Source organism: Undibacterium sp. JH2W (assembly GCF_049340425.1).
GTDB lineage: Bacteria > Pseudomonadota > Gammaproteobacteria > Burkholderiales > Burkholderiaceae_D > Undibacterium.
Genome location: NZ_JBMPOT010000016.1, coordinates 1 through 57,671, shown reverse-complemented (window position 1 = coordinate 57,671; position 57,671 = coordinate 1). Strand labels below are relative to the sequence as shown.

The 57,671-nt window shown below is 48.1% G+C and carries 55 protein-coding genes and 2 pseudogenes (1 of these 57 running past the window's edge); 28 read left to right on the top strand and 29 right to left on the bottom strand.

The genetic code is table 11. From position 1 onward, the window contains the following. On the top strand, window positions 1-436 hold the final stretch of the coding sequence (locus ACO0LC_RS22315) for a DUF4942 domain-containing protein (protein WP_423007229.1). It extends 1,139 nt beyond the left edge of the window; the window shows 436 of its 1,575 coding nt (coding positions 1,140-1,575); its start codon lies beyond the left edge, outside the window; the stop codon is at window positions 434-436. A gap of 53 nt (window positions 437-489) precedes the next feature. Here ACO0LC_RS22315 and ACO0LC_RS22310 read toward each other — a convergent pair whose 3' ends face one another. Continuing rightward, window positions 490-897: a helix-turn-helix domain-containing protein gene (locus tag ACO0LC_RS22310; RefSeq protein WP_423007227.1), complete on the bottom strand. Its 408-nt coding sequence runs from the start codon at window positions 895-897 to the stop codon at window positions 490-492. A 208-nt stretch (window positions 898-1,105) separates the two neighbouring features. Here ACO0LC_RS22310 and ACO0LC_RS22305 point away from each other — a divergent pair, with 208 nt between their 5' ends. The 6 genes from ACO0LC_RS22305 to ACO0LC_RS22280 all read left to right on the top strand — a co-directional run bounded on the left by ACO0LC_RS22305 (window position 1,106) and on the right by ACO0LC_RS22280 (window position 7,430). After that, window positions 1,106-1,267 (top strand): hypothetical protein, encoded by a 162-nt coding sequence (locus tag ACO0LC_RS22305; RefSeq protein ID WP_423007225.1) that lies wholly within the window; start codon window positions 1,106-1,108, stop codon window positions 1,265-1,267. A gap of 50 nt (window positions 1,268-1,317) precedes the next feature. Continuing rightward, window positions 1,318-1,623 (top strand): hypothetical protein, encoded by a 306-nt coding sequence (locus tag ACO0LC_RS22300; RefSeq protein WP_423007223.1) that lies wholly within the window; start codon window positions 1,318-1,320, stop codon window positions 1,621-1,623. Window positions 1,624-1,701: 78 nt separating this feature from the next. Continuing rightward, window positions 1,702-2,748, top strand: a complete 1,047-nt coding sequence (locus tag ACO0LC_RS22295) for a toxin-antitoxin system YwqK family antitoxin (RefSeq protein WP_423007221.1) — start codon at window positions 1,702-1,704, stop codon at window positions 2,746-2,748. Between the two features lie 62 nt (window positions 2,749-2,810). Continuing rightward, window positions 2,811-3,035 carry a hypothetical protein gene (locus ACO0LC_RS22290; RefSeq protein ID WP_423007219.1) on the top strand — a complete coding sequence of 75 codons (225 nt, stop codon included), beginning with the start codon at window positions 2,811-2,813 and terminating at the stop codon, window positions 3,033-3,035. Between the two features lie 740 nt (window positions 3,036-3,775). Next, window positions 3,776-6,295 (top strand): DEAD/DEAH box helicase family protein, encoded by a 2,520-nt coding sequence (locus ACO0LC_RS22285; RefSeq protein WP_423007217.1) that lies wholly within the window; start codon window positions 3,776-3,778, stop codon window positions 6,293-6,295. A 331-nt stretch (window positions 6,296-6,626) separates the two neighbouring features. Further along, a complete protein-coding gene (locus ACO0LC_RS22280; protein WP_423007215.1) occupies window positions 6,627-7,430 on the top strand; it encodes a hypothetical protein in 804 nt (267 codons plus the stop codon). A 393-nt stretch (window positions 7,431-7,823) separates the two neighbouring features. Here the strand turns inward: ACO0LC_RS22280 and ACO0LC_RS22275 are convergent, their stop codons facing one another. From ACO0LC_RS22275 to ACO0LC_RS22250, 6 genes are all read right to left on the bottom strand, one after another. Beyond that, window positions 7,824-8,096: a YagK/YfjJ domain-containing protein gene (locus ACO0LC_RS22275; protein WP_423007213.1), complete on the bottom strand. Its 273-nt coding sequence runs from the start codon at window positions 8,094-8,096 to the stop codon at window positions 7,824-7,826. Window positions 8,097-8,134: 38 nt separating this feature from the next. Continuing rightward, window positions 8,135-9,303, bottom strand: a protein-coding gene (locus ACO0LC_RS22270; protein WP_423007211.1) for an IS3 family transposase whose coding sequence is annotated in 2 segments (ribosomal slippage) — window positions 8,135-9,048 and window positions 9,048-9,303 — 1,170 coding nt in all. Because the reading frame shifts where the segments join, the coding sequence is not laid out codon by codon here. Between the two features lie 16 nt (window positions 9,304-9,319). After that, window positions 9,320-9,745, bottom strand: a complete 426-nt coding sequence (locus ACO0LC_RS22265) for a YagK/YfjJ domain-containing protein (RefSeq protein ID WP_423007209.1) — start codon at window positions 9,743-9,745, stop codon at window positions 9,320-9,322. A 765-nt stretch (window positions 9,746-10,510) separates the two neighbouring features. Then, window positions 10,511-11,653: a hypothetical protein gene (locus tag ACO0LC_RS22260; protein ID WP_423007207.1), complete on the bottom strand. Its 1,143-nt coding sequence runs from the start codon at window positions 11,651-11,653 to the stop codon at window positions 10,511-10,513. A gap of 25 nt (window positions 11,654-11,678) precedes the next feature. Then, window positions 11,679-12,794, bottom strand: a complete 1,116-nt coding sequence (locus ACO0LC_RS22255) for a hypothetical protein (protein WP_423007205.1) — start codon at window positions 12,792-12,794, stop codon at window positions 11,679-11,681. 548 nt (window positions 12,795-13,342) lie between these two features. Beyond that, window positions 13,343-13,588 (bottom strand): helix-turn-helix transcriptional regulator, encoded by a 246-nt coding sequence (locus ACO0LC_RS22250; RefSeq protein ID WP_423007203.1) that lies wholly within the window; start codon window positions 13,586-13,588, stop codon window positions 13,343-13,345. A gap of 456 nt (window positions 13,589-14,044) precedes the next feature. On the opposite strand from ACO0LC_RS22250, the gene ACO0LC_RS22245 reads away from it, so the two are divergent. After that, complete coding sequence (locus tag ACO0LC_RS22245; protein ID WP_423007201.1) at window positions 14,045-14,893, top strand: hypothetical protein; 849 nt, start codon at window positions 14,045-14,047, stop codon at window positions 14,891-14,893. Between the two features lie 220 nt (window positions 14,894-15,113). On the opposite strand, the gene ACO0LC_RS22240 is transcribed toward ACO0LC_RS22245, so the two are convergent. The 4 genes and pseudogenes from ACO0LC_RS22240 to ACO0LC_RS22225 all read right to left on the bottom strand — a co-directional run bounded on the left by ACO0LC_RS22240 (window position 15,114) and on the right by ACO0LC_RS22225 (window position 18,457). Next, window positions 15,114-16,307 (bottom strand): tyrosine-type recombinase/integrase, encoded by a 1,194-nt coding sequence (locus tag ACO0LC_RS22240; RefSeq protein ID WP_423007199.1) that lies wholly within the window; start codon window positions 16,305-16,307, stop codon window positions 15,114-15,116. A 391-nt stretch (window positions 16,308-16,698) separates the two neighbouring features. Beyond that, a pseudogene (locus ACO0LC_RS22235) lies at window positions 16,699-16,860 on the bottom strand (IS21 family transposase); the annotation flags it as partial. 363 nt (window positions 16,861-17,223) lie between these two features. Beyond that, window positions 17,224-17,508: a hypothetical protein gene (locus ACO0LC_RS22230; RefSeq protein WP_423007197.1), complete on the bottom strand. Its 285-nt coding sequence runs from the start codon at window positions 17,506-17,508 to the stop codon at window positions 17,224-17,226. Window positions 17,509-17,956: 448 nt separating this feature from the next. Then, the gene (locus ACO0LC_RS22225; RefSeq protein WP_423007195.1) at window positions 17,957-18,457 is read right to left on the bottom strand and encodes a hypothetical protein; all 501 of its coding nucleotides are present in this window, start codon (window positions 18,455-18,457) and stop codon (window positions 17,957-17,959) included. Window positions 18,458-18,709: 252 nt separating this feature from the next. Here ACO0LC_RS22225 and ACO0LC_RS22220 point away from each other — a divergent pair. The 8 genes and pseudogenes from ACO0LC_RS22220 to ACO0LC_RS22185 form a co-directional block, all read left to right on the top strand. Beyond that, window positions 18,710-18,904 (top strand): annotated as a pseudogene (locus tag ACO0LC_RS22220) (recombinase family protein); the annotation flags it as partial. Continuing rightward, complete coding sequence (locus ACO0LC_RS22215) at window positions 18,878-19,291, top strand: immunity protein Imm33 domain-containing protein (protein ID WP_423007350.1); 414 nt, start codon at window positions 18,878-18,880, stop codon at window positions 19,289-19,291. The pseudogene ACO0LC_RS22220 and the gene ACO0LC_RS22215, both read left to right, overlap by 27 nt. 212 nt (window positions 19,292-19,503) lie before the next feature. After that, complete coding sequence (locus ACO0LC_RS22210) at window positions 19,504-19,926, top strand: hypothetical protein (RefSeq protein ID WP_423007193.1); 423 nt, start codon at window positions 19,504-19,506, stop codon at window positions 19,924-19,926. 360 nt (window positions 19,927-20,286) lie between these two features. Further along, a complete protein-coding gene (locus tag ACO0LC_RS22205; protein ID WP_423007191.1) occupies window positions 20,287-20,778 on the top strand; it encodes a hypothetical protein in 492 nt (163 codons plus the stop codon). Between the two features lie 762 nt (window positions 20,779-21,540). Beyond that, window positions 21,541-23,343, top strand: a complete 1,803-nt coding sequence (locus ACO0LC_RS22200) for an IucA/IucC family protein (protein ID WP_423007189.1) — start codon at window positions 21,541-21,543, stop codon at window positions 23,341-23,343. Continuing rightward, a complete protein-coding gene (locus ACO0LC_RS22195) occupies window positions 23,343-24,488 on the top strand; it encodes an MFS transporter (RefSeq protein ID WP_423007187.1) in 1,146 nt (381 codons plus the stop codon). Before ACO0LC_RS22200 ends, ACO0LC_RS22195 begins: the two co-directional genes overlap by 1 nt. After that, complete coding sequence (locus ACO0LC_RS22190; protein WP_423007185.1) at window positions 24,485-26,407, top strand: IucA/IucC family protein; 1,923 nt, start codon at window positions 24,485-24,487, stop codon at window positions 26,405-26,407. The genes ACO0LC_RS22195 and ACO0LC_RS22190 overlap by 4 nt, the downstream gene beginning before the upstream one ends. A gap of 73 nt (window positions 26,408-26,480) precedes the next feature. Next, entirely contained in the window at window positions 26,481-28,544 is a 2,064-nt protein-coding gene (locus ACO0LC_RS22185; protein ID WP_423007183.1) for a TonB-dependent receptor, read from the top strand. 54 nt (window positions 28,545-28,598) lie between these two features. On the opposite strand, the gene ACO0LC_RS22180 is transcribed toward ACO0LC_RS22185, so the two are convergent. After that, a complete protein-coding gene (locus tag ACO0LC_RS22180; protein WP_423007181.1) occupies window positions 28,599-29,756 on the bottom strand; it encodes a PepSY-associated TM helix domain-containing protein in 1,158 nt (385 codons plus the stop codon). 1,205 nt (window positions 29,757-30,961) lie between these two features. Between ACO0LC_RS22180 and ACO0LC_RS22175 the strand changes: the two genes are divergently transcribed. Then, on the top strand, window positions 30,962-32,425 hold the full coding sequence (locus tag ACO0LC_RS22175) for a M16 family metallopeptidase (RefSeq protein WP_423007179.1): 1,464 nt from the start codon (window positions 30,962-30,964) through the stop codon (window positions 32,423-32,425). Between the two features lie 98 nt (window positions 32,426-32,523). Here ACO0LC_RS22175 and ACO0LC_RS22170 read toward each other — a convergent pair whose 3' ends face one another. Genes ACO0LC_RS22170 through ACO0LC_RS22160 form a run of 3 tightly spaced genes read right to left on the bottom strand, consistent with a single transcriptional unit; the run spans window position 32,524 to window position 34,593 of the window. Further along, on the bottom strand, window positions 32,524-32,961 hold the full coding sequence (locus ACO0LC_RS22170; RefSeq protein WP_423007177.1) for an NADAR family protein: 438 nt from the start codon (window positions 32,959-32,961) through the stop codon (window positions 32,524-32,526). A 25-nt stretch (window positions 32,962-32,986) separates the two neighbouring features. Continuing rightward, the gene (locus ACO0LC_RS22165; protein WP_423007175.1) at window positions 32,987-33,952 is read right to left on the bottom strand and encodes a threo-3-hydroxy-L-aspartate ammonia-lyase; all 966 of its coding nucleotides are present in this window, start codon (window positions 33,950-33,952) and stop codon (window positions 32,987-32,989) included. Next, window positions 33,949-34,593 carry a helix-turn-helix transcriptional regulator gene (locus ACO0LC_RS22160; protein ID WP_423007173.1) on the bottom strand — a complete coding sequence of 215 codons (645 nt, stop codon included), beginning with the start codon at window positions 34,591-34,593 and terminating at the stop codon, window positions 33,949-33,951. Before ACO0LC_RS22160 ends, ACO0LC_RS22165 begins: the two co-directional genes overlap by 4 nt. 148 nt (window positions 34,594-34,741) lie before the next feature. On the opposite strand from ACO0LC_RS22160, the gene ACO0LC_RS22155 reads away from it, so the two are divergent. Beyond that, the gene (locus ACO0LC_RS22155; RefSeq protein WP_423007171.1) at window positions 34,742-35,686 is read left to right on the top strand and encodes an amino acid ABC transporter substrate-binding protein; all 945 of its coding nucleotides are present in this window, start codon (window positions 34,742-34,744) and stop codon (window positions 35,684-35,686) included. A 75-nt stretch (window positions 35,687-35,761) separates the two neighbouring features. Here ACO0LC_RS22155 and ACO0LC_RS22150 read toward each other — a convergent pair whose 3' ends face one another. The 7 genes from ACO0LC_RS22150 to ACO0LC_RS22120 all read right to left on the bottom strand — a co-directional run bounded on the left by ACO0LC_RS22150 (window position 35,762) and on the right by ACO0LC_RS22120 (window position 40,233). After that, on the bottom strand, window positions 35,762-36,193 hold the full coding sequence (locus ACO0LC_RS22150) for a hypothetical protein (RefSeq protein ID WP_423007169.1): 432 nt from the start codon (window positions 36,191-36,193) through the stop codon (window positions 35,762-35,764). 52 nt (window positions 36,194-36,245) lie between these two features. Next, complete coding sequence (locus tag ACO0LC_RS22145; protein ID WP_423007167.1) at window positions 36,246-37,352, bottom strand: alpha/beta hydrolase family protein; 1,107 nt, start codon at window positions 37,350-37,352, stop codon at window positions 36,246-36,248. A gap of 86 nt (window positions 37,353-37,438) precedes the next feature. After that, window positions 37,439-38,401 carry an AraC family transcriptional regulator gene (locus ACO0LC_RS22140; protein ID WP_423007165.1) on the bottom strand — a complete coding sequence of 321 codons (963 nt, stop codon included), beginning with the start codon at window positions 38,399-38,401 and terminating at the stop codon, window positions 37,439-37,441. A 3-nt stretch (window positions 38,402-38,404) separates the two neighbouring features. After that, complete coding sequence (locus tag ACO0LC_RS22135; RefSeq protein WP_423007163.1) at window positions 38,405-38,884, bottom strand: GNAT family N-acetyltransferase; 480 nt, start codon at window positions 38,882-38,884, stop codon at window positions 38,405-38,407. A gap of 108 nt (window positions 38,885-38,992) precedes the next feature. Continuing rightward, window positions 38,993-39,313: a 4Fe-4S binding protein gene (locus ACO0LC_RS22130; RefSeq protein ID WP_423007161.1), complete on the bottom strand. Its 321-nt coding sequence runs from the start codon at window positions 39,311-39,313 to the stop codon at window positions 38,993-38,995. Further along, entirely contained in the window at window positions 39,300-39,644 is a 345-nt protein-coding gene (locus ACO0LC_RS22125; protein WP_423007159.1) for a hypothetical protein, read from the bottom strand. Before ACO0LC_RS22125 ends, ACO0LC_RS22130 begins: the two co-directional genes overlap by 14 nt. 16 nt (window positions 39,645-39,660) lie before the next feature. Next, a complete protein-coding gene (locus tag ACO0LC_RS22120) occupies window positions 39,661-40,233 on the bottom strand; it encodes an RNA polymerase sigma factor (RefSeq protein WP_423007157.1) in 573 nt (190 codons plus the stop codon). Window positions 40,234-40,501: 268 nt separating this feature from the next. Between ACO0LC_RS22120 and ACO0LC_RS22115 the strand changes: the two genes are divergently transcribed. Both ACO0LC_RS22115 and ACO0LC_RS22110 read left to right on the top strand, forming a co-directional pair. After that, window positions 40,502-41,272, top strand: a complete 771-nt coding sequence (locus ACO0LC_RS22115) for a spondin domain-containing protein (RefSeq protein WP_423007155.1) — start codon at window positions 40,502-40,504, stop codon at window positions 41,270-41,272. Between the two features lie 10 nt (window positions 41,273-41,282). Continuing rightward, the gene (locus tag ACO0LC_RS22110; protein WP_423007154.1) at window positions 41,283-42,041 is read left to right on the top strand and encodes a spondin domain-containing protein; all 759 of its coding nucleotides are present in this window, start codon (window positions 41,283-41,285) and stop codon (window positions 42,039-42,041) included. A 119-nt stretch (window positions 42,042-42,160) separates the two neighbouring features. On the opposite strand, the gene ACO0LC_RS22105 is transcribed toward ACO0LC_RS22110, so the two are convergent. Beyond that, on the bottom strand, window positions 42,161-44,632 hold the full coding sequence (locus ACO0LC_RS22105) for a PAS domain S-box protein (protein WP_423007348.1): 2,472 nt from the start codon (window positions 44,630-44,632) through the stop codon (window positions 42,161-42,163). A 626-nt stretch (window positions 44,633-45,258) separates the two neighbouring features. On the opposite strand from ACO0LC_RS22105, the gene ACO0LC_RS22100 reads away from it, so the two are divergent. After that, the gene (locus ACO0LC_RS22100) at window positions 45,259-45,909 is read left to right on the top strand and encodes a hypothetical protein (protein WP_423007153.1); all 651 of its coding nucleotides are present in this window, start codon (window positions 45,259-45,261) and stop codon (window positions 45,907-45,909) included. A 109-nt stretch (window positions 45,910-46,018) separates the two neighbouring features. On the opposite strand, the gene maiA is transcribed toward ACO0LC_RS22100, so the two are convergent. Beyond that, a complete protein-coding gene (gene maiA, locus ACO0LC_RS22095) occupies window positions 46,019-46,675 on the bottom strand; it encodes a maleylacetoacetate isomerase (RefSeq protein ID WP_423007346.1) in 657 nt (218 codons plus the stop codon). A gap of 8 nt (window positions 46,676-46,683) precedes the next feature. Beyond that, the gene (locus ACO0LC_RS22090) at window positions 46,684-47,379 is read right to left on the bottom strand and encodes a fumarylacetoacetate hydrolase family protein (RefSeq protein WP_423007151.1); all 696 of its coding nucleotides are present in this window, start codon (window positions 47,377-47,379) and stop codon (window positions 46,684-46,686) included. 181 nt (window positions 47,380-47,560) lie between these two features. Here ACO0LC_RS22090 and ACO0LC_RS22085 point away from each other — a divergent pair, with 181 nt between their 5' ends. Both ACO0LC_RS22085 and ACO0LC_RS22080 read left to right on the top strand, forming a co-directional pair. Continuing rightward, window positions 47,561-48,868, top strand: coding sequence for a TRZ/ATZ family hydrolase (locus ACO0LC_RS22085; RefSeq protein ID WP_423007149.1), 1,308 nt, complete (start codon window positions 47,561-47,563; stop codon window positions 48,866-48,868). A 24-nt stretch (window positions 48,869-48,892) separates the two neighbouring features. After that, window positions 48,893-50,692, top strand: coding sequence for a M14 family metallopeptidase (locus ACO0LC_RS22080; protein WP_423007147.1), 1,800 nt, complete (start codon window positions 48,893-48,895; stop codon window positions 50,690-50,692). A gap of 83 nt (window positions 50,693-50,775) precedes the next feature. Here the strand turns inward: ACO0LC_RS22080 and ACO0LC_RS22075 are convergent, their stop codons facing one another. Further along, window positions 50,776-52,014, bottom strand: coding sequence for a nucleoside recognition domain-containing protein (locus ACO0LC_RS22075; RefSeq protein ID WP_423007145.1), 1,239 nt, complete (start codon window positions 52,012-52,014; stop codon window positions 50,776-50,778). A gap of 212 nt (window positions 52,015-52,226) precedes the next feature. Between ACO0LC_RS22075 and ACO0LC_RS22070 the strand changes: the two genes are divergently transcribed. Beyond that, a complete protein-coding gene (locus ACO0LC_RS22070) occupies window positions 52,227-52,676 on the top strand; it encodes a hypothetical protein (protein ID WP_423007143.1) in 450 nt (149 codons plus the stop codon). Here ACO0LC_RS22070 and ACO0LC_RS22065 read toward each other — a convergent pair. Continuing rightward, a complete protein-coding gene (locus ACO0LC_RS22065; RefSeq protein WP_423007141.1) occupies window positions 52,673-53,287 on the bottom strand; it encodes a DUF1345 domain-containing protein in 615 nt (204 codons plus the stop codon). The two genes, ACO0LC_RS22070 and ACO0LC_RS22065, sit on opposite strands and share 4 nt — an antisense overlap. A 304-nt stretch (window positions 53,288-53,591) precedes the next feature. On the opposite strand from ACO0LC_RS22065, the gene ACO0LC_RS22060 reads away from it, so the two are divergent. From ACO0LC_RS22060 to ACO0LC_RS22050, 3 genes are read left to right on the top strand one after another with little or no spacing between them, the layout of a single operon-like run. Then, the gene (locus ACO0LC_RS22060; protein WP_423007139.1) at window positions 53,592-53,912 is read left to right on the top strand and encodes a hypothetical protein; all 321 of its coding nucleotides are present in this window, start codon (window positions 53,592-53,594) and stop codon (window positions 53,910-53,912) included. Next, window positions 53,909-54,763 (top strand): HDOD domain-containing protein, encoded by an 855-nt coding sequence (locus tag ACO0LC_RS22055; RefSeq protein ID WP_423007137.1) that lies wholly within the window; start codon window positions 53,909-53,911, stop codon window positions 54,761-54,763. Before ACO0LC_RS22060 ends, ACO0LC_RS22055 begins: the two co-directional genes overlap by 4 nt. Window positions 54,764-54,781: 18 nt before the next feature. Beyond that, window positions 54,782-55,786, top strand: coding sequence for a diguanylate cyclase (locus ACO0LC_RS22050; RefSeq protein WP_423007135.1), 1,005 nt, complete (start codon window positions 54,782-54,784; stop codon window positions 55,784-55,786). Window positions 55,787-55,875: 89 nt separating this feature from the next. Here ACO0LC_RS22050 and ACO0LC_RS22045 read toward each other — a convergent pair whose 3' ends face one another. Next, window positions 55,876-57,126: a hypothetical protein gene (locus ACO0LC_RS22045; protein WP_423007133.1), complete on the bottom strand. Its 1,251-nt coding sequence runs from the start codon at window positions 57,124-57,126 to the stop codon at window positions 55,876-55,878. Between the two features lie 84 nt (window positions 57,127-57,210). Between ACO0LC_RS22045 and ACO0LC_RS22040 the strand changes: the two genes are divergently transcribed. After that, the gene (locus tag ACO0LC_RS22040; protein WP_423007131.1) at window positions 57,211-57,366 is read left to right on the top strand and encodes a hypothetical protein; all 156 of its coding nucleotides are present in this window, start codon (window positions 57,211-57,213) and stop codon (window positions 57,364-57,366) included. Here ACO0LC_RS22040 and ACO0LC_RS22035 read toward each other — a convergent pair. Beyond that, window positions 57,296-57,671: ExbD/TolR family protein (locus tag ACO0LC_RS22035; RefSeq protein ID WP_423007129.1), on the bottom strand; the 376-nt coding region annotated here is incomplete at its 5' end. The genes ACO0LC_RS22040 and ACO0LC_RS22035 overlap by 71 nt on opposite strands.

The window sequence follows — 57,671 nt, the reverse complement described above, 5'->3', positions numbered from 1 at the left end:
AGATGCGGCAACTGAGCTGAGTATCAACGAGGGGGACTTTTGTCTGGAGCCGAGTGCAGGTACAGGAAACCTGGCGGTGCACTTGCCCAAAGAACGGACACGTTGTGTGGAGATCAGCAAATTACATGCGCACATCCTTGCTGAAAAGGGTTTTAACGTCTTGCAGATGGATTTCCTAGAGTATGCCAGAACTACGACGGAGCGCTTTGACAAGGTGCTGATGAACCCGCCGTTTTCTGATGGGCGGGCGCTTGCTCATCTGGAGGCGGCGGCAAGCCTGGTGAAGCCGCAGGGGCGGATTGTGGCAATACTACCTGCGTCAATGAAGGGGAAGGATGTACTGCCGGGCTGGAATCTGAACTGGGTGCGGGTTTATGAGAATGAGTTCGCGGGGACCAGTGTTTCGGTGGTGATGTTGAGGGCTGAAAGGAAATAAGTACGGATTCAATTCAATATCAAGACCCGGCTACCACCCGGTATCAAAACACTTTATTGCATAATATCTTTCAGGAAAAGTTCAACGACTTTTCTGTCTTTTGGCTTCAGTTTTTCCAAACCTGTCGCAACCCTCCCCAAAAATTGAGTCAGTATTGCTCTTTGGCTGTCAGTCAAATTCTCCATTCTTCTCGCGAGTGACAATGCGTAATCAGATAATTCAGGGGAACTGTCTTTTAAAAGATCGCTCACATCACAGTCTAAAAATTTAGCTATTTGCGCCAGTCGGGCAAGTGTCGGCGAAATCACCCCAGTTTCCATACGGCTTATTGTCTCTTTCTCCACATCCATGTATTCAGCAAGCTGCGCCTGAGTCAATCCCTTCGCTTTTCTGTGCGCAGCAATAATTGACCCAACCATGCGGGCAATTTGCTTTTCAGAATTCTCTACTTCTTGATTCATAAAACACTCAGCTTTGTAGCATAAAAGCAAAGTGTTATCTTTTTATGTCAACCATGGAATGGCGTTATACGTTATCAATTAGAATAACGTATTGCATCATTAAAAACATGACATTTAACATGCAATTACTTGGCATCGTCCATTTTAGAAATAACAGAAAATCAGCACTGTGAATCGCTTGATTAATACTTTACGAAAGGAAATCACCATGAGCAAATCCGAAAAATGCCCCGAATGCAAAGGCAAAGGTGTCATCCCTTGCCCAATGGAATATGGCGATGACGAACATCCCAGTAACTGCCCTGTCTGTGCAGGCGATAAAAAGGTACGTGTCCCCTGCCCAGGATGCGAAGGCAGCGGCAAGGCGTAGGCGTCTTACCCAGCTTTATTCCACTTAATCATGATCAGGAGATAGTCACCATGAGTGAAAGCGAAGAAGAAAAGAAACGCAGTTATTTCAATATGTCTGCTGCCGTTGACGAATTACGCTTCGAGTCATTTGGCAAACGAGAGAAGGCTGTAGCCGGTCTCAAAATATTGGGCAAGGGATTGTTTAACGCCGTGAAATACACCGCCACGGAGGTTTTGCCAGCCGTCACCAATGCTGCTGCGACATCAACGGCAAGGCAGGCAGACAAGCAATTAAAAGATCCTGATCTCACAGACGCACAACGTGTAAAGCTGGAGGGCATTCGGTCAAAAGCATCTGAAAAATCCAAAATCTAGTCACACAAGGGGATGGCGCATGTTACTTACGTCATCCCTGGCGTCCTACTTACATCATCTTTCATCGAGGGAGTTCTCTTGAAATCCACAATACAAAACATGGCAAGCATCTCAGTGGTGCTTGCCTTATCACTTTTCACGCAAGCTTGTTCACCTAAAATTGACTACCGACAAAAACAATCCATCAGCGGGCTGATTTACAAGCTCAATGACAATGAACCATTTAGCGGCACAGTCAACAACGAGCCATGGAGCATTGCGGTTCCTGAACCCACTCACGGCACTTGTACCGTCGAATACAAGAAAGGCCTGAAAGACGGAAAAATGGTCTGCATCGCCTTGAACGGCACGAAGATGCTTGAATCTGAATGGGAAGGAGGTCAGAAAAATGGTCTGGAAAAAGTATGGGAATTCACGACGGGCAAGCTCTATTCTGAAATCCACTACAAAGAGAATCGGCGACACGGGCTGGAGGAAATCCGCAATCCTTATCTTGACGTACTGATCAAGCGTGCTACCTGGGCGAATGATGAAGCCACTGAAATAAAACAATGGGACGTGACTGGCAAAACACTACTGGTCGATCTCACGTGGCGCGATGGGAAGAAATCTGGCTTTGAAAAAAGAGGCACCACCGAGAACAACTATAAAGATGGTCAATTTGACGGATATCAGCGAGATTACTCGATGCCAACTGATACGCCTGTAACCAAAACCATTTTCGCTGGCATGAAAATGGTCGAAAAATTGCAGGCTGGTGCGTATGACTGGTCAACCCTGCCTGGAGTCACGGTCAGTAGCGAGAAGCTCTATAAGGACGGTAAGTTTGTAGTCAAGCCAGAATTACAGCAATGTGTTAATCAAAAAATAGAGAAGCGTCATCAATTCGGCGGGAGTTATGATGATGAAATGATCGCCAGTTGGTCAGGAGAATGTGAAAAAGAGAAGTCCCTGAGTGCAACTGCCTCCCCGAATGAACAGACCGCACCTGGCACCAGCAAGAAAGTCCAGCAGTGCATCGATGCCAAAATAGCCACTTTTCATAAACAAGAAGGTGAAACAGCTCTCATCAATAACGATGTCCTACAGGAATGGGAAGCAGCGTGCTCATCGGGGCTTTTCTGACAAACGCTGTTGGCAGCGCAGATGCCGCTTCATCTGTCACACTGGAGCGCATTAGCGATGGCATGAAATACAAACAATTTACCATTAGCGTCAATAGCATCAGTTTCGATGGCCCTTTTGATGCGGATAGCAGAGTGGGAACACAGAATTTCTTGTCATTGCTGGCTGGCTTGCGCAAGGGGGATACAGTAGTCAAAGCGGGAAATAAAACTATGACGTTTCCAAAGAGCAATGCAGCGAAAATTGTTCCTGCTTATGGGAAAGGATTTAGCTGCAATTTGATGTGATATTGACAGACCAAATCTGGTCGTGTGGCATCTTCCGTTATCAACCTGCTGCAATTCGCTTGGTTGATAACGGTTTTTAGCATCACCACAACATTGACTCTTGCCAGTGATGATGAAACCACCGCATAAAAATAGGAGTGCCTGATTTGCCATCCTCATTTATCTGGCATTTTACGTTTGCCGCCAATGTCGCCATGGTTTTTGTGAGCCTGTCTACTGTCTTCTGGGGTGTGTTGCCATGGTTTGGTGCAGTAGGTAGTGGGATCTCCCTTGCTGCTTGCGTTGGGATGATTCACTTCAAATCCAAAATTCTGAGTGAAGACCTGACAACAGATTCAGAAACTGTGGAACATAGCAAGAGGTGGAATGATACTTCACCAGGTTAATGATTTTTTTGCTGGCTGTGACTACAAATTGACATATTCCTGGCGTGGCACGAACCATTCCTGCTGGCAAGCATAGTAATGGATTTTAAGACAGGCGTGGGTTTCTATGAAATATCCGTCCGCTAAGCTGTCTTTTGACGTGATTGCGCGCCAGATGTAGGTGAATGGGTTTTGTAACTCCATTTGGGTTCATCAATTTTGAGAAACATAGATTTCCACTTAAAAGTGCTTCGTCTAGCCGATGCAAACGTATTACTTAATAGACAATTTTAAATTTTGTCGGTAGACTCCCATTAGCATTTTCAATGCAAAATTGTCTATTCTTTGTATCTCATCATTACACGAAAGCCGACAATGGTCGATTTTAAAAAGCGCTTATCAGGAACAAAAATAGCAAATCCAATTGATCCCATCCAACTTTACGATACGCTCGACCGAGCACATGATAAAGGACCACTGCGTCCATCACAATGGGCAGTGCTAGACGAATGGAATAGCTCCCGCCGGAATCAAAAGAACGTAATCGTGAAGCTTCACACGGGTCAAGGGAAAACACTCATTGGTCTGTTAATGCTTCAATCTCGACTAAACGCTGGCGAGGGTCCAGTAGTTTATTTATGTCCCGATAATTTCCTCATTTCACAGACTGGTGAACAGGCCAAGCAATTTGGCATAAAAACCTGCGTGGCCGATCCCGAATTACCAGACGATTTTTTGAACAGCAAATCGATATTGGTAACCTCAGTTCAAAAACTATTTAACGGTCTAACCAAATTCGGCTTAAACAGAGACTCCACAGAAGTCGGTACGCTTCTGATGGATGATGCTCACGCTTGTTCAGATTCCATAAGGCAGCAATGCCGTATACGTATTCCGCGCGAGGACGCTGCGTACCAGAGCATTCGCGCCTTGTTCGAAAACGATCTGGAACATCAAGGCGTTGGAACCTATGCGGATATATTGAACGAGAAGCGTGACGCTTTCTTAATGGTTCCCTATTGGTCTTGGATAGAAAGAGAATCAGACGTCGCTAGAATTCTTTCTTCTGCAGCGGCTCGTGAGTCAGTCAAATATGCGTGGCCTATTTTAAAAAATATGCTTTCAAAATGCCAATGTGTCGTGTCTGGAAACGCATTGGAAATTGAACCGTACATTCCGCCATTAGAAGCGTTCGGCACGTATTGGAAAGCAAGCCATAGAATCTTTATGTCGGCAACCGTAACGGACGATGCGTTTCTGATCAAGGGACTCCAACTATCTCCAGATACCATAACCAAACCACTAACTTACGAGAAAGAAAGCTGGTCAGGGGAGAAAATGGTTTTGCTACCTTCTGTGATGCATGAAGACTTACATCGAAGTGCACTAGTTGAATGGTTGGGGAGACCATCAGTAGGTCGAAAAGTGGGAATAGTCGCTTTGGTTCCAAGCTTCAATAGTTCAAAAGATTGGGAACAATATAAAGCCACTATCGCAAACAAAGCTACTGTAGGCACACTGGTTGAAAATCTCAAGAGGGGAGAATGCGAAAACACCGTAGTCCTTGTCAACAGGTATGATGGTATCGACCTACCAGATGACGCATGTCGAATCTTGATTTTTGACGGGAAACCATTTTCTGAAAGCCTGGTTGATTTGTATCAAGAGGATTGCCGTCCTAACAGCGACGCTACACTAATGCGCACAGTCCGAACAATTGAACAAGGAATGGGGCGGAGTGTAAGAGGTGAAAAAGACTATTCCGTTGTCATCCTCGTTGGAGGTGACCTTACTCGACTGGTCAGGGAAACGAAGTCACGTAAATACCTGTCTGCCCAACTCTCAACTCAAATCGAGATTGGACTAGAGGTTGCAGACTTAGGCGCGCAGGACATTAAAGGTGGTGATGACCCTCGAATGGCTTTTAATAATCTGATTAACCAATGTATTCTACGTAACCCAGACTGGAAAGCGTTTTATGCAGAGCAAATGCAGGCGGTAGCGCCGTCACCCGCTAACGATAGGGTATTAAAAGTTTATGTCGCAGAACTATCCGCAGAACGAGCATTCAGCAATGGAGACTACCAGAAGGCAGTCAATCTACTTCAGAAATCCCTTGATGAAAATTTGATAGATCGCGTTGACCTTGGCTGGTATATGCAGGACATGGCCCGCTATTTATACCAAGCCAATCGAAACGAGTCAATTGCATTACAAATTAAAGCACATGCCTCAAATCGGCTACTTCTATTACCCGCATCGGGGGTTACGATTACAAAATTGACGCTGGTTAGTCAGGGACGCATTGAGCGGATAATCAACTGGATCGGTCAATGTGGGAATTACCGTCAATTGAATATTGCACTTTCCGATGTGTTAGGGCGATTAGTATTTGGCGTCAAAGCCGACAAATTCGAACAGGCACTTCATGAACTGAGTGAAATACTTGGGTTTGCTGGCGAGCGTCCCGACAAAGAGTGGAAAGAAGGTCCAGACAATTTATGGGCACTGGATTCAACAAATTACATACTTTGGGAATGCAAGAACGAAGTTGATCTAGACCGTTCAGAAATAAACAAACGTGAGGCAGAGCAAATGAACAGGTCTGCTGCGTGGTTTTTGAAACATTACCCCGGCATGACTGTACAGAATGTCTTGATCCATCCAAGTAACAATCTACAAAGTGCTGCAGCATTCTTGCAGCCAGTTGAGGTAATGCGGATGAATGAGTTGAAGAGTTTCATCAATCGTGTCAAAGGGTTTTTCAAATCATTTGAGTCTCAAGACTTTTCTACTCTATCAGTTCCTCATATCCAGCAGCTTATTGACCACCACGAGCTGAGCAGCGCATGTTTGCTCAGCGGTCTTACAAAAAAGGTAAAAAATCTGGTATAGCGTAGGTGATGTAATTTGTTGCAGCCCAGACTTGACATGACATGAGGTGCCAGCGGCATCGTCAACGACGCCAATTTGTGGGCGACGGAGACGACGGGCAATGCACGATATCCGCTGGAATTATTCCAGCATGTCATCACAGTCAGTCTCGAAACGATGAAAATCGTTCGTGCGTTGCCGAAACTCGATGCCCAAATGCATATGCCACCCTTGACATGATAGCCGAGGCGTTGCCGAAGCGCTGACAGCCAGGACACCTACTCTTCACGCCAGTATTCGCGGAGGATGGCAGATCGTCAGCGTGGTTAGAACCCAAGAAAGCAAATTCACAATGAGTACTGAATTGAATCGTGGGGCCTGTGCCTTATGTCTGAAAGATGCCGTATTGAAGGATAGTCACTTGACACCGCAGTGGATCTACAGGCGCATACGAGATGCTGGAAATGGAAAGGACGATCCAGTTCGTGTAGCTAATGGTTCTGCTTGCATGACCAGCCAGCAAGTGAAGAAAACCTTGCTTTGCGAAGAATGTGAAGACCGATTTGGAAAACGGGAAGACTATGTGGCGCGTCTGACTGCTACTGGCACCGCTCAGCTTTTGCAATACGTCACTATTGTTGATGAATCAATGACAGGGGCGGTCGAATTGAATCGCGACGAAATTGATACAGAAAAACTCTCCTATTTTGCGATCAGTATTATTTGGCGCTCGTGCTTCATCGCAGGAGGATGTAGCCTTGGAAAATATCAAGAACAATTCAGAAAATACTTAATTGGAAAGGACGAGTTTCCACACTTTGCAGCACTGACCATGACAATTATCAAACCCTCCGAAACGGCGGGCGGCGATGTCAATAACATGTACACGCAGCCTTCGTCGGGGCGTGATGGTCTGCTTTGGTTTCACGGATTTTCATTATTCGGACTGATGTTCCGATGTTTTGTCGGAAAAACGCTTGAATCAGATTGGAAGGAACAAGTTTGCCTTGTTGGCCCTAATCCGAAGAAATATGCATTGCTTCAGACGTCTAACCAATGCGCCGATCACCGAAGTGCGGTCGATACATTGCTGAATGCCCAGCCGCGCGGAAAATTACACCAAAAAATACGAACTAGATCAAGATCAAGCAAATAAATAGTGCGGAAGACGAAGGTAAACGCCGTCGGCGCTTCGAGCATTCTAGCCGGATATTCTTTTTTGAAATTTGACTACGTGAAAATTCACTAAATTTCGCTCTGGCATCACCAAGAGCAAGTTTGTAGTTTGTTTCACACATGCCTTCGCCAATCGTCATCAATGCGTGAATCCCCATTACTTTTTCATCGGTGAGAGAATCTAAAAAATAAGCGAACATTTACCAAATTAAAGAGGTACTTCGCAAAATATTAGCCCCCCACACCTTTATCGGATTGAGCTGTATGCTACAGTAACTCCAGAATAAAGCCATCTGCTTTGCGAAACGTTTTTGATGTGGTCGTGGCATGAAAACTATGCATGCCAGTCTCAGTTCATATAATAAAATACAAACTAGATTTTACTGGCACCAAATCCATGACCACCATTCCCGAAAACCTTCGTTTCAGATTTGCAAAGATAACTGGCCCGATAGAAAAACTCAGCGATGCTTGCGTTGTCATCGCGGCGTAAATGGTAATAGGGATTTTGTGGTATCTCAACCAAGCCTGTAACAGCGTCGGGAGAGAGCCCCAAAGCACTGGCCCAGGCATCATTTAATCGATTGAACATATTGTCTCTTCCATTTGAGAATTTCCCTAAGGAACAGAAAGCATCGTAATTCAAAAGTATGAGGTGTACTGTCAATAGCGGACACTCATGTTCTAAGCTGCCAGTGACTGCCGATTAAAATTTTCAGCAAACAAAGCAGGCGATATATTGCCAAGACGCGAGTGACGTCGCTGACGGTTATAAAAGCTTTCAATGTATTCCTGAATAGCCGCCTGTGCATCAGCACGTGTTGCATAGCGCTGATGATGTATCAGTTCATTTTTCAGACTTCCCCAGAAACTCTCCATAGGTGCATTGTCATAGCAGTTTCCTTTGCGTGACATGGATGTCTTCATGCCAAATTGCTCCAGCAACTCCCTGTAACTCAGTGCGCAGTATTGGCTACCACGGTCTGAGTGATGAATCAGACCAGGCGGTGGTCGTTTATTGCCGACAGCCTTCCACAATGCTTTTGCTGTCAAGGCTTGTGTCATACGTTCTCCTATGGCATAGCCGACAATCTCGCAGGTATAGATATCCTTGATTCCTGCCAGATAAAGCCATCCTTCTCCAGTGCTGATATAGGTGATATCGGTCACCCATACTTCATTTGGGCTGCTTGGGGCAAATGTCTGGTTCAACAAGTTTCCTGCTACAGGAAGCTGGTGATTCGAGTTGGTTGTCGCCTTAAATTTCTGCTTCTGTTTGCAACGTAAGGCCAATATTTGGCGCAACCGGATAATGCGGTCACGGCCAGCTTTAAACCCTTGCGCTGCCAACTCTGGTTGCATACGCAGTGGGCCATAAGTCTCCCGGCTTTGCTTATGGACGGCCGCAATGGCCACCTTGAGACGTTCATCTGACTCGGCACGTTTCGATGGAATGCTGTTTAGCCAAGCATAGAAACCGCTACGGGAAACCCCAAAACTCCGACACAAGCTGGCAATTGGATAGTCGAGTCGCATGGTCTTCATGAACGCGTATTTGGCAGCGACTCCTGCGCAAAGTACGCTGCCGCCTTTTTTACGATGTCGCGCTCCATCTTGGCCTGGGCCAATTCCTTGCGCAGCTTGGCGACTTCCGCTTCGAGTTCCGGCACAGTACGGCTTCCTGGGGCTGTCTTCTGGGACTGACCACTCTTAGCCGCATTCACCCAACCAACCAAAGTCCCTTTCGGAATGGCAATACGGGATGCGGCTTCCTCTAGTGTCAACCCTTGCGCCAATACAAGTTTCACCGCTTCTTCCCGCAGTTCCGGGGTATATCTTTTTTTCTGTTTCATTATTTCTCCTGATCGTTTATTTTAACAAACAGGAATGTCCGAAAAAGCCAGGATACATCAGTATCGCGACATGATAGTGAGGTCGGCCTAGCTGTCCAACCTCTCTTGTCCACACGTATCGCACAACACTGTCGTGTGCATACTTGTTTTCACGGAATGCCATTTGACGGTTATGTCTGATCTTTGCCTTAAACGATTCAATAAAGCGGTCAATAACTTCGTTTTCATAATTGAACGCACTGTGATTCATATCGGATGGAAAACGCAAATCAAACCGGAATGCAAATACACGGCTATATTGATTCATAGCCCGAGATATTGTCAGATGCAGTCGATCAAGATATTCAACAATGAATGGACCTTTTTCTGCTTGTATTGGCATATCCAGATAAGTGTTCTGGTGTTGAAGTGTGAGATTTGTATTCAGTCGATGGCGGATCATTTTTGATACTCCTTGAGATGATGTTTCATATATTCATTTCAATGAGTATTTTTTAATTTGATCTCCTCAAGAGATCATGAGATAAAGCAGATCACACACCTGACGCTGTAGCCAGCACTATCTCCATTCAATCAGCATGATCAATGACATATTCACCGGCATGCAGGATGGTGGTGCATGAGCAAGCTCCACGAATACACTTACACTAAGTCCTTTTCCTATATCAGATATTCTCTATAGAAAGCATATTACCAATACCGAAAAACCTTTAATGAATAGCTGTACCCCTGACAAGAAAATGTCGAACAAACACATGTAATCAAACAGATTGATAGCTCTGGAAAATTATCATCAAATTCTATCGAAATTTAAATCAATGAATGAAATATCTCCATTCAGTTGTCTGCTAATCGGATATGTGAATATCGCAAAAAAACTATCCGACCTGAAAGAAATGAGAATCTAAAACATGCAGAAGCAACCGTAAGTTTCACACAATATTCGAGAAATGGACTACTGCAGATGACTCAAGTCAAGTTTAGTAACATTGCTTCTTTGGTGAATACACATCAGGACTTTTCTGACAAACGCTATTTAGTCTGCATCGCAAGCATTGGTGCGTTGCGCTGCCTGTCCTGTTCTTTACCCCGGCGCTGTATTTGTTTCTTTTAACTGGTAGTGCTTACTGGTCGATCTGAAATCGCAGCTTGAGTAAGGCTGGCTTGCTGGCCTTACTTCATGTCTGATCGCAAGGATGCGCCAGATTCACCACTCACCACCTGTTACGCCCCCTCGTCCAAATCGCTTGCCCGCATCACCCGCACCAAATCTCAGGTACTGATCCTTCATGGTCAAATAGTAGAATGCCTGCCTTAGCTTGTTGCGTGATACCGAATCAGCCCGGTCCACAATACCAATACATGAAGACAGAAATTCGTTCGACGATTCCTCGCAATTTCGATAGCCCCCTCCCCCTTTCGTCAGAGGTGTGACCCAATATTGACCGATTTGATGTGTCAGATCGACGCTGCTTTCATCGCAATCATCTGAGTAGAAGAAAATAAAATGGAAATAGTAGCCATGTTTGTGATGATATTCGAGCTTCCATAAAAAACCAGCGACATCCGCAAAAAGAAGATTATTGCGCTTATTATTGGACAATTTCCTGAGACAGTCCTTGGCTTGCTTTATCATTGCCGCCTCATCGCTCAGACTTGGCAGGTAGCAGTTCAATCTCACCACTAGCAACTTTTTGTGCAGAGTGAATAGTTCAGTCACGTAGGTAACAGCGCTGTTAAAATTCTTGATTGATGCACGGACTCGCTTTTGCAGTTTCTGTTTAAATTCCCTGGTCGAAGCTGATCGTCGTATTTGCTCAACCATCTCGTTGTAGATCTCCGCTACAATTTTGCCTGACTGTCTTGAGGGGAAATTCTTGTTCCGAAACTCTTCGTCAAGAAATTCATCCTTCTTCGCAATTTCAAAAAACAGATTGATCAATTCGCTCGGCTGAAAATTCGCAGGGTGCGTTTTCCTACCATAAGACGCCGTTCGAAAGTACAGACTTAATTCAGTAGCCTTACAAACCAATTCTCCATTGTTTTTTTGCATTTCCCTCTCAATCTTAAAGCCCGGCACTTTACTGCCAATCATTCTTTCTACCGTTTGATGAATTGTGCTGAGTAAGCTCACAGGAAAGAATGGTTCTACCTGGTCTGGATTCTCTTCGGTCGGCACGAAAATTGGCCCATGCTCACGATTCATCTCTTGAAAAATCTTACCAATTGAGATTTCCAAATTGCTGTGACTATCTTTAGCGGATCTTCCTTTTTTCTTTTTCATTTGTTCGAAATATCGGGTTTTAATGTACCTACGTAGCATATCCGCAATCAGGCGGCTGTAGCGCATTGCATCATCGCCTGATCGGTGGCGATCAGGCAGGCCGGCGAGGTCTGCCGCGCCTGACTTCTGGCACGTCAGGGTATTGACCGCGACGGATCAGCTTTGCTCTGGGGAGTAATAAAGAACGGAAACACTGATCTTGTTTACAGATGTAACCGACAACGTGCGCTAACAGATTGTTGCGCAAATCCATCTCATTCCAGTGGATCACACCCACACCAAGACGGCCCATCTTCTGGTAATTTTTAGCCTGCCGGTTGCAGTTCCAATACCAACCACGCCCTCTGGTAATGACCTCGCTCCAGTATTGTCCAATCTGCTTGGCATGGAAAATATGGCTGCTACCATTCCGAGCTGATCCATTAAAAAACAGCACCAGATGAAAATGAATGCCCTTCTCTATCCCATACTCGGTTTTGACAATATAGCCTTCCAGAGACTCAAAGAGGTAGTTGTTGCGCATATTTGCAAATAGCCTATCCAAGTCAGCCAGCGCCATTTCCAGAGACGTTTCGCCACTCAGTTCTTTGCGATAGGCCAGGTCCACCCGTAATACGACTAACCGGTCACAGCAATCAAATAAAGCATTCACATAATTACAATAGTCCGTGTAACGCTCGTTCGCCTCTTTGGCTTGTAAACGTAATTTTGCCTTGAATTCAGCCGTCCTGCTTTTGGAATTCATCACCTCCAATAACTGACAAAAACCATCCCAGTCAGGCACTACATAGCGCAGTTGAGTTAACGATGAATGAGGAGCCTCCTTTGCGACGTTCCCATTCTTTTTTGTCAATATCTGTAACTGAAGACAGCTTTGAATAAAGACGTTCAGATATTCGCTGTATTCAAACTCCATTGGCAAAAGGACGACTGTCGCCAAATAGACATCAATACGTTCAAACATGGCCTGATACTGCAGGCACGAACTCACTGAAATAGACGAGGCAACATGATTGCTTGAAACATGATCAATCTCACCCATTCGCCATAGTTGCTCAATCCAGTCCTGTAATTCCGCGAGACGTTCGCTGAAAATCAGTCGCGGCATTTGAGGTTCAGTGACCGAGTCAGAATGCTGATAGTGCAATTGACCAGGCAAACCCTGGCTATTCAATTTAGGTAGAAAAGGATGATGTCGGTACGGCATGATTATTACTCCAAAGAAATACACTTAACCGGTCAAGCGAGATGAAAAAGTGATGACGACTCATCTGGTCACAGCCAGATTAGCTAAGGTATGTGAGGGATGGGTAGAACAGGAATGAAAAATGAACAGATCAAACTTTACGAATTTGACAGTTTGATCAAATAGTCAATATCGTCAGTGATTTGTCACTGACGCTACTTCATGGACTTGAATTGTCATTCAACTATGATGGACTGATATTAGAAAAACATTAATTACTAATTAGTGAATTGGGAATTGACACGCTTTTAAGCTAGTGAAGACAGATTAATATTTAATCATCTTCTCCTGAGTAAATGTTTGGCAAGCTCACTGATGTTTGTTGTGACAGTTCTCTATTGGTTATTTAATTTCTTATTTAATAACATAAATAACCGAAATCTTGGATCAATGAAATCAGCACGCTGAACCTTACTCTTGGTAAAAATACAGCAGCCAAACCATATTTCAAGTGTTGGGACGGTATGCAGAGTTAGCTCCAAAAGTTAGCAGAATAAAAAATGATTGTCTTACTTTGAACCTACCACACCGCCGCGACTCGCTGCTATACGTGCCTCGATCCATGCCGTTACTTCCGACGCGACCCAGGCGACGCCGCCTTTAGCGCCGCTCGATAAAGATATTGGCTTGGGGAAAGCCGGGTCGTATTGTTTGCAGTCAGGGTTAATCCTGCCATAGATACTACTGCGTTTAAGACCTGTCAAAATTTCTACTTGTTGACGACGTAGCAATACGGGTTGAATTGGGGTTTGCATTGTTATGGCTCCAGGATTGAGTTATGCAGGTCGCCGGTGCGCTCTGCACATCATGGACTGAAGGCATATTTTTTAACTAATTCTGGGTTGATTTAGAAGCCTCCAACGAGCGTCATTTACCCTTACTGAGAAAGCAACTCTGCAGTTCAAAGATCAGTGCTGAAGCTATACAAACGTCCAGTTTTTGAAAGTTCATTACAATCAATGCACGCTATTTTTCTGGAAGATAATCGTCGAATTGTATGTTTCAAAAAGGAACGCATTGAAATCCCACCATTTCATATATAAACCCGCTCTCAGTCATAATCTAAAATTCCTCTAGAGATTTTCTAAATTAACTCTATATTTACTGCAAAATAGCGCTAAAATAGCGCTAAAAGCCATCTAAAACCTTAACATAAAAATTACCAAGAAGTAACTTTTGGTTCGATTCTATTTACTCGATTGGAAAGCAATATGGGGATAACGGACCTGACGCAATCAGCCACCGTGGCTTACAAAAATCCAGATGAGAAGCGCACCTATACTTGGTTATGGTTTTGGTTAAATAGCAATGGATTTAACTTCATGCCGGACAGCTATTTAGCACTGGACATGAAGGAACGGATCACCAACGCCCTGCACTCGAGTACCAACCTCGCTAAACGGCGTCAAGATGATCAAGGGCGCTTTTTACTACTAAATGAACGTTTAGCCTGGATCACCGGCGAAGTTAGACAGATCCAATGGTTGCTTTCACGCTTCTTTCGAATTACTAACTATCAGATACATATGCCCCCACCACGACTAGAGGGGCGTGATTTGGTAATTGCAACCATTGATACTTGGAATGTAGATCTCACCTACAAAAACAATGTGGTTGGTCAGCTGGAGCGCGATTGGAATCAGCACACACAAAATGACCGACAGTTTGAATGGTTCAAGGGAGATGATGAAAATTCTCGTTGTGCGCTGGCCTGGGATTGGCTGAAAGAGAAGAACAATTATGCACTCTTTGGCTCAACTGCCCCCTCCAACCATGAAAACTTGCTTATGCTCTTTGATCACCTACAAATGAGTGATGCCGAGATAAAACTTATTATTGATGCAATTAAGAAGCGCAGGAGCCAGCAACAATATCGCAAGAAAAATACCGGCAAAAAGCAGTGCAATCTACTGTTTTCGTCACACGCGATTACAAAACTTGATCAATTAGCAGCAAAATATGACGTGAGCAGATCTCAAGTCCTTGAGGCCCTGATTCGATTTGAATCAGAACGAGGTATCTACCTGCCGGAGAAAATGAGGAGGAACAACTTTGAATAGCAAAGAGCAAGATAAAAAAGCAAAAGTGCACTATTCACAAGCTATTGATTTCGAGAAATAATTGACAATTTTGGGCTTAGTTAGAAATATTCTAAAAAGTAGTAATCACTATATATTGCAGAAACAATATTTAAGTAGGCGCAATATTATTAACCTGGAACAAAGTGCAATCAAACAACTAAACATCGGTTGTGCTAAGCCGCAAAACAAATAGACAAACTTAACTCTTAAGAAAATCAGCCCAAGCTTGCATCAAAGGCCGACGCTGTTCCAACAGATCGGTCCGGTGATAGGCTGCTTCGACTTTGTTTTCAACCTGGTGAGCAAGCGAGCGCTCTGCCAGATCCCGTGAATGTCCGTTTTCACTGCACCAGTCTCGAAAACTAGACCGAAATCCATGAGCCGTAGCGACGCGATTTGGCGTGTCACTCAGCGCATTAGCATCACGTAAAAATTCAGTAAGAGCCATATCTGACAGCTCCACTTCGTCTCGCGGTGACGGAAATACCAGTTCATCATGCTTACCCATTTGTTTCCTAAGAATTGAAATCGCCGGTTGCGATAATGGAACTCGATGTACAAATGGAGCTTTCATGCGCTCTGCTGGAACGGTCCAAATCGCCTTCCCAAAATCCACTTCAGACCATTTCATGCCCCTTACTTCGCCGGAGCGCGCAGCCGTCAGAATTAAAAATTCCAGCATGGCGCGGGTCACATTTTCAAATTGTTCTGAACACACATGCCTTGCCAGAAAGTCAGGAATATTTCTCCATGGCATCGCAGGATGATGTTGAGTGCGGACTGACTTGCTCGGCTGCTGAGGCAATAGATGAGTTACAACGTCTACAGGATTAGACTGGCAGTGACCATGCGCCCATCCCCAGGCTATTACTGCATGCAAACGCTGCTTTACTCGGCTAGCAGTTTCAGCCTTATCAAGCCAGATCGGCCTCAATACATCAGCAATGTGACGTGGTTGAATCTTATCCAAAGGCAAATTACCAATCGCAGGAAAAGCATATTCAACCAATGTATTGATCCACTGCTGACCATGCTTTTTACTTTTCCAACCTGGGAGCAAATCCGCATGCAGAATTTCGGCAGCCTTTTGAAAGGTAGGGATCTTTGGTGCGTCTTTATCTTTTTCCTTTTCTAAAAGCGGATCTATACCTTTCGCAATTAGTTCTCGCATCTGTGCGGCCAACTTCGCAGCCTCAGCAATCCCAACTTCTGGATAGCTGCCTAAACCGGCTTTACGACGCTTGTCGGTGATGGGACTAGTAAAACGCAGAACCCATTTACCCGATCCTTTTGTTGTTGATGGATGTAGTGCTAGACCAGTAATTCCTCCATGGGGAAGAATTTCTGAATCTGGTTTCATATTGCGTGCTTTTGCATCAGTAAGTATTGCCATGATATTCCAATTTCTTTTCATCAGTGTGCCATTCAGTGTGCCACTAATGATTGGATTTCACAAGAATGAATTGGAACGCATCGGACTAAAAATCACATAACTCATTGATTTATTTACTATTAAAGGAATAAATTGGAATTTATTGGAATACATCTTGGCAGACCCCTTCTCCGCCATGAATATGTTTAAAATCAGGTATTTAGATTTTAACAACAGCAATAAAATGGAGTATTTTGGGGCTGATTTAGCACTGGAATGACAACATAATGACAGTACGAAAAGGCGACTTAGGTCGCCTTTTTTATTGCCCGAATCAGACGCGATATGTGACTTTGATTTACATAGCTGTTCGTTTGCTAGCTGAATTGACCCGGTCAGTTTGACCCACCCTCCACTTCCTGGCGAAGGCTGCCACTCGGTCGTACGACCCTTCAAATCCCAGTTCTTTCAGATCCGAGTGAATCTGTTTTAAGCTGCGTCGTTGTTTCCGATTTTTACCTGCTTCGGTTTTAAGCCAGCTCGAAAGCTGTAATGCGTATTTGTCGATAGCGCTGATTGTTTATCGTTGCGTATTCACCTCGGAAATTCACCATTAGAATAACCCTCATTGGTTGCAGGTGTTTTTTTTGATGCGACTGGGTGGCACAGGTAAAATGCGAACGAGTGGTTTTTTCGTATGCGATTAAATGGTATTTTTGGTGCGAATATGCAGGATTTCGCTGTGACGCTTTTTGCAGCATGATTTTTATATCATCGCCTTAAGCCTACATTACCATGCCTCGTACTTGATCAAGAAACTCAACGATGGTATATGCATCCTCCGACCGAAGGTAAGTTGTGAGCTTGTTGCCCCGCATACTCCTGACGACACCCGTTGCGGCTTGACTTGTTGCTTAAGCAAGGCATCGTGCGAACGTCAGTGCGGTTGCAGGAGAGCGGCATTCACATGCGACACCGTGCAAATACGCTGATGATCGAGGCAAGCCGCAATCAGGCTGACATAACAGAGATTGTGGCAGAGCCGCAAATTACCCTGCACTGCCCGTAATATGACCTGCAAGGCAGCCTCATCGAACATATTGGCACCTAAACCAACAGCAGCCAACTCAGTGACGATGAACTTGATCAAGTCATCGTCATGCAGCAGCAATACCTTCCTGGAATAACTGATCCGGCTTTTGATGTCTTCATTGCATGTCATCTACAAGCGAAACATTAACTCAGGATAGCCCAGCAACACTAGATTATGTTTTTTAGGGAAACGCTCACTATCGGCAAATGAGCTTGCAATCGGCGGCGCAGGCTTGCATTCAATGGCCGCCGGCTCACATTAACTGCGAATGACGGCTCCTTGAGGAAAGCACCTTTTCGACCTGCGCGAACGACCTGATTCGGCCCATACCTGCCCTCGAGTTCCGCAAAAGCCGACGCCGAGTGCTACCAGACCATGTATATCCAGTCAGCTTCAGGAGTCTGTGGGTTGCGTGCCTAGAATCGAATGCTTGGTGCTGGCAAGCTACTAGGATAGTAAGCCGAAAAAGGCGAGTGGTGAAATCAGACAGAAGACGGCTTGCTGCTCTGCCAGTCGCATTGCTTCGCTCATCTGTTGAAAGTTAAGCGAGTTGTCATGCCCTGACAGACCATTTGGCTCAGTTATTTGTACCCATTTTTTGAACTAAGTATTTGGCAGATATGTAAAAAGCCACCACGCTATCCTCTTCACCGTTGCGCAGCAGTTTGAAAACCTTGCCAATCGGTTGCGAAAAAGCCCCATTTTTCGCGCGGATACCGGTTGCATCAAAACCCAGCTTCATCTCCGTTGGCGTCGGATTATCCCATCGGCTCCCGAGGTTTTGGACCATTACCTGTCCAACGTAGCACCCAAGTGCAATCAGTGTCTTATTAATCCCCTGAGGGTTCGCACCATTTTTTTTAAGGTTTAAGACATATTCATCAACAATTTGTAAGCTTTCGGGTGAATAGTCAAGGTTCTTGCCAGTCGTTGTGTGCAATACAGTAGCAGCTATCCCGGCCCATTTTTCGGCTTGATCGGGCGTTAGATCAAGATTCAAGTTGTGCGAGTGGACGGGGCTTATTGCTGTCACAAAAAGCAAAATTGCAAAAACATACAGCCGACAGATTTTTGACATGAGCAGTATCCCAACATTAATTTACATAGAATTTAAGCCACCTGCCGCAATTGTTTATATAGTCCGCTGGTGGCCGGAAGCGGAAGTTGCCTATGGACGATTGTACCGTACAGGTACACCCAAACGGGCCATTTTAGTGAGACGAATATTTTGTCTCAATAGGGTTGTTTTTCGTTTCCTAGATGCTAACTTTGAAAGATCTAAAAGCCTAACGAGACAAATCCGACCATGGCGTTCTAGGGATATGCCCGCGTTTCCAGCGGCGACCAGAATTTCGCCTTGCAAGAGCAGCCGCAGCGCGCGGCTGGCTGTAAAGTTGTGCGATCCGAGAAGGCGAGCGACACCAGCCGTCTCAGCCGCACTGAGCTGGAGACGTTGTTCAATTTTCTGCGGCGTGGCGATACGCCGGTCGTGAAGAGGATTGATCGCCCGGCACGCAGCATCAAAGACTTTCAGGATAATCGTAACTGTGTAGACGTATCACTGAATGTAATAGCCAAGCAAAACAAATTTGCAAATGGTATTGGAGCGAAGCAGGTGCCAATTACTTTTCAGAATAAAGTCATCATGGCTAAAGGTGTGTTGGATGAGTCATCGCTCTATATGGAAAGGATCGCACCTGATCTTGAAAAGAATGACTCTGGTTGGTATATCGGGAAAACAAACCTGAATGAAGGAAAAGATGAATTAAGTGCAATTTATGCATTTCAACTTCTTCAACTTAGGCCAGAGCTAATTGATGTGCTAACGATTCCTGAAGGTTATATGGTATTTGTTAACGGATTGACTGTGTCGTATGTTACCAATCCAAATGATGAAGTTGTATTTTCATAATTTCGGCGTTGCCATTTGCATATCATGAACTGCCTCCACCACTATTGCAAAATTGAAACTTTCAGTAGGAAATGGTCAGACGGCTAAAGCATGAACATCTACCAACAAAATGAATGGCAGAACTTCTTTGGTAAGCCAGATGGTGAAGTATAATTTGTCATTTTTTTGGGACGACTGCGCCGCCCCACAATTCAGACGTTAGGCATACATATATGTGGGAAGGTCAATCAACTTCTAGGCTGTCACAGCAATTGGCAGGTGTTGCGCTTGCGGTTTTTTCGTTCCCGTTTGCTTCGATCGGAGCTTTGGGCGTGTGGCTCTGCATCGTTAGAGCTGAAACGACTTTAGCAATTATTGCTACTGCAACAATAGCACTACTTGTTGGTATCTTCGGGCTAACAATCGCATATCGAATTTTTTTCGGAAGAGGCGTTCGTCAGGGCGGTGGCATTCTATCTCCTTTCGCTTTTCAGGTCGGCGGCTTGGCGTCGTTAGCATTTGCAGCATTCTGCACTTACGAAACCTTTGTCGATGGCAAGTCTGAGAATGTCAAGGGTGTTTTTTCCTCACTGTTTCTTGCCTTTATTTTCTTTGTTGCCGCTCGGCACCGAGGTGCAATGCGCTCTATTAAGTAAGTATGCTTTGATATCCTAATTCGAGATAGTGACGATCAGACGCGTGAAACAATTACGCACCAAGCCTTACTTAGTTCGGTTTGGACGTTTTTGGTGAGGCAAGATTAACCCGCTTAGCCTACGTAGGTGCGAATAGATTCTATGGTTCCCGTCAAGTTTTTATCGAGATGAGATCAGAATTAAAATCAACGCCGTTCTTGATCAAGCAAGCGGCGCCCTTCAGCAGGGCCTCGCTTGGACAACCTCCTGTGGCCAAGGGTAATCGTACGCATGATTTAGGGATGGTTATAGATATTTTCAGTCTCGACATGCGTGCGATTACGTTACACTAATCGCAACTACGCGGACTAAGGGAGATGCATGGAACGTAAATGGAGCAAAATAAAAAAGACGTTTGAGGAACGGATCGCGATTGAGCTAAAAAGTATGATTTCTATCCATGTGACTGCTTATGCCTCAGGTGGGCGAGGATGGATACAGTTTAAAGGGGAAGAAATTGTTACTACCGAAGCACCTGGTTTTTTATATTCGATATTTGGTCACCGCATCTATAACAATTTTATGGATGGGCAAACTATCGAATTAGGCCGGGCATGTGGCGAACTCTTAAATATTTCCCCAATAAGTGCACGCATCTCCCCCAATCCATATATACGAGGCCTTTTTGCATTAGAAAAAAGATGTGGGCGCCGCACTCTGGAGACAATGAGAGAAATTGAGCATGACCCGTTTCCGATTCTACTGATGTCACTAATGGCACATTCTTTTGGCTTAACTGTTAAACCGTATTTTCACGATGCTTGTGGACGACAAATATTGCCAGAAGCCTGGCTTACCCCGTTGTCCGCATAGGTGCAAATAGCCCCGCGTATTCGTACGCATGACAATTGCAGCAAGCCTGATCGCGCCTAAGCGCGCTACAAACAATAAATTATCGGCTCAGCAATGACATACCCCAAAAATGCCAGAAAAATAGCCAGGGCAATGCCTGAGGCAATATAAAAGAAATGCCGATCGGCCAGGCTAGCCATGATTTTCCGGTTCCTGTTGTGCCGGAAAAGATCACTTTAGCGTTTTGTCGAACCCAGTTCCGTCAACATCTTTACACTACAAACCGCTTACAAACCAAACTTAACCTTGAATTCCGCTGTATGCAGTCTGCGTTTTTTCCTTCACTGATTTGCGACCACACTTTCTCGGAAGATGGCTTAAACCACTGTTCCAAAATTCGGGATTCACTATGACCCAAGCCACTACTTGACAATGATAATCATTCTCATTTATAATAATTTCACTTTAGCAATTTCACTCCCCCTCTCAAGCGCCAGCCCCCCAGCTACACACGTACGCCAGCATCCCTACGTGGGCAAGTGAACAAACCATGCGTTATACCCGCGGGGAAATCATGTCCATCGTCATTTCACATTCATATCCATTGCCGCACTCGTCCGTCATCGCTTCTGTCCTGAAAAACATTCTCATGACGCAGCACTACGACAGCCCCGGCTAGCCGTCAGCCCATAAGCGCTTTTCATTTCACATCGTGCAGCAAGCTGTGATTGCCCCGGCAATCGCAAGGGATTTGCTCACTCTCATTTTTTTTGGAAAAACAATATGGACAGCAGTAATCAAATTCCGGCGACTGGCAATAAGTCATTTTATGTAGCAGCGGCCGAGCGCACGCTACGCCAATTCATCGACGCATTCTGGTTTGAAGGAGCCCTGGATGGGCATCTGGAACGACAGGCTGATGGCAAGGCTGATTTGTATTTACGGGGTAGCAATGAGCAGGGCCAGGTGATTGAATACCGGATAGCTGCACATCCGGCAAACAGCTTTGGGCGCAACCGTTTGCACGGCCCTGTATGTGAAGTCAGCAGTGGCTTGGCCACCATTGATATTGCTATCGTTGCAGACAATTTACTGAGACCACACGCGGCGCAGAATGGCCCGCGTTTCATCAATGAATTAATTCATACTGCGGCCAAACAGGCCTGCTCTTTGCAAGCCTGGGCACTGGCGGCAAAAGGCCATGCTGCGCTTGACCTGCCATATGCCTGGCAGGAAGCGCAATTGGGTGATGGTCATCTGTACCATCCTTGTTATCGTTCTCGCATAGGTTTTAACCTGGCGGACCATCAGCGTTATGGTCCAGAATTTGCGCAGGCCTTTGGCCTGGTCTGGCTGGCGCTGGACAAGCAACTGGCTGATATCCATGGCTTGCCCGGTGTTGACTACACACAGTTTTTACAAACAGAAATTGGTGCAGCAGAAGTGCTGCATTTGCAGCATGTCATCACGCTCTCAGGCCAGGAGGCAGACCATTATTATCTGTTGCCCGCCCATCCCTGGCATTGGCAACAGAGCCTGCAAATCCAGTACGCCGACTGGCTGGCAGATGGCCGCTTGCTCTATCTTGGCATGGGTGAAACGGTCTGGCTGGCACAGCAATCAATACGTTCACTGACATCTCTTGCCAGCAATGACAGCCACAACCTCAAGCTGCCGCTCGCCATCGCCAACAGTTCGGCAGACCGCATCCTGTCTGATCACCATGTTCACAATGCACCGCTGATATCGCAATGGCTGGACAAGCTGTGCAGCGAAGATAATTTTTTACAGCAGCACTGCAGGCTGGCAGTTCTGGCAGAACCCATGGGCATCACCCTGACACCTGCTGCATCGCGCCAGGACAGATATGGCTTGCTCGGTGCTATCTGGCGGCAGTCGCCCACCTCCATACTCAGGCAAGGCGAGCAGGTATTCCCCTGCACGGCCTTGACTACAATCGATGATCAGCAACAACTGAATATCTCCCCCTGGTTGCAACAACATGGCACTGAAACCTGGGTCCGGGCTTTGTTGCAAGCCATGCTGCCACCGTTTATCCATCTGATGCTGGCGCATGGTGTCTTGCTGGAAGCACATGCACAAAATACTTTACTCCTCGTCAGGGATGGCTTGCCTGCTGGTGTAGCCATCCGTGACTTGCCCGGTGGCCTGCACTATATCGCCGGGCAAACCACCAACGAAGCTTACTTGCAGCATTTACGCCAGGCTCCGGCACACCGCAATGCAGCCAATGCCAGCAATGGTTTTGCCATGGACACGACAGATGAAGCCCGGGATTACCTGCTTGAAGTGCTCTTGTTTATCCACCTGTCTGAACTGGCACACAGGCTGGCGCTGCATCATGGTTTTGAAGAAAGCCGCTTCTGGCAACTGGCTGCGCAAACCGTGCTGAGCTACCAGGCGCAAGTGCCGCAATTGTCTGCACGCTGCCAGCAATTCAATTTGTTTGCACCAGAACTGCAAATGGAAAAACTGGCGAGCAGGCGTCTATCTGCCGCCAGCTCACAAGCCTTTCATACTGTCCCTAATCCCCTGCATCAATTCATGCAGTCTCAGGGTGTGTGATGCGGCAAACCATTTTCATCACAGTGCTGGGGCATTTTGGCGCGGCCTTTGCTGCGCTGTGCATGCCACCATTTTATGCGCATATACTGCAGCAGAACTTTTCCAGCCAGGCCCTGGTCATGGCCGGCTGGTACTTTACCCTGCCTACGTTGGCGGCAGCGATCTCCAATCCCTTATGGGGTAAGCTGGCTGACCGCATAGGCATACGTGCTTCGCTGATACGTGCACACTGGGGCCTGTGCCTGAGCTTCATCATCACAGGCATGGCGCGTACCCCCTGGGAATTTGCTTTTGGCCTGACTTTGCAAGGTTTGCTGGGCGGCACCTTTGCGGCATCGAATGCTTTTCTGGCTTCTTTTCTGCCGAGCAAGCGTCTCGCTACATTGCTGAGTGTCATGCAAGGCTCGGCCCGTACCGCGCTGTTCGCAGGGCCCGCCATCATAGGCCTGTTCAGCGACGGCCAGAATCTCTTGCACATCTTTTTTTACCTGGCGGTGTTCCCGGGTCTGGCGGGGTTGATACTCTATCTGTTGCCAGCAAAAACCAGTACCCCTGCCGCGCATACAGTAGCAGACAACACTGGCACAGCACCTGCCGAGGCTGGCGCACTGAGTGCCAGCAGTCTGTACCGCTACCAGGCGCTATTCACCATAGGTACGGTACTGACCTATCCGTATTTTGTCATTGACCTGGCACAACGCCTGAATATGTCTGCGGCCTGGGCCGGTGCCCTGTTTGGCTTGCCGCATGCACTGTTTCTGGTGCTGGCCTGGCCCATTGGCCGCCATGTCAATTTTTCTAATGCACAGACTGCACTGGCGCGCTTTTCCGCGCTGACCTGCGCAGGCTTGTTATTGCAGGTACTGGCCAATAATCTGCCCCTGCTGGCCACGGGCCGGATACTCATGGGCGTGGGGATGACCGGTGCTTATCTGGCCATCAATGCCCTGGCGGCATCCACCACCAGAAAAGCCAGTGCCGGCCAGCATTTTGGCAAACTGGAAGGCGCCAATAAATGGGGCGCTGTCATGGCAGGGATTCTCGCAAGCGGTCTGGCTGCTTCAATGAGTTATACCGCTCCCATCTGGTTGGCTTGTGCGCTGTTGGCCGGCCTCTCCATTTTTATAGAAAGTAAACGCTTATGAACGCTAGCTTACCGCGGTTCGCCTGGAACCAAGCGCCTGACACTCTGCCCTTACTCCATCTGCCGTCTTTGCCACGTGCTTTAACCCATCCCAGGCAGGCAGCCAACAATGCTGTCCCTGTCGAAGCCAGGGATTACGCCCAGTTGCAACATGCCCGCGTCCTGCTGAATTGTTATGCGCGTGAGGTCGCCATGCAGGAACATAAACTGGCCGTCCGTTCCATTGCCCACACCAGGATGGCACCTGCAGCACTGCGCCAATATCAAGGCCAAGTACTTGATATACAGTTACCGCGCATGCAAAGCCGTTTTTGCGTGGGGGTACAACATGTCTCAGTCACCGGCAATTATGATTACATCACCGACATCTATCTGCAAGACCATCAACAGACCTGGTCAGTAGCCAGTTGGCGCGATATTGCCCAACTCATCGTCGCTGATCTGTCGCTGCGCGAAGGCACTGAGTTTAATACCGACCTGCTACAACAAATCGAGGAAAGCATCGCTACCATGCAGCATCTGCTGGAGGCGCAGCAAGGCAAATTAGGTTCTCTCCATACAGACTCAGCTTTACAGCAATACATACGCAGTGAACAGCATTTGCTGACAGGCCACCCTTTTCACCCTACCCCAAAAAGCCGTTCAGACTGGACAAGAACAGAAGAAAAAAACTATTCGCCAGAACATGGCGCAAGGCTGCAATTACGCTATTTCCAGATCCCGCGCAGTTGGATCATCAGCGACAGCCTGGATGAGCAAGACTTGTCCAGCCGCTTGCAACAACTGACCGGCCACGGCCTGCAAGCTGATAGCGAACACATCATCGTTCCCCTGCACCCCTGGCAAGCCGACTGGCTCATGCAGCAGGCACGCATACAAACCGCCATGGCCGCTGGAGAAATACGCGACCTGGGTAGCAGTGGCAAACAGTTTTATCCCACGGCATCTATACGTACCATGCTGGCCGAAGATGGCAGTGCTTTCTTGAAGCTGTCGCTGAACCTGCGCATCACCAATTGCATACGCAATAATGCCCGGCACGAACTGGCTGCGGCATTGACCGCCAGCCGTCTGTACCGTCCCATGAAGGCAGACATGTTGGCGCTGTTCCCGCATTTTCACGCTCTGGAAGAACAGGCTTACCTTAGCCTGGCCTTCCCAGAAAACCAGCAACAGAGTGACAGGCAACATAAGGAAATCGAAGACGGCTTTGGCCTGGTATTGCGTGAAGGTTTGGCAAGCCATCTGGCGCAAGGCATCACACCCATGATATGCGCGGCGTTGTTTGGCAACGGCCAGGCGGGTCGCCTGCAGGTAGCTGCATTGATAGAACGATTTTCCCACAGACATAGTCTGTCCCTGCGCCAGGGCATGCGCCTGTGGTTCAGCCGTTATGCCGAGCTGGCAATTTATCCGGTGTTCTACCTGTTGTTTGAAAAAGGCATCGCCTTTGAACCACATATGCAAAACAGCATCGTCGGGCTTGCAGAAGATGGCACTCCAGTGCGTTTCATTGTCCGTGATCTGGAGCTGACCAGGCTGACACCCAAGGCCCACGAACTGATCAAGGCCATGCAGCTCGATGAGCATACCCGCAAAGAAATCTGTTGCAGCGACGAAGCTGGTTGGACGCGCATAGGCTACTGTCTGCTGGTCAACAACATCTGCGAAGTCATCGCCACGCTGGCGAATGGCAATCACGAACTCTATCTCGAATTATGGGCTTGCCTGCGCAATACCCTGCAAAGTTATCTTGCCAACTTCCCCAACCCGGAGGCAGCGCGCCGCATTCAGGGCTTGCTGTCCGGCGAGCCCCTGCCCGTCAAGGGTAATTTGCTGATCCGTTTTTTAAAGCAGGCTGACCGCAAGGCTGCTTACCTGCCGCTGTATCACCCGCTGGGCGTAGTCAATGAAGCTTGATGAACCTTAGCAAGTCGTGACGTGGTCACCACTCTGTATCCGTTTTTTTTCAACTCCAAATGATGTATTAATTATGCACGTAAAACCTTTTTCACTGATACTCCCGGCCTTGCTAGGTCAGGCTTATAGCCATGCAGTGATGGCGCAAAGCACGACACAAAATGACTTGCCGTTAATTGAAGTCAAGGCTCAGTCCAGGCCAGCAGCTAGCCGGGTAAGCGGTGCCAGCAAAACCAATGGCAGCTTGCTGGAAACCCCGCAATCGATATCTGTCGTCAACAATGAAGACTTGCGCGACCGTGCCGTCAACACCAGCAAGGACGCGCTGGCCTATACGCCCGGCATTATTGCCGGGCAAGGCGAAGGCCGCCGCGATGAATTTTATATACGTGGCTTTTACTCCCCACGTGAAACCCTGCTCGATGGCATGCGTGACGACAGCCTGTATTTCCGCGATCTTGCCACCACCGACAAACTCGAAGTCATCAAGGGTGCGACAGCCGCCTTGTATGGCCGTGGCGCAGCCGGGGGCCTGATCAACCGCATTACCAAAAAGCCGCAGGCCAAACAGGACAATGAAATTTCGCTGGCCCTGGGTTCGAACAGCCAGCGCAGACTCAGTATCGATGCAGGTGGTGCCCTGAGCAATGAGCTCAATGCGCGCCTGATTGCATCCTATGATGTGGGTGACAGTTACAGGAATATTGTTGATCATAAGCGCACGCTGCTGGCACCATCGCTGTCATGGAATATCAGCCCGCAAACCAGCTTGCTCTTGCAGACAGAAATACAGCGCGAAGACCACACGCCTGACCGTGGCATACCATCGGTGAATGGACGTGCCGTGGCAGTTGATGCCAGTACTTTTTATGGTGAAAAATTTGACTTCACCAAAACCAATAGCGATCTTTTTAAAGCCAGACTGGAACACAAGTTCAATCAGCAACTTAGCCTGGTCAACAATCTGCAATACAGCCAGACTGATCTTGATGGTGTGAACACGCGCAACCGGCGCGTGAATGCTGACAATACCGTGTCACGCCAGATTACCTACTTCCCCATACAGCAAAAGAACCTGGTCAATCAGACTGAACTGACTTACGCCATCGGTAATCACCTGTTGCTGGCTGGCCTGGAATTATCCCAGCAAAAGCGCGACTCACTAGTCAGGCAAACCGGCACGGCTTACCCTGTGGATTTATACCGCCCCCAGCAATTGCTGGCCGCTCCCGACTTCAGGGCTTTGCCTGCGGCCATAGACAGCCGCTTCAATGCTGACACCACTGCCCTGTACCTGCAGGATCAGATTGCCTTGACGAATGAATGGGACATACTGCTTGGTGGCCGTTTTGACCAGTTCAAACAAAAACAAACCAACAGGCTGCTCAACAATGCCGTCAGCGAGCGCACCGATAATCTGTTCTCGCCGCGCATGGGGCTGGTGTATAAAATCACACCACAGCAGTCTGCCTATGCCACGATCAGTCGCTCACATCAGCCTGCCGGTGGTGATTTGCTTTACACCGGCAGCAATCCGCTGAGCCAGGTCAAGCCCCTGAAGACTGGCCTGCAGGAAATCGGTTTTAAACAAGAGTGGCTGGATAAACGCATGTACACCAGCGTCGCCTTGTTCAGGGTGGAGCAAAGCAATCAATTGACTGCTGACCCAACTGACCTGACAGGTTTGCGTCAATTGCAAATTGGCCGCCAGCGCAACCAGGGACTGGAGCTTGAACTGCAGGGACAACTGTTCAGCGCTACCCAGCTCAATGCCAGCTACACCTATAACGATGCCAAGATAGTCGCATCCAACGATATACGCATAGGTAACCGCGCAGAAATGACGCCATCCCACAATGCCAGCCTGTGGTTAAAGCAAGGTTTCAGCAAGAACTGGAGTGCTGGTGCGGGCATCATTGCCCATAGCGAGCAATATGCCCTGACTGACAATACGGTACGTCTGCCAGGCTACGCCCGTGTCGATCTGGCACTGACTTATATGCAGGCACGTTATGACATTACCCTTAAACTCAATAACCTCGGCAATACCCGCTATATGGAGTCAGCCAACAATAATGTGCAGATACAACCTGGTGCACCTTTCAATGCCTATCTGGTGTTGAATACACGCTTCTAGTTGAACACAGTTCCGTAGCAAAGCCAGCCGGGTGCATCGCGCATCCGGCTTTTTTTATTTGTTCTTGCGCTTGCGCCACATGCGCCAGCCCGTCAGCATCAATACCAGCGGGACCAGGCCAAAGAAAGAAATGAATATCCGGCTCGTTATGCCAAAGGCAATGCCGCTATGCAGGGGAAACAGCGATGCCAGAAAGCGGTCGCCAGTCTGGCCCTGCAGCGGGTCGGCGACCCTGATAATGCGGCCACTGCCAGCATCTACACTGACCCTGCTGGCACCATCGCCACTATGCATTTCCTGGGGCTGGCGCAAACGGATTTCATACACGCCAGCAGAAGCCGATGGAAAACCCAGGCGCGAAATTCTGGCATACGGGAATACGCCTTGTGCTATCAGCATGGCTTGTACAGCAGTGATGTGCTGGCCAGGAAGCACATGTACATCTTCCGGCTTGCGTGCCTGCGTCACCGGCAGTACTTTGCCTATGACGGGCAATATCCATTGTGGCTGATTGAAGTAGGCACCAGAAAATCCCAGCAGCAAGAGCACAGGCAAGGCAAAAAATCCCAGCATGCGGTGCAAGCGAAAATTAATGGCAGCCGGAGTTGCCGCCAGATTGACTGTCAGTGCCTGTCGCAAGGCTTTCCAGTTGGGCCTGGGCAGCCATAGAAACAGGCCAATGAGCGACATCAACACGAGCATGATGCCGCTGACTGCGATCACTATCTTGCCGGTTTCACCAAGCAAAACATAACGGTGCAAATGATACAGGCTTGGTATCAGCAAACTTACTGATATGCCGTATTGCCCCCAGTTGCGTTCACCTTTCACTTCCAGCGTGAGCGGGTCAAGCATGACCTGGCGTGACCAGTCCTGGCTAAATGCAGACTTGCCGGTAGCTGGTCTGGCGGGATACCAGGCGGTAATGACATCTGCCGTAGTGGCAGGCAGCATCAATTGCCTGGGCTTGCCATAAGCGGGATTGGCTGTCAGGGTATCCAACGCAGCCTGTACCATTTCTGGCCTGACCGGTTCAGCCGGGTAAGTTTGCCGTGCAGTGCTGAACAGGCCAGGATTGAGTGCATGATCAAGCTCATGCATCCAGCTGATGATGCTGCCAGTGAGCCCCAACACCACGAATATACTGCCAAACGTGAGTGCCAGCCACAAATGCAAGCGCAGCAATATCGTGCGCACTGACTTAGGCAACATAAGCAGTCCCGAAATAGCGACCATTTGAGATCATGTGGAACTGGAGTTTATAAATAAACATGGTGAATATCCAGGCTGGGAAAAATGGCTGGCTATTCTTGGAGAAACAGGAAAATGCTGGCTGTAGTGGCAAGCTGCTTTTATTGCGCAGCGTCGTAAATCATCTTAACTAAAACATACGGATAGATCAATGTCCTGTTAGTTTTATGTCCATCAGAACTCAAGGCAATCTGATTTTAACCCTAGTCTGTGACCGAAGTATATAAGCGATCCTCTGCGCCATTTAAAAACAACCGGGACTGGTATCTCGGTGATCCGACAGGCGTGTTGAAAACAGGCCAACACGTCGTCATCCAACGTCTGGAAAACATTGATTCAGCTCAGCCGGGTTTCAAAAATCTGTGGGCGGAAGTGGAACAGTCGAATTGAAGGTTTGAAATTGATGGCGTTGTCGTGCCATAGCTACCGAATTCTTGCCGTCGGCCTTGTCTTGCAAGGTATTGCCAAAAAGTTCAATCAGGTACCGGAAAACAATCGATGCTAAACCTGAAAGCCATGCCAGGGTGGTGCGACGGGTGGTTACAGGCACCCAGAACATCACTTAAATTTGCCCATGCGATGTTCACCACATTACGCACAAACGCAAACTGAAAAAATAAAATCAGATGACTATTAAATTGCTGCTGGCTTCTTTGACTAAGCCGATTGCATTGCCAAGATAAGCAGTAGGTGCTTTCAACTGATGGTTCAGGCACATCGTTGCTCAAGCTAATAGAGTCTAGCGTATGTTCGTTGCGAGTGAATGCGCGCGATTTTATCAGATGAAAATTAAATAACTCAATTGTTATTAAAAAATATTTATTTAATGAAAATTAACATTTCATATCGTCTTTAGAATATTATTTCTTCAATTGAACACAGCATCAGGTAGCCAATGAATCGGTAGGAACTACACGAGCGCTTTCATGACGTCAAGAACTGGAATCTGCAAGCGTTATGCAGCCTTTTTATGTATTCATCATTTGGCTTCTACAAGGTTAGATTAATTGATATCAGTCGCACTTCGCTGATGCCGGCAGTTTACCTGTGCAGCCAGCATGCATTTTTTATCTGTGCCCAGCGATTCGCCAAAAATGACAAAGCTGGTGCTGTGCGTCGTTACGGCACCAGCTGAAAAGGAGTTGAATTCGTTCTAGGGAAAAGGCATGCACAGATATTTCGTTGAAATAATTCATTACATTTCCGTCGTCTTGTTGATGGCATGCAGTTTCAATGCACATGCAACTGATTTTGTTGCGACTGTTTCATCGCAAACAGAGGATGTGCAATTAATTCGAGAATTGGAAGGCATACGCGAATTCAGACTTGCAAATGGCTTGCAAATATTGCTAATTAGTGATGAGCGTCGTTCTTACACGACCATTAATTTAGTATATAGAACTGGCTCCAAGCACGAGTTGTATGGAGAAAAAGGGCTTGCGCATTTACTAGAGCATTTGACCTATACGGGCGGAAATACTCATCCAGATTTGAGTGCAGAATATCGCCAAAGAAATATGATGACGATGGGCTTGACCTCTTTTGACTTTACTAGCTATAGAACTACTTTAAGTGCTGAACAGCAGTCTTTAGATTGGGTACTGGACTTAGAGGCCACTCGCATGAGTCAATTCAAGTTTTCGGTTGATAATTTGCATACCGCATTAAGGGAGGTTATTGGTGAAAAGGAAAATACTGATGCTAGCGGGAAAAATACTTTAATACGCAGAGCAACATCGTCTTTGTTTTTTTGGGATGCTTACGGCAAAGACCCTATAGGCATTCCCAGTGACCTGAGAAATTTAAGGCTTAATGAGCTTGAGCAATTTTGGGAAACGTACTATAGGCCGGACAATGCCACTTTGGTGGTCAGCGGAAAGTTCAATGAAAAGAATCTACTGTCGTTGATAACAAAAAAATTTGCTTTCATTCAAAAAATCAAACAATCCGTCAAACCTGTTTATACATCAGAACCCATACAAGATGGTGAGCGTGAAATCGTGCTCAGGCGAAAACGTGGCGCAGCTGCCCTGATGGTGGCTTACCGGACAGAACCTTTTGTTCATCCTGATGCAGCCGCAGCGATGCTATTGTGTCAGATTTTTGGAGGCAAAGAGTTTGGTCGTCTACAGCATTACCTGATTGAGACAAAAATTGCAAAAAACATGACCGCAAACCTTACGTTTATGGAGCATACAGGTGCACTGCTATTTGGTGTTAATCAGGAATATGGCCTGGCTATTGAGGAAGCAAAATCCACATTATTAAGCACATTAGAAAATGTTAGAAATCAAGCTATTTCGCAGGACGAATTAAATCAGGCAAAACAAATACTGAAGGATGATTATATTAAATCCAGAAGGGACTCCGATGCGCTGACAACGGAGCTGAACAATTTCATTGCTAGCGGTGACTGGCGGCTCTATTTCCTTTTGCGGGAACGGATACAGCACATGGATTTAGCCAGCGTACAACGCATCGCAGAATCCTGGTTCGTTGCCACCAATCGTTCACTGTGCATTTTGAAAGAAGACGAAAACCTGGTGTTACGCAATCCAGCTAGCAAGCTGAATTTGGAAGAACAACTGCAAGAACTTGGGAGCAAAAAAACTGCTTCTTCCGTACAATAAATTAGGCATTCACTTTGTACTTTTGAATTAGCAGTGCATCTGGCTAAGCCAAAGAGGTATTTATTGATGCCAAAGATTCACACAATCTATGGCAAGTGCTAATCCTTGATATCACCCCTTACTTGCATCAACAAATGCCCCAGGCGGTTCTTGCCTTTGCCATTGGGGCCTATGCCCCAGTAACTGTCGTAAGGGGAGTTTTCTACCAGGAGTTTCTTGCCAGTTCCCAGCAGTAGTTGCTTCAATTCCTGGCTTTGAAACTTTGCGCGCAAACCAGTGAGCATGATGGTTTCTTTGACTTCATCCCAATCTCTGCGTATGGGAATTTCCCTGTTTTGTCCAAGGTCTTTGGCTTGTTTGGGGGAGCCGCAATTCATTATCTTTTCGAAATGAGGCGTACCCTCAAATTTCTTTGCCTGGAAATAATGCTCCATCGTGCGCCAATACTGACCTTCCAATTCGAAACCAAATCCAGCAAAATTTGACAGCTCATAGTAATTATCATCTCTATCAAAGAAGAATATTATTTTTGGCATAAATTGAATTAATTCCGCTGATTGACTACATACTGATCAATGAGGCGAAGCGCGCCAGGTCAACATTGCCACCAGAGATGACAACACCCACTTTTTTACCCTGCAAATTAAGGTGGCCGCCAAACAGTGCCGCGGCGCTCAGGCAGGCGGTGGGTTCTACGATGAGTTTCATGCGGTTGGCGTAGAACTTCATTGCGTCTATCAGTTGTTCATCTTCGACGGCGAGGATGTCGTCGACTTTGTCTTTGATAACAGAAAATGGTTGCACGCCCAGATACTGGGATTGCGCGCCATCGGCGATAGTGTCGGGCGTGGCGATATGGATGATTTCGCCAGAGCGCAGGCTTTGCTGTCCGTCGTTGCCTGCTTGGGGTTCTACGCCATAGACACGGCAATTGGGCTGCATGGCCTTGGTGGCAGTGACGCAACCGGATAGCAGGCCACCACCGCCCAGCGGCACCAGCAAAACATCAAGATTACCGACTTCTTCTATCAATTCCTTGGCTAGCGTCCCCTGCCCGGCCATGATATGAGGGTGATCAAAAGGTGGGATAAAGGTCAGGCCACGTTCTTCGCTCAGTTTTCGGCCTATGGCGGCGCGGTCTTCCTTGTAGCGGTCATACAAAATAACTTCTGCGCCATAAGCGCGGGTGGCAGATATTTTGACAGCAGGCGCGTCATGCGGCATGACGACCACGGAGGGCATATTCAGCAAAGAGGCTGACAGGGCGATGCCTTGCGCATGGTTACCAGAAGAAAAAGTGACGACGCCGCGCTGACGTTGCTCGGCAGTGAACTGCAGCAAGGCATTGTAGGCACCACGGAACTTGAATGAACCTGAGCGCTGGAAGTTTTCGCATTTGAAAAAAACCTGTGCTCCTGTCAATACATTTGCCATGCGTGAAGTCATCACTGGGGTACGTTGCGCAACGGCAGAGATGCGGCCATGGGCGGCTGCGATATCATCAAAACTGATAGGTAATTGGCTCATGCGGCGCTCCCTTTCTGTGGCAGATAGGTGTACACCGTGGAACGGGCTATGCCGAGGGTATTGGCGACGATGCTTTGGGCATTTTTCAAATCCATTAATCCTGCCTGTGACAATTGCTGTATGGCGGCACGCCTGTGCGCTGGGGTCAGCATGCGTGGCGTGGTATTGAGGCTGGTGGCATAGTGCTCCAGCGTGCTGCGTATGACGTCCAGACTCGGTGACACCAGGTTTTCCTTGATGTCCACCGGTGGCGACTCGGTTTGTACCAGTTGCTGCAAGCTTGATGCTGCTGCACTCAGCAAAGAGACATCAATATTGAGGCAAATCGCCATGACATATTCGCCCTCACTATTCTTGATGCCTATCGAGGTGCTCTTGGCGGGCCGGCCATCTGGAAACTGATTTGGATAACTTTGCAAGACCTCAGGAAAACTGGGGTCGCTGATGCGCGCCAGGCCGATTTCAGTCGTGCTGGCACCTATGCTGCGGCCAGACAAATTATTGGAAATGGCAACCACATGATGCTCATCCAAGGTCAGATCGTGCAGCACGACCTCAACCAGGGGAAAGAAAGTCTTTCCCAGCGCATCAACGATTTTTTTGCCTTCTCGCAGCAGTAATTGATTTTCTGTGATCTTCATGACTGACATTATGTCAGATTACAACAAGTTGTCAATATTTGACATTTATGGTTAGAATGGCGCTCTTTTTTAAAAACCCGGGCCATTTTTAGGTTTAGCCAATTTTTGAAATTGTTATACAAGTCCAAGAATACCCTAAGGAGATGACGTGAAATTATTTGTAGCAACAGCATGGCTGCTAGGCGGCTTTATCGTGAGCAATGCGCAGGCAGAAGAATTGACCGGCACTTTAAAGAAAATCAAGGAGAGTGGCGTCATTACACTGGGGGTACGTGATTCGTCTGTGCCCTTCTCTTTCATTGATGATAAACAGGCTTATCAGGGTTACTCTGTCGAATTGTGTAAAAAAGTCGTCAGTGCGGTGCAAAAGCATCTGGGTCTGGCAAATCTGAAAGCTGAATTCAACCCTGTCACCTCGGCCAGCAGGTTGCCTTTGATGGCGAACGGCACAATAGACCTGGAATGCGGTTCAACGACCAATAATCTGGAGCGTCAAAAACAAGTGGCTTTTGCACCCACCATGTTTTTGGCGGCGGGCCGTTTGATGTATAAAAAATCATCCGGCATCCATAGCCTGGCAGATTTGCGCGGAAAAACCGTGGTCTCCACAGCAGGTACGGCCAATATCAAACAATTGACGATCATGAATGGCGAGCAAAACCTGGGCCTCAATATCGTTGCTGCCGCCGACCATGCAGAGGCATTTTTAATGCTGGACACTGGTCGCGCCTCTGCTTTTGCCCTGGACGACATACTGATGGCTAGCCTGGCAGCTGGCGCAAAAAACCCTGCCGATTATGAAATGAGTAAAGAGCCTTTATCACTGGAGCCCTATGGCATCATGTTGCGCCGTGATGATGCCGCCTTCAAAAAACTGGTGGATGCAACTATCAGCACGATCTATACATCCGGCGAAATCAATGGCATTTATGCGAAATGGTTTACCAGCACGATAGCTCCCAAGGGTATCAACTTGCGTTTCCCGGTTTCTCCGCAATTGCAAGTTGCCTTTGCCAAACCAACGGATTCAGGTGACCCGGCGGTGTATGCCGAGGTGCCCGACGCACAAAGAAATCTGATTAAAAAGAAGTAAGGCCAGACCCTCGTTACCTCTGCTTATACATGCCTCATGAGCCTGGCATTTATCTGGCTAAAGCCAATGCCAGGCTCATTGCTGCAAGTGTTTTTCCCATGCAAATTGATGTGGCAGTTCTGCACTGACTACCACAGCTTGCACTGCCCGTATGGCGACTACCAGCTTGGCACGCTTGCGTGGCGTCTTCAAGCTGGCTGGCAAACGACTCAGCCAATGCCCATTCGGCCCTACCGGCGCATCCCTCAATGAAGACAGATGCATTGTGGTAGGCAAGGCAGTTTTTGACAGTACGTCTATAAAGTGCTGCAACTGTGCTGGTGAGCTGAAGATTAATTCATGTTTTTCAAACTCTACATGCAGGTAGGCATAGCCTTTATGCAGTATGCAGGGTGGTAATGGCGCTTGCCAACAATCGGGCCGATCTGCAACTGGCAGATGCACCCAGTACGCCAGCGGCGCACCACGCCAATGATCTGCAAAACTGAAATAAAATTTGGCTGGCATACCTTGGTTTTACTATCGATGTGAAGACTATAAGCTTCTTATTGAATAGGAATCAGCGCAGTTTGTCATCAAAAAATTTCAGGGCATCTGCCGCCACTTGCTGGTGTATGGCAGCACGATCTACTCCTGCAGGATCAACGCAGACCTGACGTGCGACCATTTTACCCAGCGTATTGCACTCTGCCAGAAAGCTATAGTGGGTGACCGCTGGCAGTATCTGCATCGTGCTGTTCGCGATATTTGCAGCGTATACCTGGGCATTGAATTCAGGTATGGCCTGATCATCGTCTGCGCCGACGACGATACGCACTGGCACCTTGATGCTGGTCATACTGTCTTTGGTTACTACCCTGCCCATGACCGGGGCAATGGAATAGGCAGCACGTATGCGCGCATCGCTATACGATGCGCCAGATACCGCGATGGCATCCTTGATACGCTGGTTTTCTTTGAGCAGGGTCTGCAACTCTGCTGGACTGAACTTGGCTTCTGGTGGCAATTTGCAATTTGGATTGCTGGCATTCTTTCCGCAAAACTCTTCCCATTGCGCATAACTGATGCGGCCACCCACGCTGGCCAATGCCGTGTAGCCGCCTATGGAAAAACCGGCGACGGCGATACGTTGCGCATCTATCCTGCTGCCAAAGACAGGATCAGCCAGCAACTTGTCTATCACAACAGAAAGATCTTGTGGCCTGTCCCACCACACTACAAAACCTTCCAGGCGGGTCTTGTCTTCATAACCTGTATTGCCATGATGATTGACTGCTGCCACGACGTAGCCATGCGCCGCCAGGCTCTCTGCCAGCCAGGCCATGGAAGCAGCAGAACCACCGGTGCCATGTGACAGCAAAATCAAGGGCAGCTTTTGCGGTGTCAAGGACAAGCCAGCCCCCATGGCATTGGAGCCTGCTTTAAAGATGGCGACATCCCAGTCTTTTTCTATTACCCCTGCTTGCGCCGGATACCAGATGGTTGTTGCCAGCGGACGTGGTTTACTGGCGGTCCAATCGAGACGGCTGCTATCTTCATACTGTAGTGTCTGCATTCCTACCGGATGCGGCCTGGATGATGCCCCAGCAAACTCAGCAGACGCAGCACAGTTTGCCAGTGCAAACAAACTCAAAGAAACAAGAATATGGCGGATGAATGAAATCATGGAAGCGAGCTTTCTAAAGAATGGGACACATGTAGACCATGGTGCAGATAGTGCTAGCGCGTGACTGTAAAGCGGCAAGAGATAGTTCAGAGAGGTACGACAGGAATACAGATGTCGCAATCAAAGATGCCTGTATCAGGATCAAAACAAGCGGTGGCAGAATAATATTCAAAGCAAGGACGAGCGTCGAGCTGATAGCCGCTGGATGGCAGCCAGTCGCGCAAGATCGAGGCCCAGGCCTCCTCTATCTCGGCATTGCGTCCCTTGAAACTGAGGGCAGCATATTCTCCCGCAGGAATCGTGGTTTGCAAGGCGTTGCCGGGAGCAATAGCATTTACTGGCAACTCGACTGCAGCGTCGTAACGGCATAGTTCAGGTTCAGTAACACTAGGGTCATCATGGCTGATGCCATAACGCGCCCTGCCAAACAGATTGTGCATGGACATCCATGGTACGACAGTGTCCGCCCAGAATTGGCCTACTGGCGCGCCATATGGCCCTATATGCCGCAGGTAGGCTATATTGACAGCGGCCCTGTGTATTAATTTGACATCCATTCTGCTCACCTCTTTCAAATTGGTAGAGATGCCATTATGGAAGGAGGCGTAAGATTGCAATTGATCGTTCTTGCTCAAGACTTGATTAATCTTGCTATTCTCACGGTGCAGTTGGAGCTGATGTTGCCGCCACGCGGCCGGGGTGTAGGCAAACTTGTCCTTGAAGGCGCGGGTAAAAGCTTCTGCCGAACCAAAGCCGACTGACAAGGCTATTTCCAGCACGGGCGTGCCCGCCTGGGCAAACAGACGGAAGGCAGCAGCTTCCAGGCGACGACGGCGCACATAATCACCCAGGCGCTCGCCCATCCAGGCAGCAAACAGGCGGTGAAAATGAAAAGGAGAAAAATGCGCGACTGCGGCCAGCGCTTCCAGATCCAGTTGTTGATCGAGATGGCGGTCTATATGCTCCAGCACTCTGTGCATGCGCGCCTGGTAGTGTGACTGGTGTTGAGCCTGGCTTTGCGGCTGCGCTGCCGTTGCTTGATCGTTCACGCTTTACACTCCGGCTTTGACTTCCCACTCCATGTAATCACTACTCCCCAGAAATCCCTCTGATGCATACAACGGCTGGCCATCCTCTGTAGCATGCAGCCAGACCTTGCCATATCCCTGCTCATGGGCATACTGCATCGCCAGTCGTACAATTTTTCTGGCCAGGCCTAATTTGCGATACTCTACAAGGGTATACATATTAAGCAGGTAGGCATCCTTGCCTGCCGTGTTGCCAGGATAAGGTGGGCGCACGAATACGACCAGCGAGCCGCAAGCAACGATCTGTCCCTGTTCTTCAGCTACCCATGTTTTGCAATTCCCATGTTGAAATGCATCAGCAAAATAATTACGGCTTGCCTGCATCAATGCATCATCCACACCCTTGCCTTTGTTGAAGTCGACAAGATTATCAAACAAGCGCATACGTAATTGCACGATGGCGTCAAGATCATTGGGCTCAGCTATACGCAAAAAAATAGTCATCTGTTCCTCTACTCAGCAAATCAAAAAGATACCGCAGGATATATTTCAAGCCTGCTTGCAAAAGATGACTATTTTAAAACATATGGCATATTGATGTTGCCTCCAACCCTATTTTACTGATGCTGAGCGCTGCAGGGTGATCGCTTTCTCCGGACAGGCAGATACGCATAGGCCACAGGCGCGGCAAGCATCGGCATTGGGCGTGTAGGCAACCTGCATGCCATGCACACGCTGTTTGAGTTTACCCAGCCAGGTCAGTTGCTGGTAATCAGTATCGGCAATGCGGCGAACTTCAAAGACATGCTCGGGGCAAACAGGAACGCAGTCTGCCTTGCCTTCGCATTTACTCAAGTTCACTACCGGGATAATGATACCTGCTTGCTGTTTACAGTTTGCTTCGGTATGCACCGGCATCTCAGACTCGCTCATGATTGTGACCACGCCCTTCATCCCTGTGTTTTCTGCGGCCAAACATGCCGTGGCGGAATTTCTCGCGCTCTTCTGGTGTCAGTTTTTCCCAGCGGCGATGATGGTCGTGCAGACCTCCATGTTTGTGCCAGCCACCATGACCACGCATGCCGCCAAACAGGATTTTACTTAGCACCAGCAAACCAAGTGCCTGCAAGAAGTCTATACTGCGTGCACCTGCAAACAAGGCTGGCATGAGCCAGTTCCATAGCATCATCACGACCCAACCCAAGACGCTGACACCGACAATAATCAGTGTCATAACTTTTAATACTTTCAATAGCTTCCACATATTAATTTCTCCAGTTTCAATTAAATTCTTCCAATAAGTCTTGCAAGCGTACCCGCAGGTGCAAGACTGCATAGCGTTTGCGCGCCAACAGGGTATTCACACCCAAGCCAGTCGCGGCAGACATTTCCTTGAAGCTCTGCCCTTCTATTTCATGGCCTACAAAGGCATCACGCTGCTCTTCAGGTAATTCATCCAAAGCATCATATAGCTCGGCGAGCATAAGATTGCGCGCATACGCCGCTTCTGGCCCGCCATCGGCTGAGCGCAAAATCTGGTCCAGCCATTCTTCATCATCGCTCCCCTCTCCCAAATCCGGCAAAGCGACTTCTTTTTTCTTGCGAAAACGGTCTATGATGCGATTGCGCGCCACTCTGAACAACCAGGCACCGACCTGTTCTATAGGCTCGGGCAAGCGATAAGCTTCTACCAGCTCAAAAAACACATCTTGCAGAATATCTTCAGCCTCGCTGGCATCGGCAACGCGTTTGCGTATGAAACTCCCCAGCCGCCCGCGTTCGCGCCTGACCGTTTCGGTGATGTGATTATCCTGATCCGCCATCAGCTCATCTGGGTTATGTGTCGTGTCCATACCGATGTAGACGTACTGTCACCGGAAATATTGTAGATATCTGTATGAAACATCAAATTTCCATGTCTTTGGCTTGTCCTCATGACTGAATAAATAGGTGATCATCTCACTATTTGCATGCCATTTCGAAATACTTGTGTGGGCAACGCAAGGCTGAAATTTAATTTAAAAATCTTTGTAAGGAAGTGCTTGTTGCGACGACTGAATGTTGCAGCCCGCATAAAAATTGCATCTATTTCAATCAATCCAGACCGAGGAAAATGACAACATGTATATCAATAACGATAGAGCATCGACACCCCAAAACCACTCTGTTCTTTTCAAAAAAATCCTGCTGGCTTCAGCATTTTTTGCTGCGTCTCCTGCCATTTTTGCTGCAGATTTGACGGTGACCGTGACTAATTTAACACGAGGAACCTGGTTCACACCCATGCTGGTCGCAGCACATCCTGCAAATTTCAAGGCCTTTACAGATGGCACTGCTGCCAGTGTGGAATTGCAAAGCATTGCCGAAGCAGGTGACACGACAGGCATGCAAGCCTTGCTGCCTGCTGGCACGGTCAAGGTGGTCGATCCAGCCAAAGGTCCTTTAAAGCCAGGCGGCAGTGCAACGACCAGCACTTTTAGCGGTGGCGCAGGTACTGCCAACTCCCAGCTCACGCTGCTGGCCATGCTGGTACCCACCAATGATGGCTTCCTCGCCCTGAATGCAATTGATATTCCTACGACCCCAGGCACCTATACTTACAATGTCAGCGCCTATGATGCTGGCACTGAAGCCAATGATGAAAGGAAAGCTGCAGCCGGTGGCATCAATCAGCCCGGCATGATTTTCCCTGCGTTCTTGAATGACGCGACAGGCAAGCTATCAGCTGATATCAATCCAAATGCGACAGGCTTCACCAATGCCACCAAAGAAGGATTTGTGCACATACACCGTGGCATTGTTGGTAGCGCCAATGGTGGCCCCAGCGCCCTCGACAATACGGTGTATCGCTGGTTGAACCCGGTGGCACGTGTTATTCTCACTGTCAAATAAGGAGAAGCATATGCGCAACTCCTTAGGCTTTACAACGAGCTTGATTTCGCTGGCTGTCACCGCTTTGCTGAGTGCTTGTGGTGGCCACGATAACAAACCACCAGCAGAGGTCGTCACCATTAGCACACCTGCAGTCTTTGAAGTGACACTGGTGAATTTGACTGCAGGCCAGCCTTTGACTCCCATGGTTGCAGTGGCCCATGATGATGGCTTTAAATTATTCAATCCTGGTGAAACAGCCAGCGTGGAATTGGAAAGGCTGGCAGAAGGAGGCGAGTCAGCTCCCCTGGTAGCTCTGGCAAGCAGCTCCAAGTCGGTATTTGCAACGGCTGTCGGTACTGGCGGCCCCTTATTGCCAGGGGCTGGAAATAAATCCACCGTCTACCTGACAGTACCGGTAGCCAGTTTGCCCAATTTACGCTTGTCAATGGCGAGCATGCTGGGCAACACGAATGACGGTTTTACCGGTGTCTATGCACAGTCCCTGGCACAACTGACTGCTGGTGGCAGCACTACACTCAGGCTGTTGGCATATGATGCAGGCACTGAGCGTAATACAGAAAGTGCTGACACGGTACCTGGCCCTGCAACGGCGAATTCTGGCGGCAAGCGGGAAGGATTTAATCCTGTGCGTGACGATGTCATCAATGTTGTGCACATACATCCAGGTATAGTCAGCAAGGATGATGGCTTGCCGACTTCTGCACTGACGCAGGTGCATCGCTGGGACAATCCCGTCGCTACACTGACGATCAAACGTACGCAATAAAAAAAACTGCTTTTTTTTGAGGTGGCCTGCTCCTGCCTGAACGCAGGCCACCTCAAGTTTTTTTTCTTGCATGTCTAAGCTTGAAAGTGCTTATCTGCAGCAAAACAAACAAGCAGCAACTACCCCTCCCTTTTCTCTTGCTCCGCACGTAATTGCGGTGCCATTAAAGGCAAGCTCATGATAAATGTCGCCCCCTCGTCAGGCTTGCTAAGTAATTGTATCTCGCCGCCCAGCACACCCGTCACCAGGTTATAGGCGATATTCATGCCCAGCCCCGACCCACCCTGCCCTAGCTTGGTAGTAAAAAACGGATCAAAAACCCTTTTCTGTATTTGTTCACTCATGCCTATGCCATTGTCAGCAAACACGATTTGCACTTTATCGCTATCCATTCGACGAGAGCTTAAGCGCATTTCACCATGCTCACGATATTCAAAAGCATGTGTTAGCGCATTGGTCATGAAGTTGGTAATAATTTGTCCAAGTGGGCCTGGGTAGCTATCCATCATGATGCCAGGCTCCAGTTCCATCACCAGGGTGTATGCCGTTTTCTTGTACATGGGGGCGAGAGTCACGATCAGCTCTTCCAGCGCAGTCTGCAAGTCAAATTGCCTTCTGTGGTTACTCGATTGATCAACTGCCACTTGTTTGAAACTGCGTATCAGTTCACGCGCCATGCCCAGGGTGCGCATCAGCAAGGCAGTTCCTGTGGCGGCATTTTCAAGGTAGTTCATCAGTGTCGAGCGTTTCAGTTTGCCTTCACTGACGTCGTGTAGCATCTCTTTGGTTTTATCTTGCAAAGTACTGGCGACGGTGACGCTATTGCCTATGGGCGTATTGAGTTCATGGGCGACACCGGCAACCAGAGAACCCAGGGCCGCCATCTTTTCAGAGCGCACCAACTCGTCTTGAGTATGCCGTAAAGATTCCATGGCGGCGGCCAGTTCTGCATTGGCTTGCTGCAAGTTCAGGGTACGTAACCTGACACGTTCTTCCAGTTGCGCCGTCATCTCGCGAATTTCCTGCTCTATCTGCACCTGCCTGGTCACATTCAACAAAGAGAATATGCACATGGACTTATCATGCATGCGTATCAAACGTGCTGACAAGAGAAAGATCATTTCTTCCTGCAACTGGTTTTGGATACGCACTTCTAGCTGATCGACTTTTTTATCCCGCCACAGATCGGCATTGAACTTTTCCCGCTCTTGCGCTTGTGCGACAAAGCCCATGTCCATGGTGGTGCGGCCTATGATGTCCTCTCTTTGGTAGCCGAATTCCTTGAGCCAGATATCATTGACTTCAACTATACAATCAGTATGCACATCCACCAGGCCCAGCGGGATAGGCGACAACTGGAACAAGGTGGAATATTTCTGCTCATTTTCACGTAATAATGACTCGACTTGCAAGCGTGCTGCCTCGGCACTGAGTTCCTGGTCTATATTGCGCGAAGACAGTAACAGATAGGCTTCACCACCAGCTTCGAACTGTGATCCCGACACACGGCATTGACTGATATGGCCCTGCTTGTGGCGGAAAGCGATTTGCATATTGTGGACTTCGCCTTGCTGGCGTATCCTGCTGATCAACTCGTCACGTTGCTCAGGTTTGTCCCATAGTTGAATGTCATTCGATGTGCGACCTATGACTTCTTCGCGGGTATAACCTGAAATAGGTTCCCAGTTGCGATTGACGTCGACATATTCCCCGCTTGCCATTCTGGTGATGGTCAGGGTATCAGGTACAAGCTGGAATACGGTGGACAGTAATTTTTCCCGTTCCTGCAATGCCCGCTCAACTTTTTCCTGTAATTGCTCAACCTTGCGTAAAGCTGAAATGTCTTGCATGGCATAAGCAATATAGGGCTCACCGCCGGCATCAAAACGTGTACCCGATATCAGCACATGATAGGGATGGCCTAGCTTGTGCCGGTAGATGGTTTCAAAATTATTGACTTCACCATCGCACCGCAAGATAGCCAGCATGTCATCACGCAGGCTGGCATCCATCCACAAATTCAACTCCAGTGAATAACGCCCCAGGGTTTCATCTCTGGTGTAGCCAGTAATGGTTTCCCAATGTCGATTCACATCCAGATAACGGCCATCTTTCTCGCGACAGATGGCCAACACATCCGGTACCATCTGAAATACTTTTTCAAACAGAGTCTCACGCTCTTTGGATAAACGCTCTATATTCTTGCGCTCGTCCATCTCCTGCTTCAGACTATCATTGACACGTACCATGTCATCTTGTTGGCGCAACAGCGCTGCTACCAGGAACAACATGCCTATGACCAGATCCAGGAAAGCCGCCACTTCATAGCCCCATGCCACATACTCTGTGCGTCGAGACAAGAAAGGGAAACCCAGCAGTTGCAGGCCTTTAAGGAAAATCAGGCTCCCCAGCAATTGAAACCCCAGACTATGTTTCTCACCCCGGGCACGCCAGAAATTCGACGCTGCACTCATCAAGACGACACCGGAGAGCAAATAAACCGGCAGCATGCTCCACAAGGGAGTGACAGCCGTCAAGGAAGTCATCAACAGCCATAACGTGCCTACTGAAAACCCCAGCATGACAGGCATGACATACACGGTCTGACCATGAAAGATTCTGGTCCCTGCCCATAAATAGCAAATGTAGGCAAGCAAAAAAACATCTGCTGCAAGACTGAAGACAGGGGTATGGTCATCTGCAAGAAAATTACATAATTGCTTTAGTACCAGACAGCCATAAGCCAAAGCCCAACAGCGCGTCGCTCTTGCATGTACGTGTAAGTGCTGAACATAGAACAGAACCAGCATGCTTAAGAAGCTGGTCACGAGTGAGGTGATGATGGCAGCGGAAAGATAGATGGATGGCATAGAGATACTACCCACACGAACCATGCAAAAAAGTGTCAAGCTCCACGCCTGCTCCTGATCCAGCATGACTGTTTTTCACGCACTCAAGGAGCGTCAAATTGCTGCTCGCATTGAGTTTTGCCAGAATCTGAGTCAGTTCAGCTAGGAAATAAAGGTATCTGATTTTTAAGATTAAATAGTAGCACTGAAGATCAGCCCAATTAGCGACTTAGATCAATATTAATGAAAAGTGATTGTTGCAATAATCATTATTTAACATTTTCGAAATTTTTGGTCTTGATTATGCTGTCTGCTTCACATAAGATTGAACTGAAAGTAGGCAAATTCAAGCAACAGGGAGCACACTGATGAAGAACCAACACAGTAGGATACCCGGCTTGTTGCATAATGATCTTTATGTCGGAAAAATGGCAGTTGAAATTCTGGCAAAAAATGAAAGATCAATGGTCTTGGGGATGTATTCATACTGGGGCAATGACTCCATATCCGATGGCGTGCTGGGCGCCAATCAGGATGATGACATCATTGATTTTATTGAAGAAGATGAAGAATCATTGCAACCCAAGCTGGAACTGCATCCCTGGAAAATCCTGATCGCTGACGATGACAGCAATGTGCACGACACCACCTTACTGGCTTTGAGTGGGGTCAAGATTCATGGCCGTCCCCTGGAATTTATGCACGCTTATTCTGCCAAAGAAGCACGCAGTGTCATCAGTGCCAATCCTGATATTGCACTGGTCTTGCTGGATGTGGTCATGGAGACAGTGGATGCGGGCTTGAAACTGGTGAATGTCATTCGCAATGAAATGGCCTTAAACAATCTGCGCATAGTTTTGCGTACCGGACAACCAGGTTATGCGCCGGAACAGCAAGTCAGCGAAGAATTTGCCATTGATGGCTATACAACCAAATCCAAATTGACACGCTCACTGCTGATCTCTGTACTCAACGATACGCTGGCCAATAGTCACGATAATCCTGACTTACCGAATTAAGATTCTAAAATTAACATTTTTGAATTAAAACTGTTTTACGCAGCAGGAAATCACAGGGGCCTTTTCAGGCCCCTTTTTTTATAAGCACAGGTATTTGCTGCAAGGAGCCTTATTCTGCATCCGGTTGATTTGCTGGTGCTGCCTTGATAAAAGCTGGGTGTTCACTACAAGCCTGATGGATGCGCATGAGCGTAGGCATGGCACTCATATCGCAATGAAAGCGCTGTGCATTGGCGATTTGCGGCACCAGGAAGCAATCGGCAAAACCCGGCGTATCACCAAAACAGTAACGTCCGGTATGTTTGTCGGCAGCGAGTTTTTGTTCCAGCACAGAGAGACCAGTTTCACACCAGTGTCTGTACCAGGCATTCTTTTGTTCATCGCTGACTTGCAAAGTGCCTGACAAATATTTCAATACCCGCAAATTATTCAGAGGGTGAATTTCGCAGGCAATTGCCAGCGCCAGGGAGCGCACATGGGCACGCTCCAGCGGACTGGATGGCAACAAGGCTGACTCTGGGTAAGCTTCGTCAAGGTATTCAATGATCGCCATGGATTGCGTCAGATTCGTCGTTTGCCCCTCAGTATCATCCTGCAAGACTGGCACCAAAGCATCCGGGTTCAAGGTACGAAAGGCTGGTGCAAGTTGCTCCCCCCCATTTTTAACCAGGTGCACTGCTACCTGTTCATAGTCCAGTCCTTTGAGATTGAGGGCGATTCTGACCCGGTAAGAAGCTGAGCTACGGAAATAACCATAAAGTTTCATCATTGCTTTTACACCATTCTTATTTTTAAATCACTCAAACCCGAGATAGTTGCCTCAAGCATATCACCGCGCTGCACTGCAGCGACACCTTCTGGTGTACCGGTAAAAATCAAGTCACCCGGCTGTAAAGTGTAAAGCTCGGACAAGCAAGCGACAATTTCTGCCAGATTCCAGATCAATTTGCTGGTATCGCTACTTTGCCGGCTTTGTCCATTCACATGCAGGCTGATACTGGCCTGTTCTATATCTTGTACCGTGTCAGCGCGATGTATCTGCCCTATAGGCGCAGAAAAATCGAAACCCTTGGCGGTACACCAGGGCCGCCCCTGGTCCTTGGCTTCCGCCTGCAAGTCACGGCGCGTCATATCCAAGCCTACAGCATAGCCCCAGATATGGCTTTGGGCTTCTTCTATAGGAATATTTTTGCCCCCCTTGCCTATCGCAAGCACCAGCTCCACTTCATGATGCAAATTGACGGTCATGGGGGGATAAGGCATCTCGCCTACCTTGCCAGCCATGACGGGTAAAACCGCATCGGCTGGCTTCATGAAGAAAAACGGCGGTTCCCTCCCTGACCATCCCATTTCTTTGGCGTGCTCTACATAATTACGGCCCACGCAGTAAATTCTATGCACCGGAAAATACGCCGTGCCACCAGCAATGGGTACAGCTGCCTGCTGTAACGGCGGAAATAAGTAATCCATATCTGCTCCATAAAATGCCAGTTTGCCACGACTGTCCTGGCACATATTTCATCTTCAAGTCGCTATTATGGCACTTTCAAATACGCTCTGTCATACCGTCGCACAACTCGATTTTAGTCTGGGGGGCTCATGATTTAATTTCACTGGTTATAATGCCAGTTCAATTGCGGAGCCTAAAAAAATGAAAACCTGCCTACATCCCAAATACCTGATCCCTATCGAACCACACGCCACCGTCCTTCGTGAGCATGCATTGGTCATGCAGGATGAAAAAATCCTGGCTGTACTCAGTAGTGCCGACGCACGTCTGCAACACCCTGATGCGCAACATGTGGAACTGGCTGAACATGCAGTCATGCCCGGCATGGTCAACCTGCACGGCCATTCTGCCATGACTCTATTGCGCGGCCTGGCAGATGACTTGAGTCTGATGGATTGGTTGCACAATCACATCTGGCCAGCCGAGAAGCAGCATGTGTCGGAAGAATTTGTCTTTGACGGCAGTGTGTATGCCATGGCAGAGATGCTGCGCGGTGGCACCACCACCATCAATGATATGTATTTCTATAATGACGATGTGGCACGCGCCGGTCTGCACACTGGCATGCGCACTGTAGTCGGTTGCAGCGTGCTGGAATTCCCTACCGGCTATGCAGCAGATGCCGATGGCTACCTGGAAAAAGCACTGGCCTCACAACAGGCTTTCCAGGGGCAAAGCGGGGTTTCATTCCGCCTCGCTCCGCATGCACCGTACACAGTCTCTGATGCGACATTCAAAAAAATCGTGGCACTGGCAGACAAGCACGACATGGGGATACATTGCCACATCCATGAAACCATGGATGAAGTCAATGACAGCCTCAGAGACCATGGCATGCGCCCTTTGCAACGCCTGCATAATCTGGGCCTGTTGTCGCCACGCCTGATCGCTGCCCATATGGTGCATGCGAATGAGAATGAAATCAAACTGCTGGCGCAGCAAGGCGTGCATATCGCCCATAACCCTGCCAGCAACTTGAAGCTGGCTTCTGGTTTTGCCCCTGTCCATGCCATGCAAACTGCTGGCGTCAATGTGGGTATAGGTACGGATGGTGCTGCCAGCAATAACAAGCTGGATTTACTCGGTGATTTGCGTATGGCTGCCTTATTGGCAAAAGCAGTATCAAGTAATCCGACTGCCTTGAATGCTGGTAATGCACTGGAGATGGCGACCCTGGCAGGTGCCAAAGCCCTGGGTATGGACAAACAAATCGGCAGCCTGGTGGCTGGCAAACTGGCAGACGTGATCGCGATTGACCTGTCGGCGCTTGAGACATTACCGCTGTTTGATCCGGCATCACAGATCGTCTATGCCGCCGGGCGTGAGCAAGTCAGTCACGTCTGGGTGCATGGTCGCTGCCTGATGGCTGAGCGTCAATTGCAGACTGTGGATGAAAGTCAGCTCAAGGACAAGGCCCAGTGGTGGCATCAAAGAATAGCTGCAGTTTAATTCAACAGGTTCACTTACTCCCCCATGCGTATGAAACCAGCCTATACCCTTTTTAGAAAAAGCATCATCACCAGTTTGCTTGCCAGCTCTAGCCTGCTGGTGGCGAACACTGAAGCGGCAGAGTCATTGACTACCCTCGCTGAACAAAGTGGCTTTAAAAAAACCGGCCGCTATGAAGAAGTGGAAAAGCTATGCCAGGCTTTCCAGAAAAACTATCCTAAAGAAGTGCGTTGCCTGGAATTTGGGCGCACACCAGAAAACCGGCCGATGTTGGCTTTAATTGCCACACGCAGTGGCGCATTCACGCCAGCGCAGGCAGCAAAGCAGGCTTTGCCTGTGACCCTGATACAGGGTGGCATACATGCTGGTGAAATAGATGGCAAAGATGCCGGTTTTCTGGCGCTGCGCGAGATACTGGACAACAAGCTGGCAAACCATGCACTGGACAAGCAAGTCTTGCTCTTCGTCCCTGTCTTCAATATCGATGGACACGAGCGTTTTGCTGCCTGGAACCGCCCTAATCAGCGCGGACCGGAAGAAATGGGCTGGCGCACCACGGCGCAAAACTTCAATCTGAACCGCGACTATGTGAAGGCAGATGCACCTGAAATGCAAGCCATGCTGAAGCTCTTCAATACCTGGGACCCACTGGCTGTGATAGATTTGCATGTCACTGACGGTGCCAAGTTTGAACATGATATCTCGATACAGGTCGAGCCCGTCAATTCAGGCGACGCAGCCCTGCGTGCAGCAGGCAAGACCTTGCGTGACAATGTGATTGCCGATCTCGCAAAACAAGGTTCGCTGCCCCTGCCCTTTTACATGTCGTTTGCGCATGAAGATGATCCCATGTCAGGCTTTGTCGACAATGTAGCACCGCCGCGTTTTTCAAATGGCTACCTGCCCTTGCGTAATCGCTTTGGCATGCTGGTGGAAACCCATTCCTGGAAAGACTATGCGACCCGCGTACGCATTACACACAACACCGTCATTTCAGTGCTGGAACAAGTTGCTGCGCACGGCAGCGAATGGCTGGCAACGGCCAAGGCAGCAGATCAGCGCGCCATGCAGCTGGCAGGACAGACTTTGCCTGTGACTTATAAGGCCACAGAAAAAACCAGGGATATAGACTTCCGTGGTTATGCTTACACCCGCAACATGTCAGATGTGTCCGGCGCCTTGATGACACGCTATGACGAAAGCAAGCCACAAGTATGGAAAGTCAAACTGCGCGATGAGATCGTGGCCGACGCACAGGTAAATTTACCCAAGGCTGGCTATCTCGTCCCGGTGGCGTATAGCAAGGCCGTGGCAGAAAAACTGCAGCAACATGGCATAGAATTCCGCATCATTGCTAGCGATTTACCTGCGATCTCTGTGGGTAAGTTCGTCACCGGCAAGGCTAGTTTGCAGGCACAGTCTTTCGAAGGAAGGCAAGCCATGAAGTTGCAAGGCGTATGGCAAAACCAGATGCAAGACTTGCGCAAAGGTGCCTTGTTCGTCCCACTTGCACAAGCCAAGGCGCGCCTGGTCGCCGGCATGTTCGAGCCACAAGCCCCAGATGCCCTGGTCAACTGGGGCTGGTTCAATGGCGCATTTGAACGCAAGGAGTATATGGAAGCCTATGTGGCGGAAGATGTCGCACGCGAACAATTGGCTGCTGATCCTCAATTGAAAACTGCCTTCGACAAGAAAATTGCCGAAGACCCTGAGTTTGCCAAGAGCCCATCTGCCCGCCTGGATTTTTTCGCCAGACGCCATTCATCCTGGGACCAGCGTTATCAGGTATATCCTGTATTGAGACTGGATTTTAATCCTAAATAAAGCCATGGATCGCCATATGCAAGCTCAATCGCATATGGCGATTAGTTTCACCCACTTTCACCTACTTATAGTATCGCTGGGCATCAGTGAAAGAACAGGTAGGCAACAAAAATCGCTGCGGCCACGCCAGCAAAATCTGCCAGCAAGCCCATGGAAATGGCATATCTGGTTTTGCGTATGCCTACTGAACCGAAATACAGGGCGACGATATAGAAGGTGGTATCAGCCGATCCCTGGAAAATGCAAGTCAGGCGACCGATGAAAGAATCCACGCCATAAGTTTTCATGGCATCCACCATCAGCGCCCGTGAACCTGAGCTGCTGAGCGGCTTCATCAAGGCTGTTGGCAAGGCAGCAGTAAAATCCGTATTCAAGCCCATCTGCGAAAACAACCAGGTAAAACCAGAGACAATAAAGCCCAGTATGCCGGAATTGCGCAGCACGCCTATCGCCACCAGCATGCCTACCAGGTAAGGGATGATGGTCAGCGAAGTTTGTATACCACCTTTGGCCCCTTCAATAAAAGCTTCATATACATTCACTTTCTTGCGCATGGCCCCCAGCATGAAACTGATGATGATACTGAACAGCAAGAGGTTGGCACTGACTTTGGAAAACACTTCTATATCGCTACGACTCATGTGCTGACTCATATACCAGACCAGGGCAACGATAAAACTCGTCAGGCCTCCCAACCAGGCCAGCACTACACGGTCAAATAGATTGATGCGCTGTCGGATGGCGACAGCAATCAAGCCAACTACGGTGGCCACATAGGTGGCGATCATGCAGGGTATGAAAATATCCGAAGGGTCTTTAGCGCCCAGCACAGCGCGTTGCGCCATGATGGCCAATGGGATCAGCGTCAGGCCCGAAGTATGCAGGACCAGGAACATGATTTGTGCATCACTGGCTTCGTCCTTACTGGGGTTCAGGCTTTGCAGGCTCTCCATCGCCTTCAAGCCAAAAGGCGTAGCGGCATTATCAAGGCCCAGCAAATTCGCCGAAAAATTCATCACCATGTGGCCATTGGCAGGATGATTTTGCGGCACACCGGGAAATATCCTGGCAAAAAAGGGAGCGATGACTTTGGCAATAAAATCAATCGCCCCGGCCTTCTCACCTATATTCATGATGCCCAGCCAGAGTGTCATGACACCCGCCAGTGGCAAGGCAATATCCATGACACCTATGCGTGCGGATTCGAAAGTCCCATCCATGATGCGTTTGAACACCTCCACATCGCCCAGTATCAGCCATTGCGCCAGCGCAGCAATAAAACCAATCAGAAAAAAACCTGTCCAGATGTAGGTGAGTAACATGGCATTCAATTAGGGATGAGAGTGCAGGCTTTTTATCATGAAAAGCCTGTGCCGTAGTATGAAAATTTCACTGAATGTCATAAGCGTGCAGCATGCCTATAAGCAGAGGCTGTAACATCTGCTTGCAGTTTTACATGACTAAATACAAATTCCTGTCAGCCCCATGCTCATGAGCTGCGTTATATGAACATCGAAACGAAGGAAGCGATATCATGAAAACCAGTCTACTCATCAAAGGCCTGTTATCAGCCCTGCTGATTTGTGCAGCCAGTGCAAATACGGTATTCGCCCATGATGTTTATGGCAGGGATTATCGCTGGCATCCGGCACCACCAGTGCACCAAGTGGTGTCAAGCTACAATTATGTCTATTACCCCTCACAACAGGTGTATTACGCGCCTGCGCAAAGAAACTGGTATTGGACAAATGGTGCTAGCTGGCAAAGCGGCAGTCGCCTGCCCTATGGAGTGAACGTCGACATGCGCCTGGGTGGCATACCCATCGTTCTGAGTTCACCCCGCCCCTATGTGGAACATGTTTATGTAGAGCAAACCTACGGCCACCCCTGGCGTGATCGTCATGGCTGGCATCAGGAAAGGCGTTACGAACACGAATGGCGCGAAGAAAGGTACGAACGTCATCACGGCCACCACTGGCGTTAATTTCCTACCAGGCTAGCAGCAATATTAATGGAAAAGCCGACCACGGCGACATTAAAGAAAAAACTGAGTATGGATTGCGCAAGTACAGTCTTGCGCATCTGCCGGTTCATGACGGTAACATCAGATGTCTGGGCGGCCACTGCTATTGTGAACGAAAAGTACAAAAAATCCCAAAAATCCGGCATCTCCTCATCTTCTGGAAAACGCAAGGCTGGCTTGCCTCCTGGTGAGCTGTAAAACTGCAAGGCATAGTGAAAACAAAATATCACTCCCAGCAAGAGCCATGATCCTAGGACAGTACAGGTAGCAAACAAATACTTGATTGCCCGGGCTTCGCGGCCCAGGCCCGCGGTGCCGGACAATTCATGGATAATCGCCAATAGACTGATAGATGCTGCCAGGGACAACAAAACCAGTACGGCTACTGCACTCTCATCTTCCTGTTGCGCCATCTGGCGGACCTTGTGCTTGTCTGCACAAGTCATCAGCCAACCCATCAACACCAAATAAGCCCACACCCCGACATTCCAGCCACACAGTGCACGAGTAATCAATGAGGTAGATGCTGGCAACACCAGTGCCGCCAGAGTTCCCAGGCCCAGCGTGAGCAATAAGCGAGGGCGACGTCGAATTATTTGTTTAATGATTGCTCCTGTCGTTAGTGAAAGTAAAGCCTGAACATATGACAATTTTACATACTACTTCAAGCTTATTAACAGAATCGAACTTCCAATGGATACATGTGTATACAGGTGTAGTATATTCAATATCAATTGATATTCTGGCATATCCATCCTTGATCGGTCCTGTTATTTACATTGATGAAGAGTAATTTTAATTAGTTTATTTTTTATTACACTGAAACCGTACATCATTGCCAGTGATGGCGGCATGTTATTCAGCGAGGCAAGTGCCATGAACAAACATTATCATTATTTGCCACTATCCAAGGTTAGCCCTGGCACCGTGCTGGCGGACGATTTGCTTGATAAAGTCGGCCATGTACTGTTGCCTGCAGGCACCACTTTAACAGAGCGCATGCTACAGGCTATTGCACACCACGATATACATCAATTGTCTGTGGCGGGCGCCCCTAATTTGAAGCAAGAAAACACGCAAGATATGGCTGCACAGCTGGATCGCATAGACAAAATTTTTCGCCACATTGGCGACAGCGAACCTGCCAATATCCTGAAAGCCTACGTTATTCATTACCGCCAGGGTGAATCCAAATGACTGACACCAATGAATTCAAGGTCCATCTGGATGACGTGGTCAGCAAGATCAAGGACCTGCCCACCTTGCCTGAAGTTGCCATGGAAATGCTGCAAAATCTGGAAGATGAAGATAGCAGTCTGGACATGGTGACTGAAAAAATCGCCATGGACCATTCAGTTACGGCAAAATTATTGAAACTTGCCAACTCCTCTTACTACGGGAGTAATTCAAAAGTGGTGACCCTGCAACAGGCAACTGCCATGCTGGGCATTAAAAATGTCAAGAATCTCATTCGTTTGACTACTTTATCCAACAAATTCCCTACCGCCAGTTGTCCTGCTTTTAATTTCAAGGCTTTCTGGCGTCACAGTGTCGCCACGGCGGTGTGCGCGGAACTGATTTCCCGCGCCCTGCACATGAAGCATGACTTTGCTTTTACGGCAGGTTTACTGCATGACATAGGCCGTTTGGTGCTGGTGACCTGTTATCCAGCCAATTATGATGAAGTGCTGCGCTACAGGACAGAAACTGATTGTCCCCTGCTAGAAGCGGAGCGCAGCATCATGCATATAGATCATGTCGATGCTGGCCTGGCATTGGCAATACACTGGAATTTCTCAGAAGCTGTCTGTGATGCCATACGCGGCCATCATCATCCTGAGCAAGAAAATCTGAATGTATTGGCATCTGTCATTCACATTGCCAATGCCATTGTGCACGCACTTGACCTGGCTGGCGATGAAAACGACATGCTACCCTTGCTGTCACAAGCGGCTTGGGATACGCTAGGGCTTGGTGAAGCTGACTATTTAAGCATTTTCCGCGAAACTGAGATGCGTTTCGATGCTTTGGATCAGATCGTACTTTGACATTTTTCTTTTTGCACCATGTATCTGGATAAAACGATTTTGGAACAATTGATGCTTTTCAAGGCAACAAATTACCGCATAGAAGACATTCATCTTTTCCGTGATATTACGGAAGACAATAGAAAACTCATCAACGACATTATCAAGGATTGCCTGGTCGTCAAAGCCCGCGCTGGCCAAATTGTTTTGGACGCCAATAGCTCTGGTGCCCGCCTGTTTATCGTCCTGCAAGGTGCTTTGGGCGTGACGCGCCTGACTGAAGAAAGCAATCGGCTGGAAAATACCATCACCCAGTACCTGCCTGGTGAATGTGTAGGCGAGATTTCCGTCCTTGATGAAGAAATTCACTCAGCCACCATCTCGGCCATCAGCGATAGTGAATTATTACTGATAGAAGCGGAGACTTTGTGGCGACTGATAGATGAATCGAATGGCGTGGCGCGCAATCTCTTACAGTTATTGTCCTTCCGCATACGCGCCGCCAATGCGCAAATCCGTAGCCGTCAAAAAGTGGGGGAATTCTATCGCCAGTTATCAATGGTGGATGGCCTGACTGGCTTGCACAACCGCGCCTGGCTGAATGCACAACTGCCTGGGATGGTACAGCATGCCCAGGCAACTGGTGCAGCCTTGAGCATTATCATGGTAGACCTGGATCATTTCAAACGCTTCAATGATGAACATGGCCATTTGCTGGGGGATGATGCCTTGCAAACTGCAGCAAAGGTACTTAATGCAGGCTTGCGGCCCAGTGACTTTGCTGCCCGCTATGGTGGAGAAGAAATGATGGTGATACTGCCAGGAGCCAATCAGAAATCCGCTCTGGGTGTTGCACAAAGACTGTGCAGCCGGCTGGGCAAAACCAAGGTGTTTGTTGACAGACACAAACCCTTGCCACACATCACAGGATCATTTGGTGTGGCAACACTAAGTGATGGTCAGGATAGCAATGCCCTCATCAGTTGCGCCGATGCGGCGCTGTATCGCGCGAAAGCCAATGGGCGCAATCAAGTGGCAAGTTAAACCCATTTAAAAACCAATAAAAATATAAAAAAAACAAGGGCGCATAAAAGCGCCCTTGTTTCATTCTACCGTTAAGCAGCTCAAGTCAATTACTTGGACTGGTTGGCGTAGATGATCCAGTAACGTGCCAGATCAGCTGTTCCATCTGTGCCGCGTACTGTTTTCAAAGTCTTGATGGCATTGGCTTTCTTGCCTGCTTGCAATTGCGCTACACCCAAATGCAATTTGGCATCTTCTTCTTGCTTGAGGCCACCCTTGGCAATACCTTCTTCTATCATGCCAATACCTTTATCAAAGTTACCAGCTGTCACATAGCCGTAACCGATATTGACCAGGCCATTACCATCCTTGGCAGATTTGGCCTCAGCTTCATTGGCTACCAGATCCTTGGAGGTATCAGCCTGGGTCTTGTTGGCCATGTCACGCAAACGTTTGTGGCGATCCGCATCTTTACCTTCACCCAATGCACCAGCTTTATAACCTGCATCGATAATCTTGGTCGCCTCAGCTGGATAGCCAGCCTGGATCGCGAACAAAGACATATCCATGTAATCGGAAGTCTTGGTGATTTGGCCCAAAGCAAGCTTCAAACGCAGCAAATCCAGTTTCAAACGCTCGGAATAACCTGGTTTTCTCTCGATATTATTGAGCAAGTTAACCCAGTATTCTTTTTTGCCGTGGAATGCAACCATCTTTTCCAGCGCACTGGAATAAGTAGCCATATCCTTGCGCTTCAAGGCATCATTGGAGAGGTATTCAAGATTGGTCAAACTCGGGGTACGACCAGCCTTTTCATCAGCAGCCAATTCGGCATTGATCTCTTTCATGGCCTTGGCGCTGTCACCACTTTGCGACATTGCCTGTATCAGATAAGGACGCAGGGATGGATCAGTACCGCCATCAGAATAATAGCGGTTATACCATTGTGCAGCTTTGGAATAGTTACCAGCCTTAAAATAGCCGTTCGCCAGCACTTGTATCATCTGCAACTGTTCTTTACCACCCAGTTTATTAGCAGACACGATCGTCTCTGCCGAACGGATCACAGTCTCATTGTCGCCAGCGGCGGAGGCAATGGACAGGCGCATGCGCTCTATCGTAAAGTTTTCGTTAACTGTCTTGCCGCCTACGCTGTCAGCTTCATGGATTTTAGACAATGCTTCTCTAAATTTCTTCGTTTTGTACAATTCACCAGCTGCGTGCACAATTTTGGCAATTTCAGGACGCAAGGACTCTTGAGCATAGGCTTGATTTGCTGCGATATTTGTTAATTCTGGAGCGGCTGCAAAGCCAATCGCTGCAATCAATACAGCAATACGAGACAAGCGAAGTTGCTTCATATGTTGATCTCTCAATCAATAAATTTAATAAACTTGGGGACTGCAGCTTTAGAAAAACCTAGGCTCAACCCGTGAATATGAAAAATGGCAGGGTTAACCCTGCCAATTTCCTATCATACCTTAATAAGTCAGCATGGATGCGCCGAAACTGCCTTGAAATGCTTATTTATCATTTCAAGAACTGCTCATTGCCAACCATACCAATCTTGGTCACACCAAGACGCTGTGCTGCTGCCATGACAGCTGCCACAGATTTGTAAGGTACAACAGCGACAGGACGCAGATGCACTTCAGGCTGATCTTTCTGTGAAGCGGCTTCGGTCAGCTTGGCTTCGAGTTCAGCGCTGTTGACGGTCGTGCCATTCCAGGCCACGGTGCCATCAAAGTCCACATCGATATCAACTACCACAGGTGGTGTTGTTGGCGGTGGCGTGGGGCCAGTTGGCAAGTTCAGATTCACAGCATGATTCTGAATTGGAATGGTGATGATCAACATGATGATCAATACCAGCATGACGTCAATCAAAGGCGTCATGTTCATTTCT

Bases quoted from the DNA above. Each gene is read 5' to 3' on its own strand.
- ACO0LC_RS22310 (WP_423007227.1), bottom strand. From the start codon at position 897: ATGAATCAAGAAGTAGAGAATTCTGAAAAGCAAATTGCCCGCATGGTT.
- ACO0LC_RS22305 (WP_423007225.1), top strand. From the start codon at position 1,106: ATGAGCAAATCCGAAAAATGCCCCGAATGCAAAGGCAAAGGTGTCATC.
- ACO0LC_RS22300 (WP_423007223.1), top strand. From the start codon at position 1,318: ATGAGTGAAAGCGAAGAAGAAAAGAAACGCAGTTATTTCAATATGTCT.
- ACO0LC_RS22290 (WP_423007219.1), top strand. From the start codon at position 2,811: ATGAAATACAAACAATTTACCATTAGCGTCAATAGCATCAGTTTCGAT.
- ACO0LC_RS22285 (WP_423007217.1), top strand. From the start codon at position 3,776: ATGGTCGATTTTAAAAAGCGCTTATCAGGAACAAAAATAGCAAATCCA.
- ACO0LC_RS22280 (WP_423007215.1), top strand. From the start codon at position 6,627: ATGAGTACTGAATTGAATCGTGGGGCCTGTGCCTTATGTCTGAAAGAT.
- ACO0LC_RS22265 (WP_423007209.1), bottom strand. From the start codon at position 9,745: ATGATCCGCCATCGACTGAATACAAATCTCACACTTCAACACCAGAAC.
- ACO0LC_RS22260 (WP_423007207.1), bottom strand. From the start codon at position 11,653: ATGCGCTACAGCCGCCTGATTGCGGATATGCTACGTAGGTACATTAAA.
- ACO0LC_RS22255 (WP_423007205.1), bottom strand. From the start codon at position 12,794: ATGCCGTACCGACATCATCCTTTTCTACCTAAATTGAATAGCCAGGGT.
- ACO0LC_RS22250 (WP_423007203.1), bottom strand. From the start codon at position 13,588: ATGCAAACCCCAATTCAACCCGTATTGCTACGTCGTCAACAAGTAGAA.
- ACO0LC_RS22245 (WP_423007201.1), top strand. From the start codon at position 14,045: ATGGGGATAACGGACCTGACGCAATCAGCCACCGTGGCTTACAAAAAT.
- ACO0LC_RS22240 (WP_423007199.1), bottom strand. From the start codon at position 16,307: ATGGCAATACTTACTGATGCAAAAGCACGCAATATGAAACCAGATTCA.
- ACO0LC_RS22230 (WP_423007197.1), bottom strand. From the start codon at position 17,508: ATGACATGCAATGAAGACATCAAAAGCCGGATCAGTTATTCCAGGAAG.
- ACO0LC_RS22225 (WP_423007195.1), bottom strand. From the start codon at position 18,457: ATGTCAAAAATCTGTCGGCTGTATGTTTTTGCAATTTTGCTTTTTGTG.
- ACO0LC_RS22210 (WP_423007193.1), top strand. From the start codon at position 19,504: ATGTGGGAAGGTCAATCAACTTCTAGGCTGTCACAGCAATTGGCAGGT.
- ACO0LC_RS22205 (WP_423007191.1), top strand. From the start codon at position 20,287: ATGGAACGTAAATGGAGCAAAATAAAAAAGACGTTTGAGGAACGGATC.
- ACO0LC_RS22200 (WP_423007189.1), top strand. From the start codon at position 21,541: ATGGACAGCAGTAATCAAATTCCGGCGACTGGCAATAAGTCATTTTAT.
- ACO0LC_RS22195 (WP_423007187.1), top strand. From the start codon at position 23,343: ATGCGGCAAACCATTTTCATCACAGTGCTGGGGCATTTTGGCGCGGCC.
- ACO0LC_RS22190 (WP_423007185.1), top strand. From the start codon at position 24,485: ATGAACGCTAGCTTACCGCGGTTCGCCTGGAACCAAGCGCCTGACACT.
- ACO0LC_RS22185 (WP_423007183.1), top strand. From the start codon at position 26,481: ATGCACGTAAAACCTTTTTCACTGATACTCCCGGCCTTGCTAGGTCAG.
- ACO0LC_RS22180 (WP_423007181.1), bottom strand. From the start codon at position 29,756: ATGTTGCCTAAGTCAGTGCGCACGATATTGCTGCGCTTGCATTTGTGG.
- ACO0LC_RS22175 (WP_423007179.1), top strand. From the start codon at position 30,962: ATGCACAGATATTTCGTTGAAATAATTCATTACATTTCCGTCGTCTTG.
- ACO0LC_RS22170 (WP_423007177.1), bottom strand. From the start codon at position 32,961: ATGCCAAAAATAATATTCTTCTTTGATAGAGATGATAATTACTATGAG.
- ACO0LC_RS22165 (WP_423007175.1), bottom strand. From the start codon at position 33,952: ATGAGCCAATTACCTATCAGTTTTGATGATATCGCAGCCGCCCATGGC.
- ACO0LC_RS22160 (WP_423007173.1), bottom strand. From the start codon at position 34,593: ATGAAGATCACAGAAAATCAATTACTGCTGCGAGAAGGCAAAAAAATC.
- ACO0LC_RS22150 (WP_423007169.1), bottom strand. From the start codon at position 36,193: ATGCCAGCCAAATTTTATTTCAGTTTTGCAGATCATTGGCGTGGTGCG.
- ACO0LC_RS22145 (WP_423007167.1), bottom strand. From the start codon at position 37,352: ATGATTTCATTCATCCGCCATATTCTTGTTTCTTTGAGTTTGTTTGCA.
- ACO0LC_RS22135 (WP_423007163.1), bottom strand. From the start codon at position 38,884: ATGACTATTTTTTTGCGTATAGCTGAGCCCAATGATCTTGACGCCATC.
- ACO0LC_RS22130 (WP_423007161.1), bottom strand. From the start codon at position 39,313: ATGAGCGAGTCTGAGATGCCGGTGCATACCGAAGCAAACTGTAAACAG.
- ACO0LC_RS22125 (WP_423007159.1), bottom strand. From the start codon at position 39,644: ATGTGGAAGCTATTGAAAGTATTAAAAGTTATGACACTGATTATTGTC.
- ACO0LC_RS22120 (WP_423007157.1), bottom strand. From the start codon at position 40,233: ATGGACACGACACATAACCCAGATGAGCTGATGGCGGATCAGGATAAT.
- ACO0LC_RS22115 (WP_423007155.1), top strand. From the start codon at position 40,502: ATGTATATCAATAACGATAGAGCATCGACACCCCAAAACCACTCTGTT.
- ACO0LC_RS22110 (WP_423007154.1), top strand. From the start codon at position 41,283: ATGCGCAACTCCTTAGGCTTTACAACGAGCTTGATTTCGCTGGCTGTC.
- ACO0LC_RS22105 (WP_423007348.1), bottom strand. From the start codon at position 44,632: ATGCCTGTCATGCTGGGGTTTTCAGTAGGCACGTTATGGCTGTTGATG.
- ACO0LC_RS22100 (WP_423007153.1), top strand. From the start codon at position 45,259: ATGAAGAACCAACACAGTAGGATACCCGGCTTGTTGCATAATGATCTT.
- maiA (WP_423007346.1), bottom strand. From the start codon at position 46,675: ATGAAACTTTATGGTTATTTCCGTAGCTCAGCTTCTTACCGGGTCAGA.
- ACO0LC_RS22090 (WP_423007151.1), bottom strand. From the start codon at position 47,379: ATGGATTACTTATTTCCGCCGTTACAGCAGGCAGCTGTACCCATTGCT.
- ACO0LC_RS22085 (WP_423007149.1), top strand. From the start codon at position 47,561: ATGAAAACCTGCCTACATCCCAAATACCTGATCCCTATCGAACCACAC.
- ACO0LC_RS22080 (WP_423007147.1), top strand. From the start codon at position 48,893: ATGCGTATGAAACCAGCCTATACCCTTTTTAGAAAAAGCATCATCACC.
- ACO0LC_RS22075 (WP_423007145.1), bottom strand. From the start codon at position 52,014: ATGTTACTCACCTACATCTGGACAGGTTTTTTTCTGATTGGTTTTATT.
- ACO0LC_RS22070 (WP_423007143.1), top strand. From the start codon at position 52,227: ATGAAAACCAGTCTACTCATCAAAGGCCTGTTATCAGCCCTGCTGATT.
- ACO0LC_RS22060 (WP_423007139.1), top strand. From the start codon at position 53,592: ATGAACAAACATTATCATTATTTGCCACTATCCAAGGTTAGCCCTGGC.
- ACO0LC_RS22055 (WP_423007137.1), top strand. From the start codon at position 53,909: ATGACTGACACCAATGAATTCAAGGTCCATCTGGATGACGTGGTCAGC.
- ACO0LC_RS22050 (WP_423007135.1), top strand. From the start codon at position 54,782: ATGTATCTGGATAAAACGATTTTGGAACAATTGATGCTTTTCAAGGCA.
- ACO0LC_RS22045 (WP_423007133.1), bottom strand. From the start codon at position 57,126: ATGAAGCAACTTCGCTTGTCTCGTATTGCTGTATTGATTGCAGCGATT.
- ACO0LC_RS22040 (WP_423007131.1), top strand. From the start codon at position 57,211: ATGGCAGGGTTAACCCTGCCAATTTCCTATCATACCTTAATAAGTCAG.